This window comes from Paeniclostridium hominis, assembly GCF_014306135.1.
GTDB classification, from domain to species: domain Bacteria; phylum Bacillota; class Clostridia; order Peptostreptococcales; family Peptostreptococcaceae; genus Paraclostridium; species Paraclostridium hominis.
Genome location: NZ_JACRWD010000004.1, coordinates 115343 through 168707 on the forward strand (window position 1 = coordinate 115343; position 53365 = coordinate 168707).

Annotated in this window: 60 protein-coding genes and 1 rRNA gene (1 of these 61 only partly in view); 49 read left to right on the forward strand and 12 right to left on the reverse strand. The window is 28.7% G+C overall.

Translation table 11 applies throughout. The features are described 5' to 3' along the window. A protein-coding gene (locus tag H8891_RS11085; RefSeq protein WP_187006503.1) for a calcium/sodium antiporter crosses the window boundary here: on the forward strand, positions 1-103 show its final stretch. Its footprint begins 854 nt before the window's first position; 103 of the gene's 957 nt are visible here — the last part of the coding sequence; its start codon lies off the left edge, out of view; it ends in the stop codon at positions 101-103. 147 nt (positions 104-250) lie between these two features. Beyond that, positions 251-1840 carry a DEAD/DEAH box helicase gene (locus H8891_RS11090; protein ID WP_147547148.1) on the forward strand — a complete coding sequence of 530 codons (1590 nt, stop codon included), beginning with the start codon at positions 251-253 and terminating at the stop codon, positions 1838-1840. A 41-nt stretch (positions 1841-1881) separates the two neighbouring features. Here the strand turns inward: H8891_RS11090 and H8891_RS11095 are convergent, their stop codons facing one another. Continuing rightward, the gene (locus H8891_RS11095) at positions 1882-3117 is read right to left on the reverse strand and encodes an LL-diaminopimelate aminotransferase (protein WP_207723618.1); all 1236 of its coding nucleotides are present in this window, start codon (positions 3115-3117) and stop codon (positions 1882-1884) included. Positions 3118-3278: 161 nt separating this feature from the next. Between H8891_RS11095 and spoIIAA the strand changes: the two genes are divergently transcribed. The 6 genes from spoIIAA (at position 3279) to spoVAE (ending at position 6762) form a co-directional block, all read left to right on the forward strand. Continuing rightward, positions 3279-3635 carry an anti-sigma F factor antagonist gene (gene spoIIAA, locus H8891_RS11100; protein ID WP_187006504.1) on the forward strand — a complete coding sequence of 119 codons (357 nt, stop codon included), beginning with the start codon at positions 3279-3281 and terminating at the stop codon, positions 3633-3635. Then, the gene (spoIIAB, locus tag H8891_RS11105; RefSeq protein ID WP_147547154.1) at positions 3628-4062 is read left to right on the forward strand and encodes an anti-sigma F factor; all 435 of its coding nucleotides are present in this window, start codon (positions 3628-3630) and stop codon (positions 4060-4062) included. The genes spoIIAA and spoIIAB overlap by 8 nt, the downstream gene beginning before the upstream one ends. Before the next feature lie 10 nt (positions 4063-4072). After that, the gene (gene sigF, locus H8891_RS11110; RefSeq protein WP_147547156.1) at positions 4073-4837 is read left to right on the forward strand and encodes an RNA polymerase sporulation sigma factor SigF; all 765 of its coding nucleotides are present in this window, start codon (positions 4073-4075) and stop codon (positions 4835-4837) included. A gap of 83 nt (positions 4838-4920) precedes the next feature. Beyond that, positions 4921-5358: a stage V sporulation protein AC gene (gene spoVAC / locus H8891_RS11115; RefSeq protein ID WP_187006505.1), complete on the forward strand. Its 438-nt coding sequence runs from the start codon at positions 4921-4923 to the stop codon at positions 5356-5358. A gap of 15 nt (positions 5359-5373) precedes the next feature. Next, positions 5374-6387, forward strand: coding sequence for a stage V sporulation protein AD (spoVAD, locus tag H8891_RS11120; RefSeq protein ID WP_187006506.1), 1014 nt, complete (start codon positions 5374-5376; stop codon positions 6385-6387). A 12-nt stretch (positions 6388-6399) separates the two neighbouring features. Continuing rightward, on the forward strand, positions 6400-6762 hold the full coding sequence (gene spoVAE, locus H8891_RS11125; RefSeq protein WP_147547161.1) for a stage V sporulation protein AE: 363 nt from the start codon (positions 6400-6402) through the stop codon (positions 6760-6762). A 39-nt stretch (positions 6763-6801) separates the two neighbouring features. On the opposite strand, the gene H8891_RS11130 is transcribed toward spoVAE, so the two are convergent. Beyond that, positions 6802-9495, reverse strand: a complete 2694-nt coding sequence (locus H8891_RS11130; protein WP_187006507.1) for a transglycosylase domain-containing protein — start codon at positions 9493-9495, stop codon at positions 6802-6804. Between the two features lie 195 nt (positions 9496-9690). Between H8891_RS11130 and tyrS the strand changes: the two genes are divergently transcribed. Further along, positions 9691-10911, forward strand: a complete 1221-nt coding sequence (gene tyrS, locus H8891_RS11135) for a tyrosine--tRNA ligase (protein WP_187006508.1) — start codon at positions 9691-9693, stop codon at positions 10909-10911. A 42-nt stretch (positions 10912-10953) separates the two neighbouring features. Further along, positions 10954-11652 carry a sporulation protein YunB gene (yunB, locus tag H8891_RS11140; RefSeq protein ID WP_187006509.1) on the forward strand — a complete coding sequence of 233 codons (699 nt, stop codon included), beginning with the start codon at positions 10954-10956 and terminating at the stop codon, positions 11650-11652. 8 nt (positions 11653-11660) lie between these two features. Here the strand turns inward: yunB and H8891_RS11145 are convergent, their stop codons facing one another. Together H8891_RS11145 and H8891_RS11150 are read right to left on the reverse strand one after the other, a co-directional pair. Further along, positions 11661-12614, reverse strand: a complete 954-nt coding sequence (locus H8891_RS11145) for a SpoIVB peptidase S55 domain-containing protein (protein ID WP_270646714.1) — start codon at positions 12612-12614, stop codon at positions 11661-11663. 164 nt (positions 12615-12778) lie between these two features. Continuing rightward, positions 12779-13108 carry a hypothetical protein gene (locus H8891_RS11150; protein WP_187006510.1) on the reverse strand — a complete coding sequence of 110 codons (330 nt, stop codon included), beginning with the start codon at positions 13106-13108 and terminating at the stop codon, positions 12779-12781. Between the two features lie 140 nt (positions 13109-13248). On the opposite strand from H8891_RS11150, the gene H8891_RS11155 reads away from it, so the two are divergent. From H8891_RS11155 to H8891_RS11170, 4 genes are all read left to right on the forward strand, one after another. Beyond that, on the forward strand, positions 13249-14028 hold the full coding sequence (locus H8891_RS11155) for an N-acetylmuramoyl-L-alanine amidase (protein WP_187006511.1): 780 nt from the start codon (positions 13249-13251) through the stop codon (positions 14026-14028). Between the two features lie 96 nt (positions 14029-14124). Next, the gene (locus tag H8891_RS11160) at positions 14125-14835 is read left to right on the forward strand and encodes a zinc dependent phospholipase C family protein (RefSeq protein ID WP_147547175.1); all 711 of its coding nucleotides are present in this window, start codon (positions 14125-14127) and stop codon (positions 14833-14835) included. Between the two features lie 137 nt (positions 14836-14972). Further along, entirely contained in the window at positions 14973-16523 is a 1551-nt protein-coding gene (locus tag H8891_RS11165) for an ABC-F family ATP-binding cassette domain-containing protein (protein WP_187006512.1), read from the forward strand. Between the two features lie 9 nt (positions 16524-16532). Continuing rightward, positions 16533-17180: a TIGR01906 family membrane protein gene (locus H8891_RS11170; RefSeq protein ID WP_187006513.1), complete on the forward strand. Its 648-nt coding sequence runs from the start codon at positions 16533-16535 to the stop codon at positions 17178-17180. Between the two features lie 28 nt (positions 17181-17208). On the opposite strand, the gene H8891_RS11175 is transcribed toward H8891_RS11170, so the two are convergent. After that, positions 17209-17469 carry a cysteine-rich small domain-containing protein gene (locus H8891_RS11175; protein ID WP_187006514.1) on the reverse strand — a complete coding sequence of 87 codons (261 nt, stop codon included), beginning with the start codon at positions 17467-17469 and terminating at the stop codon, positions 17209-17211. Between the two features lie 99 nt (positions 17470-17568). Here H8891_RS11175 and hflX point away from each other — a divergent pair, with 99 nt between their 5' ends. The 4 genes from hflX (at position 17569) to H8891_RS11195 (ending at position 20801) form a co-directional block, all read left to right on the forward strand. Beyond that, positions 17569-18852 (forward strand): GTPase HflX, encoded by a 1284-nt coding sequence (hflX, locus tag H8891_RS11180; RefSeq protein ID WP_187006515.1) that lies wholly within the window; start codon positions 17569-17571, stop codon positions 18850-18852. Between the two features lie 8 nt (positions 18853-18860). Continuing rightward, positions 18861-19523, forward strand: coding sequence for a HEAT repeat domain-containing protein (locus H8891_RS11185; RefSeq protein WP_147547185.1), 663 nt, complete (start codon positions 18861-18863; stop codon positions 19521-19523). A 114-nt stretch (positions 19524-19637) separates the two neighbouring features. After that, the gene (locus H8891_RS11190) at positions 19638-20066 is read left to right on the forward strand and encodes an NUDIX domain-containing protein (protein ID WP_147547187.1); all 429 of its coding nucleotides are present in this window, start codon (positions 19638-19640) and stop codon (positions 20064-20066) included. 96 nt (positions 20067-20162) lie between these two features. Beyond that, entirely contained in the window at positions 20163-20801 is a 639-nt protein-coding gene (locus H8891_RS11195) for a YigZ family protein (protein ID WP_187006516.1), read from the forward strand. 48 nt (positions 20802-20849) lie between these two features. Here the strand turns inward: H8891_RS11195 and H8891_RS11200 are convergent, their stop codons facing one another. Beyond that, the gene (locus H8891_RS11200; protein ID WP_187006517.1) at positions 20850-21227 is read right to left on the reverse strand and encodes a sulfite exporter TauE/SafE family protein; all 378 of its coding nucleotides are present in this window, start codon (positions 21225-21227) and stop codon (positions 20850-20852) included. After that, complete coding sequence (locus H8891_RS11205) at positions 21227-21595, reverse strand: sulfite exporter TauE/SafE family protein (protein WP_330604981.1); 369 nt, start codon at positions 21593-21595, stop codon at positions 21227-21229. Before H8891_RS11205 ends, H8891_RS11200 begins: the two co-directional genes overlap by 1 nt. A gap of 111 nt (positions 21596-21706) precedes the next feature. On the opposite strand from H8891_RS11205, the gene nadE reads away from it, so the two are divergent. Further along, positions 21707-22462 (forward strand): NAD(+) synthase, encoded by a 756-nt coding sequence (nadE, locus tag H8891_RS11210; RefSeq protein ID WP_187006519.1) that lies wholly within the window; start codon positions 21707-21709, stop codon positions 22460-22462. A gap of 162 nt (positions 22463-22624) precedes the next feature. After that, positions 22625-23347, forward strand: coding sequence for a YebC/PmpR family DNA-binding transcriptional regulator (locus H8891_RS11215; RefSeq protein WP_147547198.1), 723 nt, complete (start codon positions 22625-22627; stop codon positions 23345-23347). Positions 23348-23377: 30 nt separating this feature from the next. Here the strand turns inward: H8891_RS11215 and H8891_RS11220 are convergent, their stop codons facing one another. Beyond that, on the reverse strand, positions 23378-23701 hold the full coding sequence (locus tag H8891_RS11220; protein WP_187006520.1) for a DUF1540 domain-containing protein: 324 nt from the start codon (positions 23699-23701) through the stop codon (positions 23378-23380). Between the two features lie 119 nt (positions 23702-23820). Beyond that, on the reverse strand, positions 23821-24138 hold the full coding sequence (locus tag H8891_RS11225) for a hypothetical protein (RefSeq protein ID WP_187006521.1): 318 nt from the start codon (positions 24136-24138) through the stop codon (positions 23821-23823). 232 nt (positions 24139-24370) lie between these two features. On the opposite strand from H8891_RS11225, the gene H8891_RS11230 reads away from it, so the two are divergent. Together H8891_RS11230 and H8891_RS11235 are read left to right on the forward strand one after the other, a co-directional pair. After that, entirely contained in the window at positions 24371-24709 is a 339-nt protein-coding gene (locus H8891_RS11230) for a cupin domain-containing protein (RefSeq protein WP_187006522.1), read from the forward strand. A gap of 3 nt (positions 24710-24712) precedes the next feature. Continuing rightward, positions 24713-25048: a cupin domain-containing protein gene (locus tag H8891_RS11235; protein ID WP_187006523.1), complete on the forward strand. Its 336-nt coding sequence runs from the start codon at positions 24713-24715 to the stop codon at positions 25046-25048. Between the two features lie 40 nt (positions 25049-25088). On the opposite strand, the gene H8891_RS11240 is transcribed toward H8891_RS11235, so the two are convergent. Then, entirely contained in the window at positions 25089-25799 is a 711-nt protein-coding gene (locus H8891_RS11240; protein ID WP_330604980.1) for a Crp/Fnr family transcriptional regulator, read from the reverse strand. Positions 25800-26017: 218 nt separating this feature from the next. On the opposite strand from H8891_RS11240, the gene H8891_RS11245 reads away from it, so the two are divergent. The 25 genes from H8891_RS11245 (at position 26018) to H8891_RS11365 (ending at position 49774) form a co-directional block, all read left to right on the forward strand. Then, complete coding sequence (locus H8891_RS11245) at positions 26018-27238, forward strand: FprA family A-type flavoprotein (protein ID WP_207723619.1); 1221 nt, start codon at positions 26018-26020, stop codon at positions 27236-27238. Positions 27239-27256: 18 nt separating this feature from the next. Next, the gene (rd, locus tag H8891_RS11250; protein ID WP_187006524.1) at positions 27257-27421 is read left to right on the forward strand and encodes a rubredoxin; all 165 of its coding nucleotides are present in this window, start codon (positions 27257-27259) and stop codon (positions 27419-27421) included. Between the two features lie 157 nt (positions 27422-27578). Further along, positions 27579-28178 carry a hypothetical protein gene (locus tag H8891_RS11255; RefSeq protein ID WP_187006525.1) on the forward strand — a complete coding sequence of 200 codons (600 nt, stop codon included), beginning with the start codon at positions 27579-27581 and terminating at the stop codon, positions 28176-28178. Between the two features lie 135 nt (positions 28179-28313). Then, on the forward strand, positions 28314-28823 hold the full coding sequence (gene ruvC, locus H8891_RS11260) for a crossover junction endodeoxyribonuclease RuvC (protein ID WP_147547212.1): 510 nt from the start codon (positions 28314-28316) through the stop codon (positions 28821-28823). Beyond that, positions 28816-29418 (forward strand): Holliday junction branch migration protein RuvA, encoded by a 603-nt coding sequence (gene ruvA / locus H8891_RS11265; RefSeq protein WP_187006526.1) that lies wholly within the window; start codon positions 28816-28818, stop codon positions 29416-29418. The genes ruvC and ruvA overlap by 8 nt, the downstream gene beginning before the upstream one ends. Before the next feature lie 17 nt (positions 29419-29435). Next, positions 29436-30449 (forward strand): Holliday junction branch migration DNA helicase RuvB, encoded by a 1014-nt coding sequence (gene ruvB / locus H8891_RS11270; protein WP_147547216.1) that lies wholly within the window; start codon positions 29436-29438, stop codon positions 30447-30449. 102 nt (positions 30450-30551) lie between these two features. Continuing rightward, positions 30552-31577, forward strand: a complete 1026-nt coding sequence (queA, locus tag H8891_RS11275; protein ID WP_147547218.1) for a tRNA preQ1(34) S-adenosylmethionine ribosyltransferase-isomerase QueA — start codon at positions 30552-30554, stop codon at positions 31575-31577. Between the two features lie 16 nt (positions 31578-31593). Next, the gene (locus H8891_RS11280; protein ID WP_147547220.1) at positions 31594-32091 is read left to right on the forward strand and encodes a phosphate-starvation-inducible PsiE family protein; all 498 of its coding nucleotides are present in this window, start codon (positions 31594-31596) and stop codon (positions 32089-32091) included. A gap of 25 nt (positions 32092-32116) precedes the next feature. Then, positions 32117-33238 carry a tRNA guanosine(34) transglycosylase Tgt gene (gene tgt / locus H8891_RS11285; RefSeq protein ID WP_147547222.1) on the forward strand — a complete coding sequence of 374 codons (1122 nt, stop codon included), beginning with the start codon at positions 32117-32119 and terminating at the stop codon, positions 33236-33238. A 78-nt stretch (positions 33239-33316) separates the two neighbouring features. Further along, positions 33317-33589 (forward strand): preprotein translocase subunit YajC, encoded by a 273-nt coding sequence (gene yajC, locus H8891_RS11290; protein ID WP_147547224.1) that lies wholly within the window; start codon positions 33317-33319, stop codon positions 33587-33589. 73 nt (positions 33590-33662) lie between these two features. Then, positions 33663-34025, forward strand: a complete 363-nt coding sequence (locus tag H8891_RS11295; RefSeq protein WP_147547226.1) for a TIGR04086 family membrane protein — start codon at positions 33663-33665, stop codon at positions 34023-34025. A gap of 65 nt (positions 34026-34090) precedes the next feature. Next, positions 34091-34234, forward strand: a complete 144-nt coding sequence (gene scfA / locus H8891_RS11300) for a six-cysteine ranthipeptide SCIFF (RefSeq protein ID WP_021122491.1) — start codon at positions 34091-34093, stop codon at positions 34232-34234. Between the two features lie 142 nt (positions 34235-34376). Next, on the forward strand, positions 34377-35750 hold the full coding sequence (gene scfB, locus H8891_RS11305) for a thioether cross-link-forming SCIFF peptide maturase (RefSeq protein WP_187006527.1): 1374 nt from the start codon (positions 34377-34379) through the stop codon (positions 35748-35750). A 5-nt stretch (positions 35751-35755) separates the two neighbouring features. Further along, positions 35756-36256, forward strand: coding sequence for a gamma carbonic anhydrase family protein (locus H8891_RS11310; protein WP_330594195.1), 501 nt, complete (start codon positions 35756-35758; stop codon positions 36254-36256). Positions 36257-36340: 84 nt separating this feature from the next. Continuing rightward, positions 36341-38005: an ABC1 kinase family protein gene (locus H8891_RS11315; RefSeq protein ID WP_187006529.1), complete on the forward strand. Its 1665-nt coding sequence runs from the start codon at positions 36341-36343 to the stop codon at positions 38003-38005. A gap of 13 nt (positions 38006-38018) precedes the next feature. Beyond that, the gene (recJ, locus tag H8891_RS11320; protein WP_187006530.1) at positions 38019-40463 is read left to right on the forward strand and encodes a single-stranded-DNA-specific exonuclease RecJ; all 2445 of its coding nucleotides are present in this window, start codon (positions 38019-38021) and stop codon (positions 40461-40463) included. Positions 40464-40473: 10 nt separating this feature from the next. Further along, complete coding sequence (locus tag H8891_RS11325) at positions 40474-40986, forward strand: adenine phosphoribosyltransferase (protein WP_147547236.1); 513 nt, start codon at positions 40474-40476, stop codon at positions 40984-40986. A gap of 74 nt (positions 40987-41060) precedes the next feature. Next, positions 41061-43268: a RelA/SpoT family protein gene (locus H8891_RS11330; protein ID WP_187006531.1), complete on the forward strand. Its 2208-nt coding sequence runs from the start codon at positions 41061-41063 to the stop codon at positions 43266-43268. A gap of 10 nt (positions 43269-43278) precedes the next feature. After that, positions 43279-43728: a D-aminoacyl-tRNA deacylase gene (dtd, locus tag H8891_RS11335; protein WP_187006532.1), complete on the forward strand. Its 450-nt coding sequence runs from the start codon at positions 43279-43281 to the stop codon at positions 43726-43728. 13 nt (positions 43729-43741) lie between these two features. Next, positions 43742-44359 (forward strand): MBL fold metallo-hydrolase, encoded by a 618-nt coding sequence (locus H8891_RS11340; RefSeq protein WP_187006533.1) that lies wholly within the window; start codon positions 43742-43744, stop codon positions 44357-44359. Positions 44360-44398: 39 nt separating this feature from the next. After that, on the forward strand, positions 44399-45874 hold the full coding sequence (hemZ, locus tag H8891_RS11345) for a coproporphyrinogen dehydrogenase HemZ (protein ID WP_187006534.1): 1476 nt from the start codon (positions 44399-44401) through the stop codon (positions 45872-45874). Beyond that, entirely contained in the window at positions 45864-47126 is a 1263-nt protein-coding gene (gene hisS, locus H8891_RS11350; RefSeq protein WP_187006535.1) for a histidine--tRNA ligase, read from the forward strand. Before hemZ ends, hisS begins: the two co-directional genes overlap by 11 nt. Positions 47127-47149: 23 nt before the next feature. Beyond that, positions 47150-48937: an aspartate--tRNA ligase gene (gene aspS, locus H8891_RS11355; RefSeq protein ID WP_187006536.1), complete on the forward strand. Its 1788-nt coding sequence runs from the start codon at positions 47150-47152 to the stop codon at positions 48935-48937. Positions 48938-49032: 95 nt separating this feature from the next. Beyond that, positions 49033-49323, forward strand: coding sequence for a metal-sensitive transcriptional regulator (locus H8891_RS11360; protein ID WP_147547250.1), 291 nt, complete (start codon positions 49033-49035; stop codon positions 49321-49323). Between the two features lie 10 nt (positions 49324-49333). After that, entirely contained in the window at positions 49334-49774 is a 441-nt protein-coding gene (locus tag H8891_RS11365) for a SoxR reducing system RseC family protein (protein WP_187006537.1), read from the forward strand. A 32-nt stretch (positions 49775-49806) separates the two neighbouring features. Here the strand turns inward: H8891_RS11365 and H8891_RS11370 are convergent, their stop codons facing one another. Both H8891_RS11370 and H8891_RS11375 read right to left on the reverse strand, forming a co-directional pair. Beyond that, positions 49807-50352, reverse strand: a complete 546-nt coding sequence (locus H8891_RS11370; RefSeq protein ID WP_187006538.1) for a threonine/serine exporter family protein — start codon at positions 50350-50352, stop codon at positions 49807-49809. Then, positions 50352-51143 (reverse strand): threonine/serine exporter family protein, encoded by a 792-nt coding sequence (locus tag H8891_RS11375; RefSeq protein WP_276510626.1) that lies wholly within the window; start codon positions 51141-51143, stop codon positions 50352-50354. The genes H8891_RS11370 and H8891_RS11375 overlap by 1 nt, the downstream gene beginning before the upstream one ends. Positions 51144-51390: 247 nt before the next feature. Here H8891_RS11375 and H8891_RS11380 point away from each other — a divergent pair, with 247 nt between their 5' ends. Continuing rightward, positions 51391-52638 (forward strand): serine hydroxymethyltransferase, encoded by a 1248-nt coding sequence (locus tag H8891_RS11380; protein ID WP_187006539.1) that lies wholly within the window; start codon positions 51391-51393, stop codon positions 52636-52638. A gap of 325 nt (positions 52639-52963) precedes the next feature. Next, positions 52964-53365 (forward strand): 16S ribosomal RNA (locus H8891_RS11385); the annotation flags it as partial.

A 53365-nucleotide genomic window follows, 5' to 3' on the forward strand; every position in this document is an offset into this window, starting at 1 on the left:
ACCTACATTTATTAAGCAAAAGATTTATAGATTTCAAGGTTTACTTATGATACTTACATATATAATATATATATCAACTTTATACTTTACATATATAGATTAAAATAAGGTATGTTTTAAACATGCCTTATTTTTGATTTATACTGAATACCTTATTTACCATTAGGATAAAATATTAATTGCATAATATATGAAATAAATATATAATTGATAAAGTTAATATAAATTGATTACGGAAAGGAAACAATATATGAATATAGTTAAATTCGATGATTTACCAATAAATGAAAACATAAAAAAAGCTGTATTAGAAATGGGATTTGAAGAACCATCTCCAATACAAGCTCAAGCAATACCAAAAATAATTACAGGAGTAGATATTATAGGGCAAGCTCAAACTGGTACGGGGAAAACAGCAGCATTTAGTATACCTATATTAGAAATGGTAGACCCAGATGATAAGAGTCTACAAGCAGTAGTTTTATGTCCAACAAGAGAATTAGCAATACAAGTATCAAGTGAAATAAGAAAAATAGGTAAGTACATGCACGGGATAAAAACTTTACCTGTATACGGAGGACAACCTATAGATAGACAAATAAGATCTTTAAAAAGCGGAGTACAAATAGTTATAGGAACTCCAGGTCGTATTATAGATCATATAAATCGTAAGACTTTAAAGATGGATAAAGTTAAAATGGTTATATTAGATGAAGCGGATGAAATGTTAGATATGGGATTTAGAGAAGATATAGAGATGATTTTAGATAAGACTCCAGAAGATAGACAAACAACTTTCTTCTCTGCTACTATGCCAAAAGGAATTTTAGATTTAACAAAGAAATTCCAAAAAGATCCTGAGCATGTAAAGATAGTTAGAAAAGAACTTACAGTTCCAAATATAAAACAATATTATATAGAAACTAAGTCAGCTAACAAGTTAGAAGTATTATGTAGATTGATAGATGTATATAATCCTAAGTTATCAGTAGTATTTTGTAATACTAAAAGAGGTGCAGATGAATTAGTTAGCGATTTACAAGCTAGAGGATATTTTGCAGATGCATTACATGGAGATTTAAAGCAAACTCAAAGAGACATAGTAATGGATAAGTTTAGAAATGGAACAATAGATATATTAGTTGCTACAGATGTAGCTGCAAGAGGAATAGATGTTGATGATGTTGAAGCAGTATTTAACTATGATTTACCACAAGATGAAGAGTACTATGTACACAGAATAGGTAGAACAGGTAGAGCTGGTAGAACTGGGGTTTCATTCTCTTTTGTATTCGGGAAAGAAAAGAGAAAAATGAAAGATATAGAAAGATATACTAAATCTAAATTAGAAAAACACAGTATACCATCAATATCAGATGTAGAAGAGAAAAAAGTGAGTGTATTCTTTGAACAAGTTAAATCTACTATACAAGAAGGTCATTTAACAAAGCAAGTTCAATGGTTAGAAAACTTCTGCAAAGAAGAAGATTATGATACTTTAGATATAGCAGCAGCTTTAGTTAAATTAGCTCTAGGTGATGAAGAGAAAGAAGAAATAGTAGAAGAATCATATGATACAGGCGCTGAATCAGGAATGACTAGACTATTTATAAATGTAGGTAGAAAACAAAAAGTTCAAGCTAGAGATATAGTTGGAGCTATAGCTGGAGAAGTTGGAATACCTGGAAAGTTAGTTGGAACTATAGATATATATGATAAATATACATTTGTTGAAGTTCCAAAGAAACATACTAGAAAAGTTCTAGATAAAATGAAAAACATAAAAATAAAAGGAAATAAAGTTAATATAGAAAGAGCGAATTCTAAGAGAAAAAAATAATAAATTAAAAGAGGATATCTTTAAAGATATCCTCTTTTAATTTATTCAAATTCCAAATTAAGAGATAAAAGTCTGTTTTTTAAGTCATCCATAACTTTAAGTTCATCAGATAAAGAATTAGCATCATAAGTAACAGAAAATCTTAAAAAGCTACCACAATCATCCCAAGGAACTGTTGATATTAATGCATTTGAAAGTATATAAAGGCTAGCTTCCTCTGCATTTTTAAACCTTATTCCATCTTTAACCCCAATAGGTATTGGTACGTAAGAATAAAATCCGCCTTTAGGTTTATCAATTTTAAATCCAACTTGTCTTAAAACATCGATTAAAATATTAAAGCGTCTTAAATATCTATCTTTATTTAATTCTATTAAATTAAAATGGTTAAGAGCATAAGCTCCAGCTTTTTGAATAGCTCTAAATTGACCAGAGTCTGTATGGCCTTTAACAGTGCTATAAACTTTCATTGCTTTTTTAGAACCAACAACAAAAGCTAATCTCCATCCAGTCATATTAAAAGCCTTAGATAAAGAATGAATTTCTATACAAACATCTATAGCTCCTTCTATACTTAGAATACTAAGTGGTTTACAATCACCATAAGTCAAAGGCCCATAGGCTAAATCTGATATTATTAAAATGTCATTATCTTTAGCAAATTTAACAGCATGTTCATAAAATTCTTTAGTTGCAACCTGACCAGTAGGGTTATTAGGATAATTTAAATATAATAATTTGGATCTTTTTTTTATATCATCAGGGATGTTATCTAAGTCTGGATAGAAATTATTTTCAGGGCATAGAGGTAAGTTATAGGTTTCACCACCTATATATTTTGAATATGTTCCAAGAACTTGATATGCAGGTGCTGGCATAAGGCATATATCTCCAGGATTTATAAAACAAAGTGGAAGCATAGCTAAAACTGGCTTTGAACCTATCCCGTGTACTATATTTTCAGTAGTAATGTTTTTTACATTGTACACTTGTTCTAGATATTTACAAGCTGCTTCTTGAAATTCAATAATCCCATTATCTGAATAGAACCTATTCTCTGGTTTGCCAGCTTCAATTGATAATATATCTACAAGGGATTTATGAGCCATTTTGTCAGGTTCTCCTACGCCCATATCAATAAGTTTTATGTCTGGAAACTTAGATTGAACTTCTTTGGTTATCTTTTTTAATTTTTCAAATTTATAAAGTCTATTATTATCTTCAAAAAATGATGGACCTCCAAGTCGATTAGAAACTTTGTTGTATATAAAATCCATTATTATTCCTCCAAATTTAATTTAGTATAGTACATAATATTTAAATGTGTAACTTTTTGATACAATAAAACAAAACTATTTAAATATTATTGAAGGATAATAATTTAATTTATAGAATTGAATACAAAGTATTATTTTTAAAACTGTTAGGAGGGGAACTAATGATAAATTTTTCATTGGATAATAAAAACTTAAAAGTTGAGTTTCTAAGTAAGGAATTAGATCATCATATATCAAATGAAGTAAGAGAAGAAATAGATTATATAATACAGGAAAAACAGATAAAAAATATAATTTTTGATTTTAAGAATATGAACTTTATGGATTCTTCAGGAATTGGGGTTGTAATTGGAAGATATAAAAGAGTATCTAGTGAGGGTGGCAAAGTAGCTGTAATAAATATAAATCCAAGGGTAAAAAAGATTTTTGATTTATCAGGAATGAGTAAAATTATAGAAATTCATAACACTTATGAAGATGCTTTAGGTTCTTTTTTAGGAGGTGTAGCAAATGAGTAATATTATGGAAGTGAAATTTTCAGCAAAATCAGAAAATGAAAGTTTTGCAAGAGTCATAGTTGCATCTTTTGCATCTAAATTAGATCCTACATTAGATGAGATTGCAGATATAAAAACTGCTGTTTCGGAAGCAGTTACAAACTCAATAATACATGGATATGATGAAGATGAAACTAAATTTGTTAATATAAGATGTGAAATAGAAGATAAAACTATTACTATTTCAGTTGAAGATTTCGGAAATGGAATAGAAGATTTAGATATGGCAATGCAACCATTATATACGTCTAAACCTGAGTTAGAAAGATCTGGTATGGGATTTACTGTTATGGAAAGCTTTATGGACAACATAGAAGTTTTCTCTAAAAAGGGAGAAGGAACTAAGGTAATTATGAAAAAGAAAATAGATTCATCTAATATAGAATAGAGGTTTTATTATGGGGATAACTACCAATAAAGAAGAAAGAAAGGGATTGCTTAGCCATGAAGAGACTTTAAGATTAATACAACTTGTGCAAAATGGAGATGAACAAGCAAAAGAAATTCTAATAGAAAGTAATTTAGGATTGGTTAGGAGTGTTGTATCTAAATTTTTAAATATAGGATATGAAAGAGATGACTTATTTCAATTAGGATCTATAGGACTTATAAAGTCTATATATAAATTTGATCCAAAGTTTAACGTGAAATTTTCTACATATGCTGTACCTATGATTTTAGGAGAAATAAAAAGGTACTTAAGAGATGATGGAATGATAAAGGTATCAAGATCTTTGAAACAGGTTGCAATAAAAGCTAAAACGCAAACTGAGATTTTAACAAAAAAACTAGGTAGGGAACCTACAATAGACGAATTAGCTAAGGTAGTAGGTGTAGATAAAGAAGAGTTAGTTATGGCGCTAGAATCTAATTTCGCGGTAGAGTATTTACATGGAGTTATACATGAAGAAGAAGGAGCACCTATATGCTTAATTGACAAAATCAGTTTAAAAGGAGAAAATGAAGAACAAAAAGTTATAGATAACTTATTGTTAAAAGAGGTATTGGGAAAATTAGATAAAAGAGAAAGACAAATAATAATGCTTAGATACTTTGAAGATAAAACGCAAAGTGAGATAGGCGAATTACTAAATATATCACAAGTTCAAGTTTCTAGAATAGAAAAAAAAGTTTTATCAAAATTAAAATCATATATAGGATAAATAAACCCTTAAAATTGGGGTTTATTTTTTTTGTTTTGTTAAATAATAACATTATATAAAAGTATTTTATAGGAGGTTACAAAATGGACAAAAATTATAAAGAATATGTTGATAAAATAAGTCCAAAGCCCACATATGCTAAAAATTATGTATTAGCATTTATAGTTGGAGGAATAATTTGTGTAATTGGACAAGCTATAAATGATGCTTACATGAATTTCGGACTAGATAAACTTAAAGCAGCAGGAGCTACATCTATGACTTTAATTTTTATAGGAGCTCTTTTAACAGGAATTGGTATATATGATTTACTTGGAAAAAGAGCAGGCGCTGGGTCAATTATACCTATAACTGGATTTGCAAACTCTATAGTATCTCCAGCTATGGAGTACAAAAGAGAAGGATATGTACTAGGAGTAGGAGCTAACTTATTTAAAGTTGCTGGACCAGTGTTAGTATATGGTATAGGGTCTTCGGTTTTATGTGGGTTTATATACTATGTGATTAATTTTTTCAAATAGAAAGGGGTTATTTAATTGGCTAAAAAGAGAATAGGAAGTAGGACTGTTAAATTAGAAAATGGACCTGTAATAATATCTACTTCATCTATAGTAGGGCCTAAAGAAGCTCAAGGACCATTAAAAGATTATTTTGATATAAAGCTAGATGATGATTTATATGGAGAAAAGAGTTGGGAATTTGCAGAAAGTAAAATGGTTCAAACTGTTGTAGAACATGCTGTAAAAAAAGCTAATAAAACAATAAACGATGTAAATTATATGGTAGCAGGAGATTTATTAAATCAACTTTTATCAACTTCATTTGCTGCCAGGGAAGTTAGTATACCTTTTTTAGGTGTATATGGGGCATGTTCCACAATGGCACAGTCACTATCTATTGGATCTATGTTAATTGATGGAGGATTTGCAGATTTAGTTGTAGCCTCTACATCAAGTCATTATTGTACAGCCGAAAGACAATTTAGATTTCCTTTAGAATTAGGAAATCAAAAACCTATGACCGCTCAGTGGACAGTTACAGGATCCGGATGCTCTCTATTGTCAAGTAAAGGAAATGGTCCAAAAGTAAAATATATAACCATAGGAAAAGTAATAGATGAAGGTATAACTGATGCTAACAACATGGGAGCAGCAATGGCTCCGGCAGCCGTAGATACTATATATTCTTATTTTAATGATACCAAAGATGATCCTAATAGCTTTGATATGATTGCTACTGGTGATTTAGGCAAGGTTGGTATGCAAATAGCTATAGATTTATTAAAAGAAAAAGGTATTGATATATCTAAGGTATATACTGATTGTGGAGTTGAAATATTTGATTTGGAAAATCAAGATGTTCACTGTGGCGGTAGTGGATGTGGATGTTCAGCATCTGTATTTAATGGATATATATATAAAATGTTAAAGGATAAAAAATTTAATAAAGTAATGTTAGTTTCAACTGGAGCATTATTGTCACCAACAAGTACGTTGCAAAAAGAAAGTATACCGAGTGTAGCCCATGCAGTAATAATAGCTAATGAATAAGAGGTGTGTATTATGATAATAGACTATCTAAAAGTATTTCTAGTAGGCGGGATTATATGTCTAATTGCACAAATAATGATGGATTATTTCAAGTTACAGACACCATATATAATGGTCACTTATGTAACTACTGGAGTAATTTTAAGTTTTCTAGGAATTTATGAACGTATAGTTGATTTTGGAGCAGCAGGTGCGACTGTTCCTATAATTGGATTTGGATATTCACTATATAATGGTGTTATAAAAGCTATAGAACAAGATGGATTTATGGGAGTGTTTACAGGAGGAGTAACTGCTACAGCAGGAGGAATAGCCGCTGCTATATTCTTTGGATATTTGATGGCTGTTATATTTACTCCAAAAGCAAAGCCATAAAATAAAAGAACTATATGATAAATCATATAGTTCTTCTTTTTATGCAGCCGGTGGAGCTGGCTGAGTATTTGTAGCCGGTGGAGTTGGTTGAGTATTTGTAGCTGGTGGAGTTGGGGTAGTTTGACCTGTACCACCAGAACCATTAGTTGTTGTGTCACCAGTATTACCACCATTGCCTTGGTTAGGTGAAGTAGTACCTGAATTAGGGGTACTACTATTATTGCCACCAGTTGCATTATCTCCTGGATTTATATTTTCAGGAGTTTGATTCTCCGTAGGTTGATTCTCTGTATTCTGATTATTATTTTCTGTAGAAGGTGTTTCTGGAGCAACTGGCTCAGAATGAACAGCATGTCTACTTGGAGTATGTCCTTTTATAAAAGCAGCAGTTGCAGAGTTGTAAGCACCTTTACTTACAATTTCACCATTTATTAAATTTATATTGAAAAATTCTATATTACTAGGCTTTTTAAAATCAGTAGCCTTAAGATTACCATGAACTTTTTTCATTACATTAGCCCATAATTTTGCAGAAGTTGAACTTCCTTTTACAACACCTCTACGAGGTAAAGTTTCTTTTGTTTTAGGGATAGTTCTATAGTCATCTCCTATATAAGTAGACCCTACATAATAAGGAGTATATCCTACAAACCAAGCATCTTTATTACCATTTGTAGTACCTGTTTTACCAGCCACAGGCATATCACCAAGGCTAGCAGCACGACCTGTACCTTCTGTAATAACAGCTTTCATCATATCTGTAAGAACATATGCAATTTCAGGTTCAACTACCTTATGTTCTGACGGTGTATTTTGTATTAATACTTGTCCATCAGAAGATTCAACAGTTGTAAATGTAATAGGTTCAACATAAATTCCTCCATTTGCTAACGTACCATAAGCAGCAGCCATATCAAGAGGAGAAACTCCTTTTGTCATACCACCTAAAGTAAGTGCGGAGAATTTTCTATCCTCACCTCCTGGTCCATCTTTAAGATCTGATAAACCAAAATTCTTTAAGTAATCAAGCATAACATCTATTGAATCATTATATGAATTACCAAGTGTTTCAGCAACTTTAACAGCTATTGTATTTGAAGACATAGCTAATGCTTTACGCATTGTCATAGATCCAGAACCAGATGTTGTAGTTTTTGGATCCCATTTATTATTTTCAGCAAATTTGTAACCGCCACGTGAATCACTAAATACATCAGCTTGATTTTTACCATTATCAATAGCAGGTGTATAAACTGCTAAAGGTTTTATAGTAGAACCAGGTTGATGAGGTGAAGTAGCACGATTTAAAACTTTTCTAGCTTTTATTTCTCTACCACCCATTAAAGATTTAATTTGTCCAGTTCTATAGTCTAAAATAACCATTGCAGCTTGTGGCTGAGGAACTCCATCTGGACCTATTATATGACCTGGGAAGTTATCTCTATTATTAAATTCACTTTCTAAGTCTTTTTGCATATCTTTATCTATTGTAGTACGTATCTTTAAGCCACCATTAAAGTATAAGTTATGAGCTTCAGCATCTGTATAACCTTGAGCTATAAGGCTTTTTATAACATCACCTTCTATAAGGTCTTCAACTGTAGAGGCTGGCTTTTTAGTTGGCTTAGGTAATTTTATTTCTATTTTTTGAGCAACAGCTTTATCGTGTTCTTCTTGAGTAAGATATCCAAGCTCTAACATTTTCATTAAAACTGTTTCTTGTCTTTTCTTAGATTCAGGATTTAATTCTACCTTTCTACAAACCATAGTACCATCTTTTAATTGTTTGTAGTAATCATCATCAGGTAAAAGTCCCCATTGATATAGTTTGTCTATCATATCAAGCTCAGTTTTAGTAGGATCATCAAAATTATCATCTTTACTATTTACATAGAACTTTAGTTTTTGTTCTAAATCTTTTTTAGTTTCAGTTCCGTCTAATTTAGTAGTTTGGTATGCTGCATATTTATTTGGATTTTGAGTTATACCAACAATCATTGCACCTTCAGCAGTTGTAAGATCTTTTGCATGTTTATCAAAATATGCATTAGCTGCAGCTTCAACTCCTATTGCACCACTTCCAAAATAAGCACTATTTAAATAAAGTTCTAATATTTGTTCTTTTGTAAGGGTCTTATCCATTTCTAAAGCATAATAGATATCTTTAATTTTACGAACTATAGAAACTTCTTTAGATGTTAATAAGTTCTTAGATACCTGCATAGGTATTGTACTTCCTCCAGGAGAAGAAGATGTTAATAGGTTTGATACAGCGGCTCTAGCAAGCCCTTTGAAGTCTACACCATTATGATCATAAAATCTCTCATCTTCTATAGACACAAGTGCATGCTGAAGGTTTATGGGCATATCTTTTACAGAAATAGGAACCTTTTTATTATCTGTAGGAGGGTTACCCATTAACGATCCATCGTTATATAAAAGTTCAGTTACTGTATCAACTTTTTTATCAAGTGCAGCTTTAGTTATTGGTTGTACATCTTTTAAAGCTACAAAGACTAATGCCGATGAAGCAGCAACACCTAAAACCAGTGTAACTAAAAGAGCTACACCAATTGCTCTTAGTACTTTAAATTTATCTTTTTTATTAGACCCACTAGTACTCTTTTTACTACTATTCTTAGTAGTTTTTTTTGATGAGTTAGTAGTCTTAGTACTAGAGGAACTAACCTTTTTTCTTCGAATTTTATTTTTGTTATTATTATCATTTACCATGAAATTAACCTCCTTACTATAAGACTATATTATACCATATATGTAAATAGTTTTGTATTTTATAGATAAAAATGAATATTATGTAAATAATTAATTAACATAGTATAAGTGCCATTAATTGAATTTAGTATTTAACTATGATACAATATTAATTATTTTTAGCAAGTATAAAAAAAATATGTGTGAGGTGTACATATGATCGAAATAAATGAACAAATGAAAATAATTAAAAAAGGTGTAGCTGAAATTATATCAGAAGAAGATATTATTAAAAAATTAGAAAAATCAGCAAAAGAAAACAAACCACTTACAATAAAGTTAGGATTAGACCCTTCTGCTCCAGACATCCATTTAGGACATACTGTAGTATTAAGAAAGATGAAGGCATTTCAAGATTTAGGGCATCAAGTAGTTATAATAATAGGTGATGCTACAGGAATGATAGGAGATCCAACAGGAAAATCAGCAGTTAGAAAACAATTATCGCATGATCAAGTTTTAGAAAATGCAAAAACTTATCAAGATCAAATATTTAAAATACTAGATAGAGAAAAAACTATAGTTAAGTTTAATAGTGAATGGTTACAAGCTATGAATTTTATGGATGTAGCAAATTTAGCATCTAAGTATACAGTAGCTAGAATGTTAGAAAGAGATGACTTTAAAAAGAGATTTGCATCAAATCAGTCAATATCAATACATGAGTTTTTCTATCCATTAATGCAAGGATATGACTCAGTTGCAATAAAAGCTGATATTGAAATGGGTGGAACAGATCAAAAGTTTAATATATTAATGGGTAGAACACTTCAAAAAGAATATGACCAAGAACCACAAGTTGCTTTATTAATGCCTATAATAGAAGGTACTGATGGAGTTAAAAAAATGAGTAAATCATTAGGAAACTATATAGGAATAAGTGAAGAACCAAATGATATGTATGGTAAGACAATGTCTATTCCAGATGAACTTATAATAAGATACTTTGAATTAGTTACGGATGAACATCCTGATTCAATAGAAGCTATGAAATCAGATATGGAACAAGATAAAGTTAATCCAAGAGATTTAAAAATGAAATTAGCAAAAGAAGTAGTTAAATTATATCATGGAGAAGAAAAAGCATTAGAAGCAGAACAATACTTTAAATCTGTATTTCAAAAAAGAAATATGCCAGATGATATAGCTGAAATGGAAATTTCTATAGAAGATGCTGAAGAAGGATTATTCTTTATACCTAAGGTAGTGACTTCATTAAAGCTATCACCATCTACAAGTGAAGCTAGAAGATTATTAAAACAAGGCGGAATAAAGCTTAATGGTGAAAAATTAGAAGTTGATAAAGTAGCTTTAAAAGACGAAGATATAATACAAGTAGGAAAAAGAAAATTTGCAAAATTAATAATTAAGAAGTAATTTAAAGCCCTCCTTACATAAAATGTTAAGGGGGGCTTTTTAATGAAAAAAATATTAGTAAAAAAAAGAAAAGATAAAATAAAGAAAAATATATTTATATTTATACTGATTTTTATACTATCTATACTAATAGGCAGTTTTATATATATAGACGATAAACTTAGACCTACTATAACGGTGATAGCAGAGACTAAAGCTGAAGAGCTTGCTAATAAGTCTATTAATAAAGCTGTTTCAAGTGTTATAGATAATAATATAAAGTATGAAAATTTAATTAATGTAAAAACAGGAGAAGATGGAAATATAGTTATGATGCAAGCAAATTCCATAATTATGAATGAGATAGCATCAAAAGTTGCTTTGGAAATACAATCAGAGATGAAAAAAATTAAAACAACATCTACATATATACCAATAGGAACTGCTATAGGAAGCCCATTATTAGCTAAATATGGTCCCAAAATAAAAGTATCTATAGAACCAATAGGAACTGTATATGTAGATTTTGGAACTGATTTTGAATCATCTGGAATAAACCAAACTAGACATAGAATATATTTAAAAGCTAAAACTCAAGTAAAGGTAGTAGTTCCTCTTACTACATCTACAAAAGAAGTAAAAATACAAATACCTATATGTGAAACTGTAATAGTGGGGGACGTTCCACAAAGTTATGTTAATGTTCCTAAAGATGAAATAACAAATATATTACCTAATGAAACTACAATAAAATCAAAATAAAGAGGGAGTTATTCTCCCTCTAACATCCATCCTATATAAACTCCATATCCTATAGATGGATCATTTTCAACTGCATGAGAAATAGCACCTATAATTTTATCATTTTGTATTATTGGAGTACCACTCATTCCTTGAACTATTCCACCAGTCATAGATAATAATTTTTTATCTTTTATTTCTATCTTGAATGTTTTAGATTCAGGATTTCTTTGTTTCTTTACATTTAATATAGATATTTCATATTCTTTAGCATCGTCATTTGATATTTGCAAAAGTATAGATGCTTTTCCTGGCTTTATTTCATTTAAATGAGCTACTTTATATTTTTTAAATTTAGAAAAATCTGATGCATGAATTTTCCCTTTAATCCCAAAATTTGTATTATCTTTGAAATTACCTATAAATTCACTTTTTTGACCATTAATACATCCAACATTACCTTTATAAGATTTGTCAATTATTAAATTGTGTGTTGTTGACACAGAACCATTTTTAATAGATAAACTTCTATTTAATCCAACACTTAAAGGGTGTGCTACTGCACCAAAAGTATTATTTATAGGATTAATATAAGTTAATGTTGCAAATCCAGAAATAATATTATTGAAATTAACTTTTTCAAGGATATCCTTACTTACACTTAAATTTGAGATTTCATTATTTCTTTTGATTTCTACTTTTACAAAATTATCATTTGGCAATGAATTTAATAAGTTAGAAAAATCAGCGTAATTATTTATCTTAGTATCATTTACAGATATTAATGAGTCACCAATTTTAAATGGAGAATCATTAAAAGTATTTCGTACCATTAAAGATTGCAATTCAGCATCTATTTGCATTATATTTCCTATAGGAATTAAATACTTTGAATCATTTTTTATATTGGCTTCTGCATAAATAAATCCTACAGAGAAAAAATATAATAAAAGCGAAATTGCCAAGAATTTTTTTAATTTCACTAAAACACCTTCTTTCTGATAAAATCATGATGATGTGTATTGGTGCTTCTTTAATAATAGATTGTGCAGGATGAAAATTTTAATCCATAGAAAACAGACACAATAAAACCATAGTTTTCAAAAAATAAAAATAAGCACCTAAAATATTTGGTATTTTAAGTGCTTTAAATTGTCTTTTTTATCTTTTTTATTTTTTTTCTTTTTTTAGTTTTTGCTTTAGATCTTGTAAGTGCAGTATCAGGAACTGGAGGGACAAATATATTATCCTGAGAATTTTGATTACAGTTTTTAACAGATCCTATTAATGCTAATTCATCTGATAAAACAGCAAAAAAAGTAGAAAGTATGCTTATATCTGTTACACTAACTTCATCAGATATTGCTACAGCTAAAGTAGATGCAAGAACAATATAGTCTACATAACCAAAACGACAAAGTTTTGAATTGTTATTATCAATTCTATTAATAACTCTAGTTTTACGTACTTTAGACATATTAACCTCCAAATTACTTATATATAAATGTATATGAAAAGGGATAAGTAATAACAACCTAAAAATAAATTAATTACTTTACATAAAAATAAAGCCTATTGCTCAAATTATATATATAAAATTTAGGAAGGAGAAAAAATATGAAAAAATATAAATTATTAGTTGTTGGTATTATAGCTATAGGTATTATATTTATAGGAACTTCAAATCCATTGATGAATTTATATAAATCAACTAATTTTATAAGCAAAGAAAACAAAGAAGATGAAAATAAAAATAAAAAGTACATAATATGTATAGATCCAGGTCATCAAGAAAAAGGTGATCCAAACTTAGAGCCAATAGGACCAGGTGCAAGTTCTAAAAAAGCTAGGGTATCATCAGGAACAACTGGTATAGCAACTAAAAAACCAGAATATAAACTTAATTTAGAAGCGGCTATAGTTCTTAAACATATATTAGAAAATAAAGGATATAGTATTATAATGACAAGAGAAAGTCATGAAGTAAATATAAGTAACTCAGAAAGGGCTATCTTAGCAAATGAAAAAAATGCAGATTTGGCAATAAGGATACATGCAGATAGTTTAACAAATTCATCAAAAACGGGAGCATCTATACTTATACCTCAAAAAGATGGGAAATACACAAGTGGAATATATGAAGAAAGTAATAAATGTGCAATGAATATAAAAAGTAAAATGGATGATGCAAATATACAATTAAATGGTATATTTGAAAGAGGTGATTTAACTGGATTTAACTGGTCTAAAGTACCAGCAGTATTGATTGAAATGGGATTTATGAGTAACTATAATGAAGATTTAATGATGTCTAACCCAGAATATCAAAGAAAAATGATGCAAAGTGTAGCAGATGGTATAGAAATATATTTAAAAGATAGAGAAAATGGTAATTAAAAATAAATATAAAGGTTAACAAATATTAAAAAAAGTAATATATTGTTAATATCGGAATTAAAATTAAGTTGTAAATACAACTATTAGGTGATTATAATGAGAAAAAAAATAGAAAACGTTTATGGAAAAGCTTTATCAGGTACTTTTAAAGTAGTTAATCCTGTAAAAAAAAGTATTATAACTACAGATTGTGAAGTACATGTATTTATACAAGCAAATGCATTAGAAATTCTAAAAAATGAAGGATATTTGAAAGAATATGAATTTTTCAAAAGCTATTTACCACAAATAAATAAAGGCTTAATATGGGCCGATCAAGATTTTAAAAGTTACCATCATTTTTATAATCCTCATTTAAAAAGAGGTAAATTTGGATATGAAGAAAATGCTCTAACAATATCGACCAAATATTATAATAAAGCTGTTAAATTTTTTAATTTGGATAAATTCGAATTAAGCCTTTTTTACTTTGGAGTAGCATGTCATATAATACAAGATCTAACGATACCTCAACATGCTAAAGGAAAGTTATTAGACAATCATAGACAGTTTGAGTTATATATAAAAAATAATTATATGTCTATACCAAGACTTAAAGCAAAAGAAGGTTTAATTAGAAAAAATAGTGTAGAAGAATATGCGGTATATAATTCTACCCATGCTATAAATTATGATAAAATGTATAAAAATGTATCTAATTTAAAAAATAAGTTCTATATGTTAGGTACAAAATGTCTACCATTGGCACAAAGGACTTCTGCAGGATTTATGTTGATGTTTTTTGATAGAATATTTAATAACGAATAAAAGCTCTCTTTAATTAAAGAGAGCTTTTATTCGTTATTAAATATATATGAAAATACATGAAATTACTTGTATCACTTGATTTGATTAAAGAAAGAAGCTATTATGATATAGATAATAAAATAAGAAGAGGTGTTTAGATGCTAGTAGTTGAAAATGTTAGCCATGGATTTGGTGCAAGAACTATACTTGAAAATGTATCTTTTAGACTTAGAAAAGGTGAACATATAGCACTTATAGGAGCTAATGGAGAAGGTAAATCTACATTTTTAAATATAATAACAAAGAAATTAATGCCTGATGCAGGTAATATAAAATGGTCATCAAGAGTAACAGTTGGTTACTTAGACCAACATACAGTATTAACAAAAGGAAAATCTATAAGAGAAGTGCTTAGAGATGCTTTTAAGCCCATGTTTGACTTAGAACAAGAAATGATAAGTATGTATGATAAAATGGGTGAAGCTGATGAAACTGAAATGACAAAACTAATGGATGGAACAGCTGAAATACAAACTATTTTAGAAAATAGTGGTTTTTATATGATAGATGCGAAAATACAAGAAGTAGCTAATGGTCTAGGTCTTGGTGAAATAGGCTTAGATAGAGATGTTACGGATTTAAGTGGTGGTCAAAGAACTAAAGTATTACTTACAAAGTTACTTTTAGAAAACCCTACAATATTAATACTTGATGAGCCTACTAACTACTTAGATGTAGAGCATATTGAGTGGTTAACAAGATATCTTCAAGAATATGAAAATAGTTTTATATTAGTATCTCACGATATACCATTTATAAATGATACATGTAATGTAATTTATCATATGGAAAATGGAGAGCTTAATAGATATAAAGGAAATTATGATGAATTTGAAAGACTTAGAGATATAAAGAAGAGACAAGAAGAACAAGCTTATGAAAAGCAAGTTGAAGAAAGAAAGAAATTAGAAGATTTTGTTGCTAGAAATAAAGCAAGAGTTGCAACTCGTGGTATGGCAAACAGTAGACAAAAGAAATTAGATAAGATGGAAATGTTAGAAAGACCTAAAGAAAAAATAAAGCCTACATTTGGATTTATGGAATCTAGAGCATCAAGTAGATTTGTATTTAAAACAGATGAACTTGTTTTAGGTTATAATGAGGCATTAACAAAACCTCTTAACTTTACTTTAGAGAGAAATCAAAAAATTGCTTTAAGAGGTATGAATGGTATAGGAAAATCAACATTATTAAAAACTCTTCTAGGAATAATTAAGCCATTTGATGGTAAAGTAGAGCTAGGAGATTATTTAGAGGTTGGTTACTTTGAACAAGAAAGCTCAAGAGAAAATAGCAATACACCTATGGATGAAATATGGGCAGAGTATCCAGGACTTACAAACTTTGAAGTAAGACAAGCTTTATCTAAATGTGGACTTACAAATGAGCATATAACTAGTCAAATGAGAGTTTTAAGTGGAGGAGAAGCTGCGAAGGTAAGATTATGCAAGTTAATGTTAAAGAAAATAAACTTTTTAGTATTAGATGAGCCTACAAACCACTTAGATGTAGAAGCTAAAGATGAACTTAAAAAAGCTATAAGAGAATTCAAAGGAACTGTTTTATTAGTATCTCATGAACCTGAATTTTATATGGATATAGTGGATGATGTGTGGAATATAGAAGATTTCACAACTAAAATTGTTTAGGTAAAACATATGGGGTATAGTAAAAGTAGAATTTTAAACTTGATATTTTCATTATCAATAAGCTTGTTTATAATAACTTCAATTATTAAATTTACAGTTAATTTTAAGCAATTATATTATTTTAATATAGATTATTTAAATATTCCAAAGTTAAGTAATATGACTAAGGAAGATATAAAGCTTAATTATGATTATTTAATTGATTATAATACAAGCAATAGTGATTTAGATTTTAATTTACCTACATTAGAATCATCAGCTCAAGGAAAAATTCATTTTGAGGAAGTTAGAGATATATTTCAAAATGTAAAAAAATTAAATAATATAACTTTAATTTTTTTAATTATAGGGATATATATAAGTATTAGAAATAATGATTTAAGCATTTTAAAATATAGTGCAATAACTTTAATATTAATACCATTAATATTAATTATGCCTATACTTATAAATTTTCAAAAAAGCTTTGAAATATTTCATAATATATTGTTTGGCAATGATTACTGGATATTTGATCCAAATTTAGATTCAGTAATAAATATATTACCAGCAGAATTTTTCCTTCATTCAGGAATTATGATATTAATACTTATATTTATAATTAGCTTATTAATGATATTTAGTTATAAAAAATTAAATAAAAGGAGTAGTAATTAATTACTACTCCTTTTATTTAATTTATAAGCTATAATTTTTTACCTAGATTTAGAATATCTCCTATTTTACTCATTATGTAATCATGACTTTTTATATTATGAGGAACTAAACAAGAAGAACAATCTTTTATTCCGTTATCTGTATATTTAAAGTTTCCGCCACAATTTTCCTTTAAAGCATATAAAGGACAATAGCAAAATAGGCAATTAAAGTTTTTGGGATCACTCACTTTATGGCAAGGAAAATATTCACATTTATCATTACTAAAAAATTTATAATTATCAGACATAACATATACCTCCTAAAATATTTAGAGTTTCAATATAATTATACTAAAAATTTACAATAGTGGTATAATAAAAAAAAGTACATTAAATGAGGTGTTACAATGGAAAAAATAGTAGAAAAGGCGTTGTTAGTTGGGCTTAATATAACTACTAACGTAAAAAAAGTTGATGATATAGACATTAATGAATCTATGGAAGAATTAAAAGAGCTTGCAAAGGCAGCAGGAGCAGAAGTTGTAGGCAGTATTATACAAAATAGGCCAGCAAGAGAAGCTGCCTTTTATATAGGAAAAGGGAAAGTAGAAGAGATAAAGGCATATTGCGAATCATTAGATGCTACAGTAGTAATATTTAACGATGAATTATCAGGAGCGCAAATAAGAAATATAGAAGAATTAGTTCAAAGAAAAGTAATAGATAGAACAACTTTAATATTAGATATATTTGCACAAAGGGCCTTAAGCAAAGAAGGTAAGCTACAAGTTGAATTAGCTCAGTTAAAATATAGACTACCTAGACTATATGGTATGGGTGGAGAGATGAGTAGAACTGGAGCAGGTATAGGAACAAGAGGTCCAGGAGAGCAAAAACTAGAGGTAGATAAAAGACACATATTAAATAAAATGGCAGATATAAGAAGAGAACTTAGGGATGTAAAGAAAAACAGAGAAACTCAAAGATCTCAAAGATTAAAATCTAATATACCTATAGTTGCTTTAGTAGGCTATACAAATGCAGGAAAATCAACATTACTTAATGAACTTATAAAAACGCATAAAGAATATAGTGTTGAAAAAGAAGTTTTATCAAAAGATATGTTATTTGCAACGTTAGATGTTACTTTAAGGAAAGCTTTACTTCCTAATAAAAAGGAATTTTTAGTTGTAGATACAGTTGGGTTTGTAAGTAAACTACCACATGACTTAGTAGAAGCATTTAAAGCAACTTTAGAAGAGGTTCACTATGCTGATTTAATAGTTCATGTGGTTGATGCGACAAACGAAAGTTTTGAAATACAAGAAAATACTACTAAAAAAGTATTAAAAGAATTAGATGCTGAAGATAAGCCTACTATAATGGCTTATAACAAAATAGATAAGTTAGAACTAGATATATATCCTAAAAATCAAGAAAATACAGTTTATATATCAGCTAAGCAAGGCATAAATATGGATAAACTTACAGAAATGATTCAAACAGCATTGATGGAAAATACTCATAGAGTAGATTTATTATTGCCATATGAAAGAGGAGATGTATTTAGTAAATTAAAAAATAAATACAATGTTGAAGAGTTTGAATATGTTGAAAATGGAATAGAATTAACAGTTAGCTTGGATGAAGAAGACTATAATATATATAAAGAATATATAATAAATGAGTAGGGATTAATATGAATATATGTTGGGATAATATAGAAAATTTAGAGGATTATTTTATAACTTATCTTCTATATAAAGAATCTAGAACAGTATCTCAAATAAGTAAGATAAGGAATATTGAAATTCAAGAGGTAAATGACCATTTAATAAAGGCTAAGATGGAAATAAAAGCTATGCTTAAAAGTCAACTAGAACTATCTAAAGATGTATTAGATAAATTTTTAGAATTAGGCAAAGATGATAGAATTAATTTTATGAATAATCTAGATGATGAGAGATTATTACAATTTAAAAGAAAGTTATATAAAAGAATTATAACCGAAAAAAATGCAGAAGATTTAATGATATTAATATGGGCAACTGGTGAGTTAAATGATGATAGATTTTTAGGGATTTTACATTCATTAACTACACATAGACATTCAGATGTTAGAAGGATAACTTACTCGGCTCTTAGAAAAATATCTTCAGCTCAAAGTAGAGAATACTTTCAAAGAGGATTATATGATTCTAATGCACAAACACGTCAGTATTGTGCAAAAGCTTTAGCAAAAGTAGGAAATAAAAGTAGTCTTTCAATGATTAAAAGACTTAAAGAGAGAAAAAAAGACGAAAAAAACTATGTAATAAAAGCTTATGAAGATGCAATAGAACAGTTAGAAAAAACTACTTAATTATATAACATAAACACTATAAATTTAACATATAATGGATTAACATAAGAAATTACTTAAAAATTTATCTCCATAACTTGGTGTAAAAATATGGTTAAGTAGGGGGAATTTAATATGATACTAAGACGTTGTGCAGGGGGCATAGTATTTTATGCAAACAAAGTATTAATAATCAAAAATGACAGAGGCGAGTGGACTATTCCTAAGGGAAAAATAAATGATGGTGATATACCTAGTGAAGTTGCGCCATTAAAAGTTAAAGAGGAAATTAAAGTTGAAGCTAAAGTACTAGATATGGCAGGAGATACTATGTATGAATTTTACTCAAGAAGCAGACAACAAAAAGTATGCAATGCTATTATGTGGTATATAATGGAGTCTGATGATACAAACTATAATATTGTTGATGATAGTATTAAAGAAGCTGGATTTTTTAAAGTCAAAGATGCTTTGGATATGTTAACTCATAATAGAGAAAAGTCGCTAGTAGATATATCATATAAGAAGTTTAAAGATTTAAAAAAACAATGTGTTGATAACTAAGTATATAGTTATTATTACTTAAATAGAACAAGGTATTTACCTTGTTCTATTTTTATGATTATAATTATTATATAAATAAGTTTAGGAGGCTATATTATGTATAAGACATTACACGAATTTGGAATGGACGAGATTATTATAGATAAATCTACATTTATTGGATATGCAAAGCCTATAAAAACAGAAGAAGAAGCTATTGAATTTATAAATGAAATAAAGAAAAAGCATAAAGATGCAAGGCATAATGTTTGGGCATATACAGTGGGTAAAAGTATGAATATACAAAGATACAGTGATGATGGAGAGCCTCAGGGAACAGCAGGTATACCAACTTTAGAAGTTATAAAAAAAGAAGATTTAAGAGATGTAGTAGTTGTTGTTACAAGATACTTTGGAGGAATTAAATTAGGCGCTGGCGGATTGGTAAGAGCTTATACTAAAGGAGCTAAGATAGGACTTGAAGCTGCTAAAATAATTGAAAAAGTAATGTATCAAGAAGTCAAAATTAAAATAGATTATAATCAACTTGGTAAAGTTCAAAATGAAATAATGAATATGGGATACTTTATAAAAGATACTATATATGAAGATAATGTAGAAATAATAGTTTACTCAAGAAAAAATGAAATTGAAGGTATTATAGAAAAAATAAATGATATAACAAGTGCTACAGCAAACATAGTTTTAGGAGAAGAATTTTATTTATCTGAAAAAGATGGACAAATAATACTTTAAAATTAAAGTAATGTCTCAATATAACTAAAGTTATTGAGACATTACTTTTTAATTTTTACATTTAGGTTTGGTAGAATTAAATATACCTTTTTTAACTTCTAATATTCCTACGATTAGCAAAAATACACCAAATACTTTTCTTAGAGTTTCTGATGAAATATAGTTAGCTAAGAAAGAACCAGCTATAGCTCCAGCTACTCCAAAAAGAGCTATTGGAATTACCAAACTCAATATTACATTTTTATTTTTTATATGGATTATTAAAGCAAATATAGTCATAGGAACAGATGAAAGTAAGTTTACACTTTGTGCTATTTTAGGGTCTATGTTTAAAAATAGTATAAGAGCAGGAATTAGTATTGTTCCTCCACCCATTCCCATTCCACCTATTATACCTGAAAAAAATCCTATTATGATAAGTAGCATTAAAACACCATCCTTAGAGCAGCTATAATCATTATTATTCCAAATGAAATCCTAAGAAACTTTCCTGTAAGTTTACAAAGAATTTTAGCACCTATTATTCCACCTATTATACTTCCTATTGCAACTTTGAATGTTAGGTTTAAATCATAGGTTCCTTTTGATACATATATAAAAGAACTTGTAACAGTTAAAAAAACTACTATAGATAAAGCTGTTGCATGTGATTTATGCTCTTCTACCTTTAGGATATTATTTAAAATAGGTACTAATAATGTTCCTCCACCAGATCCAAAAATGCCATTTATAAATCCTGAAATAGAACCTATAAGTGAGTTTTTAATATTAAAATTAAAATATTTTTTATTCATATGATCACCTTCTTGCATTATTTTTCACATAAAGCATAAATTATATTTAATTAAAATAAAAATATCTGATATAATTGGCTTATCCAAAAAATGTAAGGAGGAATAGTTTATATGACAAACATAAATGATAAGATAGATAAAACGGTAGAATGGCTTAGAGAGAAAGTAAAGGAATCAAATACCAATGGATTAATAGTTGGAGTATCGGGTGGAATTGATTCAGCTGTAGTTGCGTATTTAATAAAAAAAGCTTTTCCAAATGACTCTATGGGCGTAATAATGAGTATAAAAAGTAACCCTCAAGATAGATTAGATGCACTTAAAGTAATACATGGTTGTAATATAGAATATTTAGATTTAGATTTAACAGATGAGCAAGTTAGTATATATGAAAAAGTTATAAATAACTTAAAAGAAAAAGACTTATATAATGAAAAAAATAACAGAATGAGTGATGCTAATTTAAGAGCAAGAATAAGAATGAGTACTGTGTATACTGTTGCTAATAATATGGGATACTTAGTTGTAGGAACAGATAATGCAGCTGAAATACATACAGGATATTTTACAAAGTATGGAGATGGAGGAGTTGATTTAATTCCATTGGCTAATTTAACTAAGAAGGAAGTGTATGAATGGGCTAAAGTTTTAGGTGTTCATGATGATATTATAAATAAAGCTCCATCAGCTGGACTTTGGGAAGGACAAACTGATGAAAATGAAATGGGAACTACTTATGATATGATAGATGCAATTGTAGAAGGTAGAATAGATGAAGTTCCTCAAAAAGATAAAGAAATAATAGCTAGATTACATAGGGTAAGTGAGCATAAAAGACATACTGCGGCAGCTCCACCTAAGTTCTAATTTACTAAATTAAAGTTTTATGCTAAAATTACGGTGTATATATAGTATAAATTAATTTATAATCATACTAATTCATATTACATATTAACTATACCTATATAAGATATAAGCATAACAAAGTTTTATTTAGATAAAATAATTTACAGAGCAAGGAGTGGAATTATGGGACGTATAGGAAACATAATTAATAGAAAAGGTAAGCAAGATGCAAAAAGAGCAAAGATATTTACAAAGCATGCTAGAGCGATAGCAGTTGCAGCTAAAGATGGTGGAGCAGACCCAGAATACAATGCAACTTTAAAAACAGCAATAGATAAAGCTAAAGCAGATAACATGCCTAACGATAATATAGATAGAGCTATAGCTAAAGGTGCCGGTGGCGGAGCAAATGAAAACTTTGAAACTATAGTTTATGAAGGATATGGACCAGGAGGAGTTGCAGTAATAGTAGAAACTTTAACTGATAATAAAAATAGAACTGCAGGAAATGTTAGATACTACTTTGATAAAAATGGTGGTAACCTAGGTACTAGTGGATGTGTGTCTTTTATGTTTGATAGAAAAGGTCAAATATTAATAGAAGCAAATGATGAAGTATCAGAAGATGAATTAATGGAAACAGCTTTAGAAGCTGGAGCAGAAGACTTAATCGTTGAGGAAGATGGATTTGAAGTAGTAACTTCTCCAGAAGATTTCCAAGCAGTTAGAGATGAATTAGAAGCTAAAGGATATAATTTTATATCTGCAGAAGTAAAATTATTACCTCAAACTACTACTAAATTAACTGAAGAAGAACAATTAAAGTTTATGAACAGATTAGTTGATATGCTAGAAGATGATGATGATGTTCAATCTATAGCACATAACTGGGAAATAGAAGAATAAATAAAAAGAGGAGATATATATCTCCTCTTTTTATTTATATTTAAAACTAGAACAGCTTGTCTCGGAATACATATTAGGTCTTTTAGTATCAGGTGAAACCTTAATAGAATCTAATGTACATAAGTTATTATCATTATAAACACAAGTTTCTACTTTACAACATATACAAGAACAAGGACCATCATCATTTGTATTATTAGTTAAATTACTATAAACAAAATTTTCTAAAAATGATGCACAAGCTGTATGTTCGATTGTTTTTGCTTGAGTTCCGTGTACATCAATTCTATTTGCGTAACATATGTTTTTATTATTGTGAGAACAATTTTCAACACTACAATTTATTTTACTCATGGAAATCCCTCCTATAATAGTATATAGTAAAATTATTTCCAAATAGATTTGTATATATACTAAATATAAATAAATTAGGCGATATAAAAATAATATATTAATATATCGCCTTTAAAAGTTTAGTTATTGTGTGAAAATAATATATCATAATTTTTTATATCCATTAAGATTCTTGCAATTAGTACTGAACTTCCAGGATAAGTTTTTATCAAAGGACAAATATCATATAATCCTATCTCAAAATCTTTAAAAGTATAGCTACTTTCTTGATCTATAAATTTTTCAAAATTTTTCACATAATTTTTTATATCTATAAATTGTGCAAGTGATAGGTTTGCAAAAACACTTATTTTGTGATTCGGTTGTTTTAAAAGTAATACTTGCTGTTTAAATTCAATAAACTCCAATCTATCTAAAATTCTATTATCTATATTCAATAATTAATCCCCCTTTTACCAACTATATTATAAGTTTTTAACAGTATAATATGAAAATCGATTAGTAAATGGAACGAATATTTAAAAATTTTAATTAAAAATTAATCAATAAATTGATTGTAATCACAGTTTTATTAAACAATTGTACATATAATGTAAATATAACTTGTAAAACTTGATACAACAAAAATAGAATAAATTTAATAAATGATAGAAAAAGGAGATTAAAGGTATGAAAGAATTAATAAAAAATATAGAAAAAGCAAAAAGTATAGATTTTGATAGTTTAGTAAGTTGTAGTGAGGGACAAATAGAAACAGTAACTATGGCACAAAAAAAAGGTGTGGGAATAACTGTCTTAGCTTTTGGTAAGGGAGAAGGAGTAGGGCCTCATGCAGCAAAAGGGGATGCTTTAATATATATACATGAAGGTGTTGCAACAGTAAAAATAGGAGAGGACACAATAGAAGCCACAAAAGGTCAATTTGTAGTCATGCCAGCTAATATACAACATCAAGTAACTGCAAAAGAAGATATGAAGATGCTTTTAGTAGTTGTTAAGGAGGACTAAAAAATGAAGTATTTAAGAAATATTGAAGCATTTAAATCTATACCAATGAATGAAATGATAAATCACACTGGAAATAAGATTGCAAGTAAAGCTCTAATAGATAATGACAATACAGAGATAAGATTTTTCTCGTTTGCAAAAGGAGAAAGTATAGATAAAGAATATTATGAAATGGAAACATTGTTTGTCATAATAGAAGGTAGTTGTAGAGTTTTATATAATGAAAATGAAGAAGTATTGTTAAATAAAGGTGATATCGTAGCTTTAGAGGCTGATATAAACTATGGAGTGGAAGCTTTGACTGATGTTAAGTTATTTAATATATTAGTAAAAGCATAAATAATAAAAAAGCTATAGCAAAGCTATAGTTTTTTTATTATTAATAAGTGAATTCTTTTATTTTATCAAAATCTTTTACTATTAGAGTTTTATTACCTTTAAGTTTTATAGCTCCAATTTCTTCAAACATGGGTAATTTTCTACTTATAGTTTCTCTTGTTATACCACAGTAATTTCCCATTCCTTCTCTATTTACTGGAAGTTTAATTATGACACCTTCATTAGATTTAACTCCATATTTTTCGCTAAAATCCAAAATCATATTGGCTATTCTTGAATGAATATCATTAGTTGCAAGATTTATAGCTATGTTTTCAGCTTCTACAAGTCTTTTACTAAGTTGATTTATTATTTTTAAAGAAATGCTTGGATTTTTAGCTAGAACTTCATCAAAATTTTCTTTAGACATTATACATATAGTTGTTTTTTCTAATACAGTAGCAGAAAAGTTACTTATTGGGTTATCTTCAAACAAATTAGATTCTCCAAAAAACTCACCTTCCTTTAGTATATGAACTATTTGTTCTTTTCCTTCACTTGTAAGTTTAGATAATTTAACTGCACCACTACTTAAGATGAATAGATTGGATGATTTTTCCCCTTCAGTACAAAGAACATCACCTTTATTGAATATAAGGTGACTCATGGTAATAGCTATTTTATTCATTTCATCTTTGCTTAAAGCAGAAAATATAGGAACTTCTTTTGCATATAACTTTTTTTTGCAATTTTCACAGCTGAATCTTTCCACAAAAACATCTCCTTTTATTTTGTACTTATATTGGAATATATGGATGGTTAAACGTTTATATAAACTTATATTTAAATTATATAATAAAATATATTTATTAAAAATATAAATAATTTTAAAATCCTACAAATTTTGACTACAATCACATTTTTTTTAAGTAAAGAAAGTTATTATGTATTCATAAAGGTAATGAGCAGATAAATTAGGAGGTAATTATTATGGATAACATAAAACTTACAAAAGATATTTATTACATAGGAAAAGTTGATGATAGAGATGTTCCTTTTCATAGATTAATACTTACAAAAGGAACAACATACAATAGTTATTTTTTAGATACAGAAAAACCAACAGTAATAGATACTGTTGATATGATTTATGGGAGAGAATTTGTAGAAAATTTAAGTAAATTAACAAATTTAGAAAAAATAAAATATATAGTTGTAAATCATACTGAACCAGATCATTCAGGTGCAATGGCAGGACTTTGTATAAAAGCTAAAAATGCTACTATAGTTTGTTCAGAGATTGCAGTAAATGAATTGAAAGAATTATATAAGTTACATAATAGAGAATTTTTAGTTGTTAAAGATGGTGATACATTAGATATAGGTGGAAAGACACTTTTATTTAAAATGACACCATATCTTCATACAGCAGAGACAATGATAACATATTGTGTGGAAGATAAAATATTATTTCCTTGTGATATATTTAGTACACATGTAGCTACATTTGATTTATTTGATAATCTAGCAAAAGAAGATATAACTGATGATTTTATAGGATATTATAATGCAATAATAGCTCCTCATAGAAATTATGTGAAAATATTAATGGAAGCTATAAAAGATTTGGATATAAAAATGATAGCACCATCTCATGGGTATATATTAACTCAAGATATAGATAAATACATAAACATATACAAAGATATGAGTGTTATAGATTTAAATGGTAAAAAAGCTAGTATAGTTTATAGTACTATGAGAAATTCAACTAAAAGTATAGCGAATTTAATTAAGACAGAATTAGAAAATGCTAATATGGAAGTTTCATTATTCAATGCTAATAAAGATGATATAAATGAAATATTAAAAGCAATAGAAAGCTCAGATGTTGTATTATTTGGTTCATCAACTAGATATGGAGATATGATAGGAAGTATAGAAAATGTATTAAAAGAACTTAAAGAAAAAGATTTAGAAGGTAAAATAGCAGGAGCATTTGGGTCTTATGGATGGAGTGGAGAATCTATAGAGATAATACAAGAATATTTAAATGATACAAACATGAATGTATTAAACACTTCAAATATTATAAAAAATACAGGAATGACAGAAGTTGAATTTCCAATAAGAGTAAAATTTTCATTAAATGAAGATTCAAGTAAAGAAGTTATAAAGGCTGTTGAATATATAAAGACAGTTATAAAATAAATTTAAAGGAGAAAGAAAATGCAAAAATATGTATGTGATGTTTGTCAATATGTTTATGATCCAGAAATAGGAGATCCTGAAAATGGAGTGGCTCCAGGAACTAAATGGGAAGATGTTCCTGAAGATTGGACTTGCCCAGATTGTGGAGCAGATAAGAGTTATTTCTCAAAATTTGAAGACTAAAGAAAAATATTAATAAAAAGAGTGTCTTAAGGAATTTAGCTTTAAATTTTTTAAGACACTTTTTTATTTGCATACTGATATTTTATAAATAATTTTAAATAAATGTATGAAAAATATCTAATTGGAAAAAATAACCGGTATAAGGAGGTTGTTTTTAATGTTCGAAAAGAAAAAAGAATTTCCTTGGCGAATACCGATTATGATAGTTTTAGGCATAGCAGTTCTCGCTGGAGGGATTTATGTAGGATTTAAAACATCAGATGAAGTGATCTCTAAAGATAAAGACACAAAACCTAAAAAGGAAGAAGAAATAGTTAAAGACACATTTAAGTTAAGCAAAGATTGTGAAATTTGGGTAGAAAAAACATTTGAAGATGGAACATCTAGTAATGAACCACCAACTATGATAGGAACGATACCATCAGAATTAATAGGAAAGTCAAAGGATGAGATAACTAAATATCTAACAACAAAATATCCAAACAGAACAATAAAAAAATTAGATAAATATGAAATAACTTTACAAGAAAAAGAAAATTTTAATGATCCCAAAAAAGCTAATCAATTTGTAATAGAAGACAAAAAAGGTATTATAGTAGTTTGCAAGTACAATGGCAATGGAGATAGAGAAATACTTGAAAATACTGACATTGAAACTGAGTCTTTGCCTAAAAAGGTTCAAGAAGAAGTCAAGGTTGGTATATCTGCAACAACACAAGATGAAATATATTCTAAACTAGAGGATTTTGGAAGTTAAACACTTAAAATAATTTAATAATATCTAACTATAAAGAGATGAAAGGGAAACTTTTCATCTCTTTATAGTTTGCATAGAAATATGGTATTATATATTAATACAGAACGTAAGTTTCGTAAAAGGAGTTATTTTAGTATGATTATTTTAGGTATAGATCCAGGAATAGCTATAGTTGGTTATGGAATTATAGAATATAAAAATAATAAATTTAGGGTTATTGATTATGGAGCAGTAACTACACCAGCACATATGGATGTATTAAAAAGATTAGAACTTGTTTATAAAGGTATAGATATGCTTATCAAAAACTACAACATAGATGAAGTTGGTATAGAAGAATTATTCTTTAATAAAAATGTAAAAACAGCTATTACAGTAGCACAAGCAAGGGGCGTTACTATGCTTGCTTGTGCACATAATAATAAGCCAGTATACGAGTACACACCTCTTCAAGTGAAGCAAGGAGTAGTAGGATATGGTAGGGCACAAAAAGCTCAAGTACAACAGATGGTTAAATCTTTTTTAAATTTAAAATCAGTACCAAAACCAGATGATGTAGCAGATGCATTAGCAGTTGCAATATGTCATTGCCATTCGAATAAATTAGAAAAAACACTTAAAAATATAGGGGGGAAATATGTATAGTTATATAAAAGGAAGTATAGAAGAAATAAACTTAGATAGCTTAGTAATAGAAGCAAATAATATTGGATATAAAGTTAATGTATCATCAAATACACTATCAGATTTAAAGCTAGGAAAAGAATATAAAATATATACCAAATTAATAGTAAGAGAAGATGATATGAGTCTTTGTGGTTTTTCAACAAAAGAAGAACTTAACATGTTTGAATTATTAAATTCAGTCTCTAAGATAGGACCTAAGGTTGCATTAGGTATATTATCTTTTGCAACCCCAAAGCAAATAGGTGCATATATAGTTAGTGAAGATGTGGCGAAAATGTCTAAAGCTCCTGGAGTTGGAAAGAAAACAGCAGAAAGAATTATTTTAGAATTAAAAGATAAGATAGATAAAAATAATATTGAGTTTGAGCCGACACTTCTTTCACAAGCTCCAATAGTTGTATCTCAAGATGAAGCAGTTGATGCACTTATTGCCCTTGGATATTCATCTCAAGAATCTAAAGAAGCAGTTAATAATTGTAAAAAAGGTGGAATGAATACAGAAGATATAATAAAGAAATCATTAAGTTATTTAATGAGTAAATCTCTTAGATAAGGGGGCGAATTTAAACTATGTTTGAAGATGAAAATAGAATAATAACATCCACTATGCAAAATGAAGATGTTGATATAGAAAACAATTTAAGGCCTAAAAGTTTAGATGATTATTTAGGACAAAAGAAGGCTAAAGAACTTTTAAAAATATTTATAGAAGCAGCAAAAGCTAGAAATGAACAACTAGACCATGTTTTATTATATGGACCACCTGGGCTTGGAAAAACGACATTAGCATCTATAATAGCTAGTGAGATGGGTGTTAATCTTAGGATAACTTCAGGACCTGCAATAGAAAGAGCTGGAGATTTAGCTGCTATTTTAACTAACTTAAATGAAAATGATGTTTTATTTATAGATGAAATTCACAGAATAAGTAGAACTGTAGAAGAAGTTTTATATTCAGCTATGGAAGATTATTGTTTAGATATAATTATAGGTAAAGGCCCATCAGCTAGAAGTATAAGACTTGATTTACCTAAATTTACTTTAATTGGAGCAACTACTAAAGCTGGTATGTTAACTAATCCTTTAAGAGATAGATTTGGAGTTATATGCAAGTTAGATTATTATACAGTTGAAGAATTGGCACAAATAGTAATTAGATCATCAAGCATATTAGGAGCAGAGATTCAAATTGGAGGAGCTACAGAAATAGCGAGAAGATCTAGAGGAACACCAAGGATATCAAATAGATTATTAAAAAGAGTTAGAGATTATGCACAAGTTAGAGCAGATGGAAATATAACAGACGAAGTTGCAAATGATGCATTAGAATTATTAGGAGTAGATAGTTTAGGACTTGATCATGTCGATGAAAAACTTCTAAACACAATAATTGAAAAATTTAAGGGAGGTCCTGTTGGATTAGATACTTTAGCAGCTTCTACAGGAGAAGATAGAAATACAATAGAAGATGTTTATGAGCCATATCTACTTCAATTAGGATTTATAAATAGAGGACCTAGAGGTAGGATTGCAATGCCTTTAGCTTATGATCATTTGAAAATACCATACCCTAATAAAAAATAGAAATTAAATAAGCATATTGACAATAAATATCATTAATATAGAAAAATATTATTTTTTTTGTTATGATGTAATTTGTACTAAAATATAGAAAGGACGTTTAAATTGAAAACTAGCGATTTTTATTTTGACTTACCAGAAGAATTAATAGCTCAAACACCTCTTGAGGATAGATCAAATTCAAGACTTATGGTTTTAGATAAAAAAACTGGGGAAATTGAGCACAAAATATTTAAAGACGTTATAGATTATTTAAATCCAGGAGATTGTTTAGTTCTTAATAATACAAGAGTTATACCAGCAAGACTTATAGGAGAAAAAGTTGATACTGGTGGTAAAATAGAATTTCTTTTATTAAAAAGAACTGATAAAGATATTTGGCAAGCATTAGTTAAACCAGGAAAGAGAGCTAAGGTAGGAACTAAGTTCTCATTTGGAAATGGAAAACTTATAGGAGAGGTAGTAGGACTTGCAGAAGAAGGTTCTAGATTAGTTAAGTTTTACTATGAAGGTATCTTTGAAGAAGTATTAGATGAACTTGGAAATATGCCGTTGCCTCCATATATAACAAAAAGATTAGAAGAAAGAGAAAGATACCAAACTGTTTATTCAAAACATAATGGTTCAGCAGCAGCACCTACAGCGGGTCTTCATTTTACAAAAGAACTTTTAGAGAAGATAAAGGAAAAAGGTGTAGACATTGCTTTTGTAACATTACACGTAGGACTTGGAACGTTTAGACCAGTTAAGGTTGATGATGTTTTAGAACATGAGATGCATTCTGAATATTATATGGTAGATAAAGAAGCAGCTGAAAAAATAAATAAAGCAAAGAAAAATGGTAATAAGATTATATGTGTTGGAACAACTAGTTGCAGAACTGTTGAGTCAGCAAGTAACGAAAATGGTGAGATTGTAGAATCTAGTGGATGGACTAATATATTTATATATCCAGGGTATAAATTTAAAATGGTAGATAAATTAATAACTAATTTCCATTTACCAGAATCTACACTAATAATGTTAGTAAGTGCATTAGTTTCAAAAGATGCTGTTTTAAATGCATATAATACTGCAGTTTTAGAAAAATATAGATTCTTTAGTTTTGGGGATGCAATGATAATCAAATAAATATTAGGGGGCTAACATGAAAAAGATAGATGAAAAGAGTTTAGCACTTAAAATAGCCTATATATTTGAATCATTATTAGCAATGGTTGTACTTATTGCAGTATTTTTAGGAACAATTGATGTGCTTAGAATAATATGGCAATCATATATCGTAGAATATAAAACTGTAGTACAGTATGCTCAATTTAATGATTTATTAGGACAAATATTATTATTAGTTATAGGAGTAGAATTAGTGGTGATGTTATCACTACATATTCCAGGGGCATTAATCGAAGTATTATTGTATGCTATAGCTAGAAAATTATTATTGCTACCTAAAAGTGAAGGAATGCTTGAGCTACTTTTAGGTATAATGGCTATAGCTGGATTATTTGCAATAAGAAAATACTTACTTACGGATGATAATAGCTCAATGAATGTCACAAGCATTCATTTTGAAGAATGTGAAGAAGATGATTGTGAATGTCATAAAAGAAATTTAGAGCAAGCTTTAAATTATCAAAAAAAATAATAAAAGAAAGTTAAGGAGAGTCAGCATGAGTGCAATAAGATATGAACTTATAAAAACTTGTAAGCAAAGTGGAGCAAGACTAGGAAGATTACACACTCCTCATGGAGTAATTGAGACACCAATATTTATGCCAGTTGGAACTCAAGCAACTGTAAAATCTATGACACCAGAAGAATTAAAAGAAATAGGATCTCAAATAATATTAAGTAACACATATCATTTATACATGAGACCTGGTCATGATTTAGTTAAAGAAGCTGGAGGGCTTCATAAGTTTATGAACTGGGATAAACCTATACTTACAGATAGTGGAGGGTTCCAAGTATTTAGTTTAGGTCCACTTAGAAAAATAACTGAAGAAGGTGTACACTTTAGATCTCATATAGATGGATCAAAGCACTTTATAAGCCCTGAAAAAGCTATGGAGATACAAAATGCATTAGGTTCAGATATAATGATGGCATTTGATGAGTGTGCTCCATATCCAGCAGATAGAGAATATGTTAAAAATTCTTTAGAAAGAACTACAAGATGGTTAAAAAGATGTAAAGAAGCTCATAAAAATACAGAAAACCAAGCCTTATTTGGTATAATTCAGGGTGGTATGTATAAAGATTTAAGAGAACAATCAGCAAAAGAAATATTAGAATTAGACTTACCTGGATATGCAGTAGGTGGTTTAAGTGTTGGAGAGCCAAAAGAGTTAATGTATGAAGTTTTAGATTATACAGTACCTCTAATGCCAGAGGATAAGCCAAGATATTTAATGGGTGTTGGAAGTCCTGATGATTTAATAGAAGGAGTAATAAGAGGAATAGACATGTTTGACTGTGTATTACCTACTCGTATAGCAAGAAATGGTACTGCTATGACTAGTGAAGGAAAAGTAGTAGTTAGAAATGCAAAATATGCAAGAGATTTTGGACCATTAGATCCTAATTGTGATTGTTATTGTTGTAAAAACTATACAAGAGCGTATATAAGACATTTAGTTAAAGCTAATGAAATATTAGCTGCAAGACTTATAACTACGCATAACTTACATTTCTTATTAGATTTAATGAAGCAAGTAAGACAAGCTATAATGGAAGATAGATTATTAGATTTTAGAAGAGAATTTTTCCAAAAATATGGCTATGAATTATAATTATTTTAAGTTATAATGATTATTATACCGAACAAAAACTAAAAGGTTTAATCAATATAATAAAAAGGAGTGACGTATATGCCTCAAGCTGTAGTAGGGATACTTATGTGGGTTGTGTTTTTTGCAATATTTTATTTCTTCTTAATAAGACCACAAAAGAAAAAAGATAAACAATTAAAAGAAATGAGAGATAACTTAAGTGTAGGAGCTAAAGTTGTAACAATAGGTGGTATAGTAGCTAATGTAGCTAAAGTTGAAGAAGATGTTGTTATACTAGAAATCGGACCAAGTAGAACAAAAGTACCATTTGAAAAATGGGCTATAGCATCTACACAATCAGAATCAAAATAAAAATAAAATCAATAATTGTAATTACAAAACCTCCCCTTGAATATAATTTTATATGAAAGGGGGAGGTTTTTTTATGGAAAAATCAAGTAATATATTCAAAGGTTTAGGATATGCTTACATAATAACATTAGCAAGCTTATTAATTTATAATTTATTATTAACATTTACAAGTATTTCTTCAACTAGTATAGCTATGGCAACTTCGGCTATAACGACAGCATCTGCTGCATTTGGTGGATTTTATGCATCTATGAAAATAAAAGAAAAGGGACTTTTGTACGGGGTATTGGTTGGGTTAACTTACATATTATGTTTAATGATAGTAGTATTTTTAGCTAAAGATTCTTTCACATTTGAAATGACTACAGCATATAAAGTACTATTGACAACTTTGGCTGGAGGAATAGGTGGGGTTTTAGGGGTTAACTTTAAATAAATTTCCACTTATGTAAATTTTATGATATAATCAATAAAGGTTTATTAAGATAGGAGGTAGTTAAAATGGAAAAGAAGCATATAAAAACTTTATCTAAAGCTACTTTAAAAGAAAGTGCGGCAAAAGGTGGATGTGGAGAATGTCAAACATCTTGTCAATCTGCTTGTAAAACTTCTTGTACAGTTGCAAATCAAGAGTGCGAGAGATAATAAATTTATTATTTAACAAAAAGGCAGCTATATAAGCTGCTTTTTTTGAGTGAAATTGAAATATGTGGATATAAAAGATAAATAGTCTATAAACCTATTTATATGATAATATATAGATATAAACAAACTAGGAGGGCACATTATGAGTATGATACATAAGTTTTCAATGAACGGATACAATATAGTTTTAGACGTAAATGGTGGAGCTGTTCATGTTGTGGATGAGGTAGCATATAACTTATTAGACCACTACAAAGAAAAATCTTTAGATGAGATAATAAAAGAATTAAGTAAAAATTATACAGAAGATCAAATAAAAGAAGCATACAATGAAATAAAAACTTTAGAAGATGAAGGATTATTATATACAGTAGATACATATAAACATCATCCAAACTTTATTGATAGAAAAAAAGTTGTAAAAGCTTTATGTTTACATGTTGCACATGATTGTAACTTAAAGTGTGAATATTGTTTTGCAGCACAAGGAGATTTTGGTGGAGCTAAAGAATTAATGAGCTTTGAAGTTGGGAAAAAAGCTATAGATTATTTAATAGCTAATTCAGGAAACAGAAGAAATTTAGAAATAGATTTCTTTGGTGGAGAACCATTAATGAACTTTGAAGTTGTAAAACAACTTGTTGAGTACGGTAGAAGTGTAGAAAAAGAAAATAATAAAAACATTAGATTTACAATAACTACAAATGGTGTATTACTTGATGATGATAAAATAAAATATATAAATGAAAATATGCACAATGTAGTTTTAAGTTTAGATGGAAGAAAAGAAGTCAATGATAGAATGAGACCTACATTAAATGACAAGGGAAGCTATGACATAATAATGCCTAAGTTTAAAAAGCTTGTACAAAGTAGACCTAAAGATAAATACTATTATATAAGAGGAACTTTCACTAGAGAAAACTTAGACTTTTCAGAAGATGTACTTCATTTTGCGGATGAAGGGTTTGAACTTACATCAGTAGAACCTGTTGTAGATGATGAAAGTAATCCATTTGCATTAAGAGAAGAAGACATGGAAACAGTATTTAATGAATATGAAAAATTAGCTGTTAAGTATTCAGATAGATTATTAAACGGAGAAAACTTTAAGTTCTTCCACTTTATGATAGATTTAAACCAAGGACCTTGTGTAATAAAGAGAATAACAGGTTGTGGAGCAGGAAATGAGTACTTAGCAATAACTCCAAATGGAGATATTTATCCATGTCATCAATTTGTTGGTAAAGATGAATATAAGCTTGCAAATATAAATGATGAAGAAATAGTAATTCCAAGAGAGTTAACAGATACATTTAAAAATGCACATGTATATAGTAAAGAAGATTGCCAAAATTGTTGGAATAAATTCTACTGTTCAGGTGGATGTCATGCAAATGCAGTAAACTTTAATGGAGATGTAATGAAACCATATGAGTTAGGTTGTGAAATGCAAAAAAAACGTACTGAATGTTCTATAATGATACAAGCAAGATTAATGATAGAAGGGAAGTAGATAGAGTGATAAAGGGGTATAAAGGTAAAAAACCCACATTTGACTCAAGTGTTTTTATAGCAGAATCAGCAGATATTATTGGTGATGTCAAAATAGGAAAAAATGCAAATATATGGTATAACGCAGTTATAAGAGCAGATGAAAACTCTATAACTATAGGCGAAAATACTAATATACAAGATGGTACAGTTGTACACATAGAATATAATTGTGAAACTTTAATAGGAAATAATGTAACTGTAGGACATAAAGCTCTTATACATGGATGTAAAATAGGTGATAATAGTTTAATAGGAATGGGATCTATAATATTAGGTGGAGCGGAAATAGGAGAATATACATTAGTTGCTGCAGGAAGTTTAGTTCCTCCAAATAAAAAAATACCATCAGGAGTTCTTGTAAAAGGGTCTCCGGCACAAGTTGTAAGAGAACTTACAGAAGAAGAAAAACAAAATCTTGTTAATTCTGCATTAAAATATGTAGAAACTGCAAATAATTATAAATAGGTTAAGGAAAGGGGCAATATAAAATATATTGTCCTTTCTTCTCTTATAAATAATATTATTTAAACTAAGACTAGGGTGTGAAAAATGAAAGTAAGTTATAGACATTTAAAAAGATATAAAGAAATAGTTCGTATACTTTTAAAATATGGATTTAGTATTATAGTAGAAAAACTTAATATAGAAGGTGTAGCTTACAAGATTCCAATAACAAATCCGCCAGCAGAAATAAAGAATATGTCTACAGGAGAAAGGTTAAGAAGAGCTTTTGAGGAATTAGGGCCCACATATGTAAAATTAGGTCAAATACTAAGTACTAGAAAAGATTTATTAGATCAAAGCGTTATAAATGAGTTAGTAAAATTAAGAGATAATGTAGATGTATTTGACACTAATATAGCTATAAAGATATTAGAAGAAGAACTTAAGATGCCTATAAGTGATATTTTCCTAGAATTTAATTCTACGCCTATAGCAGCGGCATCCTTAGGTCAAGTTTATGAGGCTAAGTTAAAAAGTGGAGAGAGCGTAATAGTAAAAGTTCAAAGGCCAAAAGTAGAAAGTATAATAAAGTCAGATATAGAGATATTAAAAGCAATTGCAGGTGCTATTAAAGATTTTAATAAAGATTTAAATGTAGATATAGAAGGGATAGTTGAAGATTTTGAAACGCAACTTTTAAGAGAGTTAGATTATAATTTTGAGGCAATAAATGGACTTAAATTTCAAAATATATTCTCTGATACAACAGAAGTATATATTCCAAATGTATTTATGGAGTATACAACTAAAAGAGTGTTAGTATTAGAAAAAATAGTTGGAGTTAAACTTAGCGATATTGATAAAATGAAAGAGTTAGGTTGGGATACTAAAAAAATTAGCGAAATAGGAATGAATTCTTTATTTAAGCAAATATTTGAATATGGTTTTTTTCATGCAGACCCACATCCAGGAAATATATTTGTTATAAATGAAAATTGTATATCCTATATAGACTTTGGAATGATAGGTATAATAGATAAAAAGACGTTAAATATATTAAATTCTATTGCATTTGCTGCAGTGGATAAAAACATAGATAGAATTATATATTTACTTATGGAATTAGATATTATATCTTATGATACTAATTTAAGTGGATTAAGACAAGATTTACTTTATTTAATGCATTATTATTATGATGTTCCTATAGATAAGTTAAATTTAGGTGATATATTAAATGAAGTATTTAGATTTTGTAGAACTTATAAGGTAGCACTACCACCTCAGTTAGTTTTATTAGTAAAAGCATTGATAACTCTTGAAGGAACAGCTAGAGAACTCAATCCTAATTTTTCTATAACTATAGCTGGTAAATCATTTATGAAATATTACTATTTAAATAGATTAAACCCAGAAAATATATTAAAACAATCAAAGCAAAGTGCACAAGAAGCTATTGCAGATGTAAGAATAATACCTAGACAATTAAAAAGTATACTTAGAAATTTAGAAAAAAATAATATTAAACTTCATATAGAAGATGTGAAATTTTCTAAATTAGAAAAGATAATAACTGATTTAGCGACCCAATTATCTTTGAGTTTAGTTTTAGCAGCATTATTAGTAGGATCATCTTTAATAATAGCATCACCTAACATAAATAATAGTTTTTGGGTTAAAACACTAGCTTTTTCAGGGTTTATAGTTTCTTTTTTAGTTGGTATATTATTAGTTATAAAAATAATAAGATCTGAATATATAAAAAAATAGGGGGTGATTGTCTATGTTTAGCAAAAAATGGACACTTAAGTATAAAGGAAGTATAAAGGATTACGATTTAAATAAAAAAATGAAAATTTCCCCGGAAATAGGTCAGATATTAAAAAATAGAGGGATTAACAGCGAAGAAGATGCTGAAATTTTCATAAATCCATCTCTAGATTACTTAAGAGACCCATTTTTAATGAAGGATATGGAAAAAGCTGTATATAGAATAGAGTATGCTATAGAAAACAATCAAAATATATGGATATATGGAGATTATGATGTAGATGGGGTATCTTCAACTTCTGTACTATGTTTATATTTTGATTCTATAGGATTTCCAGTAAAATACTATATACCTAATAGATTAGAAGAAGGTTATGGGATAAATGAAGATGCCATAGGAGTTTTAAAAAATCAAGGGTGTGATTTGTTAATAAGTGTAGACTGTGGGATAACATCTGTAAAAGAAGTGGAATTAGCAAATCAATTAGGTATAGATGTGATAATAACTGATCACCATGAAGTACAAGATGAAATACCTAATGCTTATGCAGTTATAAATCCTAAACAAGAAAATTGTAATTACCCATTTGATATGTTATGTGGATGTGGAGTAGCATTTAAACTTATACAAGCATTAACTCCAGCAGAAGAATTTAAAACTTCTATGTATAATTACTTAGAGATTGTAACATTAGCAACTATATGTGATATAGTTCCATTAGTAGACGAAAATAGAATAATTGTTAAAAATGGGCTTAAGCTTATGAAAGATGGAATAAACTTAGGACTAAAAGAACTTATAAAAGTATGTGGAATAGATACGGATAAAATAGGTTCATCACATGTAGGATTTTCTATAGGCCCTAGAATAAATGCATCGGGAAGATTAGGTTATTCATATTTAGGAGTTGAATTATTTACAACTAAATCTAAAGAAGAAGCTATTGAAATAGCAAGTTTACTAGAAGATAAGAATAATGAAAGACAAATGATAGAAGCTAAAATGTATCAAGAAGCTGAAGATATAATTAATGGGGATGAAAGATATAAAGATGATAAGGTATTAGTAATAGCCAATAAAGGATGGCAACATGGAGTTATTGGAATAGTAGCATCAAAATTAACGGAAAAATATTACAAACCTACTATACTTTTAACTATAGAAGATGAAGAAGCTACAGGTTCTGCTAGATCAATAAAAGGTTTTAGCATATTTGATACCCTTGTAAAGTGCTCTGATTTGCTTGGAAAGTTTGGAGGTCATGAGCAAGCAGCTGGATTATCTATGGATAAAAATAATATAGACGAGTTAAGAAGACGAGTTAATGAAATAGCAGATTACAACCTTACAGATGAAGATATGATAGAAAATATATCTGTAGAATTTGAATTAAACGAAGGTTCTATAGATTTTAATTTAATTGAAGAATTACATAGCTTAGAGCCCTTTGGTATGAGTAATCCAAGCCCTAGATTCATAATTAGAGATTTAGAAATAAGATCTATATTTAGAATGGGTAAAGAAAAAAATCATCTGAAATTAAACTTAGAAAAAGATAAAGTATATGAATGTGTTGGATTTAACATGGCTTATATGGCTGAAAATTATGAGGTTGGAGATAAAGTAGACGTATTATTTCAACTAGATGAAAATAATTATATGGGAAATAGGAAAATACAGTTTTTGTTAAAAGATATAAGGCTCGCATATCCAAAGAATGCAAGTAAAAATATAAATAGTATAAAATTGTTTGAAAACTTAAAGCCATGTATAGAATCTAAAGATATAGAAAATATGAATGAAAATATAAATATATACGGAAGTAAAGATATAAATATATTTGATTACATAAATGATAAGAGTTTAATAATTGCCAACTCGATAAATGGATTTTTTAAAGCTGTATCAGATTTATCACTTACAGAATATGAATTTGATATAAATTATAATATTATAGAGAAGATAAACGACAAAGTTCAACTTATATTCTTTCCCTATATTGATAAAATAGATTTAAAAAGATATAATAATATTATTCTTTATGATTATTTATATAGTATAGAAGAATATTCGTTTTTATATGAATATACAAATAATCAATGTGAGATTATAAAGTATTATGATAAAAATGACTTAATATATATAAATAATATAGTAAATAGTATAATTCCAAGTAGAGAAGAATTTATAGCTTTATATAAACTTGTATCTAAATATAGAGAAGTTAAAATTAATATATTAGAAATTAAATCAAATTTAAATATAGCGCCTATAAAATTATTTGCTATGCTAAATGTATTTAAAGATTTAGAATTAATGAATTTTAATATAGATAATAAAAGCAATACTTTAAATATGGAAATTATGCCAAAGCCAAGTTCTAAGATTGATTTAAGTTCAAGTTTAATTTTACAAGGACTTAATCGACTTAAAGATAAATATAAACACAGCTATTAGGAGGATTTAAATGAACTTAAGAGATTCAATAAGAGAGATTAAAGATTTCCCAAAACCAGGTATAGGATTTAAAGACATAACAACTTTATTAAGCAACGGAGAAGCATTTAAGTTTGCCATAGATGAGATAATAGCAGATCTAAAAGATAAAAATGTTGATGTAATAGTTGGACCAGAAGCAAGAGGATTCTTAATGGGAACGCCAGTTGCTTACGGAATGGGCATAGGATTTGTACCAGTTAGAAAACCAGGTAAATTACCAGGAGAAGTAGAAAGCTTTGAGTATGGATTAGAGTACGGAACTGATACATTAGAAATCCATAAAGATGCAATAAAGCCAGGTCAAAGAGTTGCGATAGTAGATGATTTATTAGCTACAGGAGGAACTATGCAAGCTGCTGCTAAACTTATAGAAAAGTTAGGTGGAGAGGTTGTTTCTATGCAATTTTTAATAGAATTAGAAGAGTTAAAAGGTAGAGATAAACTATCTAATTATCATGTAAACTCACTTGTAAAATATTAATAACGTTCAATAGTTGGTAAAAAGCCAACTATTTTCATATATATCAAAATTTATACTATAAAATAGGTGGTACTATGCAAGATAAGCAATTACAAGAATTAATAGATAAGATAAAAACATATGCTCCTAATGGAGATATAGACCTAGTAAAAAAAGCCTATTACTATGGTAAAAAGGCACATGATGGTCAATTAAGAAAATCTGGGGAGCCATATTTTATACATCCAATAGCAGTTGCTAATATACTTTGTGATATGGAATTAGATATGCAAACTATAGCAGCAGGGTTATTACATGATGTAGTTGAAGATACTCAATACACATATGAGGATATAAAAAATGAGTTTGGGGAAGAAGTAGCAGACCTTGTTGATGGAGTTACAAAACTTGGGCAAATAAAGTATAAATCAAAGGAAGAGACACAAGCTGAAAATTTAAGAAAGATGTTTTTAGCTATGTCAAAAGATATTAGAGTTATACTGATAAAATTAGCCGATAGGTTACATAATATGAGAACCTTAAAGTTCATGCCTCCTGAAAAAGCAAAATCTAAAGCGAAAGAAACATTAGAAATTTACGGTGGAATTGCCAGTAGGCTAGGTATATATAAAGTTAAGTGGGAATTAGAAGATATCGCACTTAGATATATAGACAGTGAAGGATATTATGACTTAGTAGATAAAGTTGCTAAAAAAAGAAGTCAAAGAGAAGCTTATATAGAAAGAATAGTACATATTCTTAATGATAAATTTAAAGAAGTTAATATAAAATGTGATATATATGGAAGGCCTAAACATTTCTATAGTATATATAGAAAAATGAAAAATAAACATAAAGATTTTGAAGAAATATATGACTTAATGGCAGTTAGAATTATAGTTGATTCTGTAAAAGATTGCTACGCTGTATTAGGGATGGTACATACTTTATGGAAACCAATACCTGGAAGATTTAAAGATTATATTGCTATGCCAAAGCCAAATATGTATCAATCTTTACATACAATAGTTTTAGGACCGGACGGTGAGCCTGTAGAGATACAAATAAGAACAAAAGAAATGCATAATATAGCTGAGTACGGAATTGCAGCACATTGGAAGTATAAAGAAGGAAAAACAAATGTAAAAGAGAGTAAATTAGAAGAAAAACTACAGTGGCTAAGACAAATGATGGAGTGGGAAAAAGATCTAAAAGATCCTCAGGAGTTTATGGATGCATTAAAAGATGATGTATTTAATAGTCAAGTTTATGTATTTACTCCAAAAGGAGATGTAATAGAGTTACCAGCAGGATCAACTCCTATAGACTTTGCATATAGAGTACATACTAATGTAGGAAATAAATGTGTAGGAGCTAAGATTAATGGAAGAATAGTTCCCCTAGACTATAAATTACAAAATGGTAATATAGTTGAAATATTGACTTCTACGAATTCTAATGGACCAAGTAGAGACTGGATTAATTTAGTACAAACTCCTAATGCTAAATCTAAAATAAGACAGTGGTTTAAGAAAGAACGAAGAGAAGAAAATATAGAGAGAGGAAATGTAATTTTAGAAAAAGAATTTAAAAAATATGCAATACCTACAAAAGATGCTACAATTGAAAAATATATGATTCAGATGGCTAAAAAATTCAATCAGCCTACAGTAGAAGATTTGATTGCTACTATAGGATATGGAGGAATAATGCCATCTCAAATAGTTCCAAAAATAAAAGAACTTTATGAAAAAGAAGTTGTAAAGAAAACACCAGATACTAAACAAATAGATGATATAAATAAGCATAGTATAGGAGAGCAAGAATATACTAAAAAAAGAAAGAAATCATCACCACAAGGAATTATAGTAAAGGGATTAGATAATATATTAGTTAGATTTGCTAAATGCTGTAATCCAATACCTGGGGATGATATTATTGGATATATAACAAAAGGTAGAGGAGTTGCAGTTCATAGAAAAGATTGCCCAAACTCTAATTTAGATGATGAATATTTCAAAAATAGATTAGTAGAAGTTTCTTGGGAAACATCAAATAATACTAAGTTTGAAGCTGAGATACAAATACAAGCTGAGGATAGAAGAGGTATTATAAATGATATAACTCATATTGTAGCAATTGAGAAGATAGCATTAAATGGCATAAATGCTAGAAAAGGGAAAGATAGTGTTATTAATGTAAATTTACTTGTAGAGGTTGAAAGTATAGATGCATTAAGTCTTTTAATGAAAAAGATTAAATCAATTCCAGGAGTAGAGGAAATTTATAGAGTTATAAATTAAGGAGGAACTAATGAGAGCTGTAGTTCAAAGAGTATCTTCTTCAAAAGTTACAGTAAATGAAAATACAATTGGAAGTATAAACAAAGGATTACTTGTATTATTAGGTGTAACTCATGAAGATACAAGTTTAGATGTGGATTATTTATTAGAAAAGATAGTAAATTTAAGAATATTTGAAGATGAAAATGAAAAAATGAATTTATCACTTAAAGATGTGAAGGGAGAACTTTTGGTAGTTTCCCAATTTACATTATATGGTGATTGTAAAAAAGGTAGAAGACCTAATTTTACAAATGCTGCAAAACCAGATTTAGCTACTAAGTTGTATGAAGAATTTATAAAAAAGGCTATTAAAGAAGGTATAAAAGTTGAAACTGGTGAATTTGGAGCTCATATGATGGTAGAATTAGTAAATGATGGACCTGTTACTATGCTTATAGATTCAGAAAAAAATTTTTAAGGGGGATAAAGTTATGATAATAGAAAAATTTACAGATCACTTATTTGGAGAAAATACTTACCTAATAGCAGATAAAAATACAAGAGAAGGTGCTGTTATAGATCCAGGTGGAGATGTAAAAGATTTAATAAAGTATGTAAAAGACAATTTTATAGAAGTTAAATATATAATTCTTACTCATGGACATGGAGATCATATTGGTTGTGTACCTGAATTAAAAAAAGCTACAAATGCATGTATAATAGCACATAGTGATGAAAAAGAAATATTATTAGATAAAAAGAAAAATTTAAGTTACAGAATGCACTGTGGACCTACTGAATTTGAGGCTGATAAATATGTTAATGAAGGTGACAGTATAAATTTAGGAGATTTAAAACTTAAATTTATACATACACCAGGGCATACTAAAGGTGGTATGTGTATAAAGGTAGGAAATCACATGTTCACAGGAGATACTTTATTTGCAGGAAGTATGGGTAGAACTGATTTATATAGTGGAGATAATAAACAAATACAAAAATCATTAAGTAGATTAAAAAATTATGAAGATGATATAATTGTATACCCAGGGCATGGACCAAATACTACTATGGGCATAGAAAAAGCTACCAACCCATATATGGTATAATGGGTCTTTGTTAAGACTAAAGAAAAAGGAGTAGTTTAAATGTTAGGTGTTAAGTTACAAGGACATGACTACAAGTATGAAGTTGCAGAATTATTAAAATTATTTACTACTCAATTTAAATTTATAAATAGTAATGATGAATTTGAAAAAATTTTAATAAATGAAGTTATTATAAAAGATAAACAAATAGAAAGTATAACTAAATTCTATGAAAATAAGGAACTAAAAATTTGCAAATCAGAAAGTTTTGATACAAATTTAATAAATAAAGAAGATATAAAAAAAGGTACAAAAACAATAATAAAAAGAAGTATATTTAATGTTTTAGATGAATTATTTAAAACTTATGTACCTTGGGGTATTTTAACGGGAATAAGACCTGTTAAAATAGTACATAACTTATTAGACCAAGACTTAAGTGAAGAAGATATAAGAGAAAATCTTAAAAATAATTATTTAATAAAAGATGAAAAAATAGATTTAGCTTTAGATATAGCAAAAAGAGAAAGGGTATTTATATATCCAATTGATAAAAATAAAATATCTTTATATGTAAGTATACCTTTTTGCCCTACAAGATGTGTGTATTGTTCATTCCCAGCTAATCCTATGAAACAATTTGGTCATCTAAGAGACAAATATGTAAAAGCACTTATAAAAGAGATAAAAGGTTTAGCGAAACTTTTAAAAGATACTAATAAAGATATCGAAACTCTTTATATAGGTGGTGGGACACCTACTGCCTTAGAAGCTAATCAACTAGATGTATTGATTAAAGCTTTATTTGAAGAATTAGATTTAAGTAATATAAAAGAATTTACAGTTGAAGCTGGTAGACCAGATACTATAACTAAAGAAAAGCTAGAAGTTATGAAAAAACATAATGTCACTAGAATAAGTATAAATCCTCAAACTATGAATAATGAAACATTAGCTAAAATAGGAAGAGATCATAATGTTGACGATATAATAAATTGTTTTAAGATGGCTAGAGATTTAGGGTTTGACAATATAAATATGGATATTATATTAGGATTAGTTGATGAAGATTTAGAAATGGTTAGAAATACTTTAGAAAAAATAAAAGAACTGTCACCTGAAAGTCTAACTGTACATACTTTAGCTATAAAGAGAGCATCTACATTAAAAGAAAATCTTGATAAATATGAGCTTACAAGATATGAAGAAATGATAAAAATGATTGATTTATCCATGGAATATGCAAAAGATATGGGATTAAATCCATATTATATGTATAGACAAAAACATATGCTTGGAAATCTTGAGAATATAGGATATGCTAAAGAAGGCTTTGAATGTATATATAATATTCAAATAATGGAAGAAAAACAAAGCAATTTAGCTGTAGGTGCAGGTGCAATAAGTAAGTACGTCTATGTAGATGAAGATAGAATAGAAAGAACTGATAATGTTAAGAATGTTGAACAATATATAGACAGAGTTGATGAAATGATAGAAAGAAAGGTAAAGGAGGTATATAAAAATGTTAACTAAGGCTCCAAGAGGGACAAAAGATATAACTCCAAAAGATGCATATAAATGGAATTATGTTGAAAATAAATTTAGAGAAATTTGTGCGCTATTTGGATATGAAGAAATAAGAACTCCTATATTTGAACATACGGAATTATTCCAAAGAGGCGTTGGAGAAACAACAGACGTTGTTCAAAAGGAAATGTATACTTTTGAGGATAAAGGACAAAGAAGTATAACACTAAAACCGGAAGGAACTGCTGGGGCAGTAAGAGCATTCATAGAAAATAAGATGTATGCAGATACTCAACCAACAAAGTTATTCTATCAAACTCCTTGTTTTAGATATGAAAGACCGCAAGCAGGAAGACAAAGACAATTCCATCAATTTGGAATAGAAACATTAGGTAGTGATAAACCTTCTATAGATGCAGAAGTTATAGCGCTAGCAGTGCAGTTTTTCAATGAGGTAGGATTAAATAATTTACAAACGTGTATAAACTCAGTTGGATGTCCTACATGTAGAGCAAAATACAATGATATATTAAAATCATATCTTGATTCTAAAAGTGATGTATTATGTGAAACTTGTAATGAAAGAAAAGAAAAAAATCCAATGAGAGTTATAGACTGTAAAAATCCAGTTTGTAAAGAAAATTTAGTGGATATACCATATATGATAGACCACTTATGTGATGATTGTAAAAATCACTTTGAAAAAGTTCAAGAGTATTTAACTGAAATGGGAATAAACTTTAAGATTGATAAAACTATAGTTAGAGGTCTTGATTACTACAAAAAAACTGCATTTGAGATAATATCAACAGATATAGGAGCACAAAGTACAGTTTGTGGTGGTGGAAGATACGATGGATTAGTAGAGCAACTTGGAGGACCTAAAGGAGTAAGTGGTATAGGTTTTGCCCTTGGTGTTGAGAGATTATTATTGACACTTGAGAATAATAATATAGAAATAGAAAATCCTAAAGCTACAGATATATTTATTGCAACTATAGGAGAGAATGCTCAAGCTAAGAGCTTTAAGATATTAAAAGATTTAAGAGAAAATCACATAAGTGCAGATAAAGACCACTTAGACAGAAGTTTAAAAGCTCAGTTTAAATATGCAGATAAATTAAATGCTAAATATACTATAGTCATAGGTGATGATGAGTTGTCTAATGATGAGGTTAAGCTTAAAAATATGGCTACATCAGAACAAACAACTATAAAACTAAGTGAGATAGTTACAGAATTAAAAAATAGATTATAATTTCAATATATGGAGGGCAAGTTATGGAGACTCTAAATGGACTAAAGAGAACTCACTACTGTGGAGACTTAAGAGAATCTAATATAGATGAAGAAGTTGTACTTATGGGATGGGTACAAAAGAAAAGAAACTTAGGAGGATTAGTATTCGTTGACCTAAGAGATAGAAGTGGAATTTGTCAAATAATATTTGATACAGACGTAAATGCAGATGCTTTTGCTAAAGCTGAAAAATTAGGCTCTGAATATGTTATAGCTATAAAAGGTAAAGTTGCTGAAAGATCATCTAAAAATCCTAATTTACCAACTGGAGATATAGAAGTATTTGCTACTGAGTTAAGATTATTAAATAAATCAGAAACACCACCTATATATATAAAAGATGATGATAATGTATCAGAAGAGTTAAGACTTAAATATAGATACCTAGATTTAAGAAAACCATCTATGCAAAAGAATTTAATATTAAGAAGTAAGGTTGCAAATATAGTTAGAAATTACTTAACAGAAAATAATTTCTTTGAAATAGAAACTCCCTTTTTAATAAAGCCAACTCCAGAAGGAGCTAGAGATTATTTAGTTCCAAGTAGAGTTAATGAAGGAAAATTCTATGCATTACCACAATCACCACAATTATTCAAGCAATTACTAATGGTAAGTGGTATGGATAGATACTTCCAAATAGTTAAGTGTTTCAGAGATGAAGATTTAAGAGCAGACAGACAACCAGAATTTACTCAAATAGACTGCGAAATGTCTTTTGTTGAACAAGAAGATGTTATGGCTATAATGGAGAAAATGGTACAAAGAATATTTAAAGAAATTTTAAATGTTGATGTTAAGTTACCACTTAAGACTATGACTTATGCTGAGGCTATGGAAAGATATGGTTCAGATAAACCAGATACTAGATTTGGGTATGAATTAACTGATATATCTGATATAGTAAAAACTTGCGGATTTGGAGTATTTGCTAATGCTGCTAAAGATGGAAGTGTAAGAGGTATAAATGTTAAAGGAAAAGCTGAAGATTTCTCTAAAAAACAAATAGGTAAACTAGAAGATCATGCTAAAACTTATAAAGCTAAAGGTCTTGCTTGGATAAAAGTAGGAGAAAATAGAGAGGTTACATCTCCTATAGCTAAGTTCTTCACAGCAGAAGAAATGACAGCTATATTAGACAGAATGGATGCTAAAGAAGGAGATTTATTACTATTTGTTGCAGACAAAGATTCTGTAGTATTTGATGCATTAGGACAAGTAAGATTAGAAGTTGCTAGAAGATTAAATATATTAGATAACAATGTTTATGAAATGTTATGGGTAACTGAATTCCCATTATTCGAGGAAGATGAAGAAACTGGAAGAATGATAGCTAAACATCACCCATTCACATCACCACTTGATGAAGACTTAGAAGGAATTGAAGGAGACGATAAAGCTTCTTTAAGAGCTAAGGCTTATGATATGGTTATAAATGGATATGAAGTAGGTGGAGGAAGTGTTAGAATATTTAATTCTGACGTACAACAAAAAATGTTTAAAGCATTAGGGTTCACTGAAGAAGAAGCACAAGAGAAGTTTGGATTCTTATTAGATGCATTTAAATATGGAACTCCTCCTCATGCAGGGATGGCATTTGGATTAGATAGACTTATAATGATACTTGCTGGAACTACTAATATTAAAGATGTTATAGCATTCCCTAAAAATCAAAGTGCAGTATGTCCTATGACAAATGCACCTGCAATTGCAGATGAAGCTCAACTAGAAGAGTTAAATATAAAAGTAGATATAAAAGATAAAGAGTAATAGTTAATAAATACTGCTAAATTAATTTGGCAGTATTTATTTTTTTTATTAAAATGGTATATAATATAATATAAGAACAGAGAAGAGGTTGATATATGGATAAGAAATTAGCTAGTACTAATGACAAAGATTTAATTATTAAAAGGTTAAATAGGATTGAAGGCCAAGTAAAAGGAATTCAAAAAATGGTTGAGGATGAAAGATATTGTGTGGATATTTTAGTTCAGATATCTGCTATAAGATCTGCTATAAATAAAGTAGGAAATATTATTTTAGAAAATCATATTAAAGGTTGTGTGGCTAATTCTATAAAAGAAGGTAATTTTGAAAAATCAGATGAACTAATATCTGAGTTAATGCAAACTATAAATAAATTTACTAAATAGGGGGATAAATATGAATCAACATGGGTATGTAATAGAAATAGTAGATAGTATAACTGCGAAGATAAAAATGCAAAAGCATTCAGCGTGTGCATCTTGTGGTAAGTGCGCATCATCTACAGATAAAAAAGATATAATTGTTGAAGTAGATAACACATTAGGTGCTAAGGTCGGAGATTATGTGGAGGTAAATATGGACTCTGTAAATGTAATTAAAGCAGCATCCATAATTTATGCTATACCGCTAATAGCGCTTTTGGGGGGAACTATTTTATCTTATAAGGTGTTAAGTTGTTTTGACATACCATTTAATATAGAAGTAATAAGTGGAGGTATAGGTGTATTATTAACTATACTATCTTATTTAGCTATAAAGAGTAGAGATTTTAAGTTTAGAGAAAGTAGAAACTACATACCTATAATAACTAAAGTGATAGACAATATAGATATATAAAAGAGGAAGCAATATAGCTTCCTCTTAATTTTTTACAAATCATCATTTTGGTCTAAATCGTTATCCTCAGTCATTATATTATTTTCATAATTAGAATCTTTCTTTGTAGTTACATGGTTAAAGCTAGATACAGATTTTTTTAGTTTTATTGTATTTATAGTTTTAACAAATGAAGTTACAATTAATACTCCAAGAGATATAGCTCCACCGACCAATAAAGCAGTTACACCTGTAGATGTAGCTAGCTCATAATTTTCTTGAACAAGATACAACATAGTATTGTACATACCTAATCCAGGAACTAGAGGTATTATACCTGGTATTATAAATACAATAGCAGGTTGTTTTAAATATCTTGCAGATACCTCGCTTAAAATTCCTACAATTGTAGCAGGTACAAAATTTGATAAAATAGGGTTATCTGTTAGTTTAAATAAGTAAACATATAAAACCCAACCTATAGCACCTATTAAGCCTGCATAAGGTAGTGATCTTTTAGGAGCACTTAAGAATATAGAAAAACCTATAGTACAAATAAAACTAAATATAAAATGTAAATATAGAGGCATAGAACTCATTATAGTACACCCCCTAATTTAAGCCATACATCAAGAACAAATCCTACACCAACAGCAATGGCAACAGCAGTTAAAGTGGCATCAAATGCTCTTGCTACACCAGATATTAAATCCCCAGATATAAGATCTCTTAACCCTTTTATCAAAGAGACCCCAGGAAGTAGAGGCATTATTGAGCCGACAATAAGAGTATTAGGCTGACTTAAAAATCCAATACTTGACAAAGAAGTACCAATTACAGCTATAAATATAGCTGAAGTTAATGTTGCAAATGAAGGTATAGAGCTTATACTAAACATTTTATCAAATATTATAACTGCAAAAATAGATGTTATAAATGTAAAGATGAAATCTACCAATGTACACCCTAATAAGACTGAGAAGCAAGCAGAGCCAAGTCCTGTGCCAACATAAACCACCCATTGATTATAAGATTTTACTTTTTCAATATCTTTAAGTAAAACTATAGCATCTTTCGTAGATAAATTTTTATTAGAAACAAATTCTCTAGAAAACGCATTTAAAAGATCAATTTTGTTTAAATTAATACCTCTATTTTTTATAGTTTTCATAAAAGTAATTCCATCGAATCTTTCATCTGAAATAATTATTACTGTAGGAGAAGTAAATACATTTACATGTTGATATCCTCTAGAGTTACAAATTCTAAGTATGGTATCTTCAACTCTATAAGTTTCAGCGCCATTTCTTAGCATGAGTTCACCTGTGAAAAGTGCAAGTCTAAAGATATCTTTTTTTCTATCTTGATCATAATTAAACTCTCTATCCAAAACTACACCTCCAAAATAAATATAATAATAAAGATTATATCAAATATTTAAACATAAATACATGTATTTATTTAGTATATATCTACATTTAAGTTAAGTTTGAATTTGCTAAATTTACTAAATAAATCTAATTTTGAAAACTATTTCAAATAGGAATATTAAAGATCAAAAATAGTATATATATATTAGGAGTTTATAAACAATAGCCTTATGAGTATATATTTATTTATAAAGAAAGGATGATTAAATGTTTGAAAATTTAAAAAAATTTGATAAAGATATTTATGAAAGTATGGAAAGAGAATTACAAAGACAAAAAAGAAATATAGAGTTAATAGCATCAGAAAATATTGTATCTATGGCTGTTATGGAAACTATGGGAAGTCATCTTACAAATAAATATGCAGAAGGTTATTCAGGAAAAAGATACTATGGAGGATGTGAACATATAGATGAAGTAGAAACATTAGCTATAGAAAGATTAAAAAAAATATTTAATGCAGAACATGCAAATGTTCAACCTCATTCTGGAGCAAATGCAAATATTGGGGTTTATTTTGCTATATTAAAGCCGGGAGATAAAGTAATGGGGATGAATTTATCTCAAGGAGGACATTTAACTCATGGTTCACCAGCTAATATATCAGGCCAGTATTTTAAATTTACAGAGTATGGTGTAAATATAGAAGATGGAAGAATAGATTATGATGATATAAGAAAAAAAGCTCATGAAATAAAACCTAGATTAATAGTTGCAGGGGCTAGTGCTTATCCAAGAGAAATAGACTTTAGAAAATTTAGGGAAATAGCAGATGAAGTGGGAGCTATGCTTATGGTAGATATGGCTCATATAGCTGGCCTTGTGGCTGCGGGACTTCATCAAAACCCATGTGAGGTAGCAGATTTTGTTACAAGTACAACTCATAAAACTTTAAGAGGTCCTAGAGGGGGTATAATACTTTGTAAAAAAGAATACGCCAAAGCTATAGATAAAGCTATATTCCCAGGAACTCAAGGAGGACCATTAGAGCATATAATAGCTGCAAAGGCAGTTGCATTTAAAGAAGCTTTAGAACCTGAGTTTAAAGAATATCAAAATCAAGTTGTAAAAAATGCTAAAAAGCTAGCAGAAGAACTAATAAAAAGAGATTTTAAATTAATTACAGGTGGAACAGATAATCATTTAATATTATTAGCTTTAACAAATAAGAATATAACTGGCAAAGAAGCTGAGAAAAGATTAGATGAAGCTTATATAACAGCTAATAAAAATACGATACCGTTTGATCCAAATGGAGCATTTATAACTAGTGGTATAAGATTAGGCACACCTGCAGTAACTACTAGAGGGATGAAAGAAGAAGATATGGTAGATATAGCAGAGGCTATAGATTTATGTTTAACTTATAATAAAGAAAAAGAAGCAAGGGATAAAGTAGTAGAATTGACAAATAAATATCCTTTATACAAAGAGTATGAAATATTTAAAAAGTAGACTTTATATTGTGAGATCAAAGGGGCTAAGATAGTATTTAAATCTTGGCCTTTTTTGAGGTTATAGCTTTATTATAAAGGCATGTTTTAGGGTTACATTAATAGTACTTTTTCTAAAAATAAAAAAATTAAATTAAATTTTAAAAAAGTATTGACCATATTAAATTAAGGTGGTATAGTAATACTTGTCCTTAAGAAAAGGGCAAAGACAAAATGAACTTTGAAAATTAAACAGTAGGTTAATTATAAAAATTCTTTTTAAAGAATTAAACAACAAACAACCAAGCCAGATATTCAGATAATGATAGCTGAGCGATGGACAACTTTTATTTGAGAGTTTGATCCTGGCTCAGGATGAACGCTGGCGGCGTGCCTAACACATGCAAGTCGAGCGATTCTCTTCGGAGAAGAGCGGCGGACGGGTGAGTAACGCGTGGGTAACCTGCCCTGTACACACGGATAACATACCGAAAGGTATGCTAATACGAGATGATATATAAAAGTTGCATGACTTTTATATCAAAGCTTTTGCGGTACAGGATGGACCCGCGTCTGATTAGCTAGTTGGTAAGGTAACGGCTTACCAAGGCGACGATCAGTAGCCGACCTGAGAGGGTGATCGGCCACACTGGAACTGAGACACGGTCCAGACTCCTACGGGAGGCAGCAGTGGGGAATATTGCACAATGGGCGAAAGCCTGATGCAGCAACGCCGCGTGAGCGATGAA

Bases quoted from the DNA above. Each gene is read 5' to 3' on its own strand.
- H8891_RS11090 (WP_147547148.1), top strand. From the start codon at position 251: ATGAATATAGTTAAATTCGATGATTTACCAATAAATGAAAACATAAAA.
- H8891_RS11095 (WP_207723618.1), bottom strand. From the start codon at position 3,117: ATGGATTTTATATACAACAAAGTTTCTAATCGACTTGGAGGTCCATCA.
- spoIIAA (WP_187006504.1), top strand. From the start codon at position 3,279: ATGATAAATTTTTCATTGGATAATAAAAACTTAAAAGTTGAGTTTCTA.
- spoIIAB (WP_147547154.1), top strand. From the start codon at position 3,628: ATGAGTAATATTATGGAAGTGAAATTTTCAGCAAAATCAGAAAATGAA.
- sigF (WP_147547156.1), top strand. From the start codon at position 4,073: ATGGGGATAACTACCAATAAAGAAGAAAGAAAGGGATTGCTTAGCCAT.
- spoVAC (WP_187006505.1), top strand. From the start codon at position 4,921: ATGGACAAAAATTATAAAGAATATGTTGATAAAATAAGTCCAAAGCCC.
- spoVAE (WP_147547161.1), top strand. From the start codon at position 6,400: ATGATAATAGACTATCTAAAAGTATTTCTAGTAGGCGGGATTATATGT.
- H8891_RS11130 (WP_187006507.1), bottom strand. From the start codon at position 9,495: ATGGTAAATGATAATAATAACAAAAATAAAATTCGAAGAAAAAAGGTT.
- tyrS (WP_187006508.1), top strand. From the start codon at position 9,691: ATGATCGAAATAAATGAACAAATGAAAATAATTAAAAAAGGTGTAGCT.
- yunB (WP_187006509.1), top strand. From the start codon at position 10,954: ATGAAAAAAATATTAGTAAAAAAAAGAAAAGATAAAATAAAGAAAAAT.
- H8891_RS11150 (WP_187006510.1), bottom strand. From the start codon at position 13,108: ATGTCTAAAGTACGTAAAACTAGAGTTATTAATAGAATTGATAATAAC.
- H8891_RS11155 (WP_187006511.1), top strand. From the start codon at position 13,249: ATGAAAAAATATAAATTATTAGTTGTTGGTATTATAGCTATAGGTATT.
- H8891_RS11160 (WP_147547175.1), top strand. From the start codon at position 14,125: ATGAGAAAAAAAATAGAAAACGTTTATGGAAAAGCTTTATCAGGTACT.
- H8891_RS11165 (WP_187006512.1), top strand. From the start codon at position 14,973: ATGCTAGTAGTTGAAAATGTTAGCCATGGATTTGGTGCAAGAACTATA.
- H8891_RS11170 (WP_187006513.1), top strand. From the start codon at position 16,533: ATGGGGTATAGTAAAAGTAGAATTTTAAACTTGATATTTTCATTATCA.
- H8891_RS11175 (WP_187006514.1), bottom strand. From the start codon at position 17,469: ATGTCTGATAATTATAAATTTTTTAGTAATGATAAATGTGAATATTTT.
- hflX (WP_187006515.1), top strand. From the start codon at position 17,569: ATGGAAAAAATAGTAGAAAAGGCGTTGTTAGTTGGGCTTAATATAACT.
- H8891_RS11185 (WP_147547185.1), top strand. From the start codon at position 18,861: ATGAATATATGTTGGGATAATATAGAAAATTTAGAGGATTATTTTATA.
- H8891_RS11190 (WP_147547187.1), top strand. From the start codon at position 19,638: ATGATACTAAGACGTTGTGCAGGGGGCATAGTATTTTATGCAAACAAA.
- H8891_RS11195 (WP_187006516.1), top strand. From the start codon at position 20,163: ATGTATAAGACATTACACGAATTTGGAATGGACGAGATTATTATAGAT.
- H8891_RS11200 (WP_187006517.1), bottom strand. From the start codon at position 21,227: ATGCTACTTATCATAATAGGATTTTTTTCAGGTATAATAGGTGGAATG.
- H8891_RS11205 (WP_330604981.1), bottom strand. From the start codon at position 21,595: ATGAATAAAAAATATTTTAATTTTAATATTAAAAACTCACTTATAGGT.
- nadE (WP_187006519.1), top strand. From the start codon at position 21,707: ATGACAAACATAAATGATAAGATAGATAAAACGGTAGAATGGCTTAGA.
- H8891_RS11215 (WP_147547198.1), top strand. From the start codon at position 22,625: ATGGGACGTATAGGAAACATAATTAATAGAAAAGGTAAGCAAGATGCA.
- H8891_RS11220 (WP_187006520.1), bottom strand. From the start codon at position 23,701: ATGAGTAAAATAAATTGTAGTGTTGAAAATTGTTCTCACAATAATAAA.
- H8891_RS11230 (WP_187006522.1), top strand. From the start codon at position 24,371: ATGAAAGAATTAATAAAAAATATAGAAAAAGCAAAAAGTATAGATTTT.
- H8891_RS11235 (WP_187006523.1), top strand. From the start codon at position 24,713: ATGAAGTATTTAAGAAATATTGAAGCATTTAAATCTATACCAATGAAT.
- H8891_RS11245 (WP_207723619.1), top strand. From the start codon at position 26,018: ATGGATAACATAAAACTTACAAAAGATATTTATTACATAGGAAAAGTT.
- rd (WP_187006524.1), top strand. From the start codon at position 27,257: ATGCAAAAATATGTATGTGATGTTTGTCAATATGTTTATGATCCAGAA.
- H8891_RS11255 (WP_187006525.1), top strand. From the start codon at position 27,579: ATGTTCGAAAAGAAAAAAGAATTTCCTTGGCGAATACCGATTATGATA.
- ruvC (WP_147547212.1), top strand. From the start codon at position 28,314: ATGATTATTTTAGGTATAGATCCAGGAATAGCTATAGTTGGTTATGGA.
- ruvA (WP_187006526.1), top strand. From the start codon at position 28,816: ATGTATAGTTATATAAAAGGAAGTATAGAAGAAATAAACTTAGATAGC.
- ruvB (WP_147547216.1), top strand. From the start codon at position 29,436: ATGTTTGAAGATGAAAATAGAATAATAACATCCACTATGCAAAATGAA.
- H8891_RS11280 (WP_147547220.1), top strand. From the start codon at position 31,594: ATGAAAAAGATAGATGAAAAGAGTTTAGCACTTAAAATAGCCTATATA.
- tgt (WP_147547222.1), top strand. From the start codon at position 32,117: ATGAGTGCAATAAGATATGAACTTATAAAAACTTGTAAGCAAAGTGGA.
- yajC (WP_147547224.1), top strand. From the start codon at position 33,317: ATGCCTCAAGCTGTAGTAGGGATACTTATGTGGGTTGTGTTTTTTGCA.
- H8891_RS11295 (WP_147547226.1), top strand. From the start codon at position 33,663: ATGGAAAAATCAAGTAATATATTCAAAGGTTTAGGATATGCTTACATA.
- scfA (WP_021122491.1), top strand. From the start codon at position 34,091: ATGGAAAAGAAGCATATAAAAACTTTATCTAAAGCTACTTTAAAAGAA.
- scfB (WP_187006527.1), top strand. From the start codon at position 34,377: ATGAGTATGATACATAAGTTTTCAATGAACGGATACAATATAGTTTTA.
- H8891_RS11315 (WP_187006529.1), top strand. From the start codon at position 36,341: ATGAAAGTAAGTTATAGACATTTAAAAAGATATAAAGAAATAGTTCGT.
- recJ (WP_187006530.1), top strand. From the start codon at position 38,019: ATGTTTAGCAAAAAATGGACACTTAAGTATAAAGGAAGTATAAAGGAT.
- H8891_RS11325 (WP_147547236.1), top strand. From the start codon at position 40,474: ATGAACTTAAGAGATTCAATAAGAGAGATTAAAGATTTCCCAAAACCA.
- H8891_RS11330 (WP_187006531.1), top strand. From the start codon at position 41,061: ATGCAAGATAAGCAATTACAAGAATTAATAGATAAGATAAAAACATAT.
- dtd (WP_187006532.1), top strand. From the start codon at position 43,279: ATGAGAGCTGTAGTTCAAAGAGTATCTTCTTCAAAAGTTACAGTAAAT.
- H8891_RS11340 (WP_187006533.1), top strand. From the start codon at position 43,742: ATGATAATAGAAAAATTTACAGATCACTTATTTGGAGAAAATACTTAC.
- hemZ (WP_187006534.1), top strand. From the start codon at position 44,399: ATGTTAGGTGTTAAGTTACAAGGACATGACTACAAGTATGAAGTTGCA.
- hisS (WP_187006535.1), top strand. From the start codon at position 45,864: ATGTTAACTAAGGCTCCAAGAGGGACAAAAGATATAACTCCAAAAGAT.
- aspS (WP_187006536.1), top strand. From the start codon at position 47,150: ATGGAGACTCTAAATGGACTAAAGAGAACTCACTACTGTGGAGACTTA.
- H8891_RS11360 (WP_147547250.1), top strand. From the start codon at position 49,033: ATGGATAAGAAATTAGCTAGTACTAATGACAAAGATTTAATTATTAAA.
- H8891_RS11365 (WP_187006537.1), top strand. From the start codon at position 49,334: ATGAATCAACATGGGTATGTAATAGAAATAGTAGATAGTATAACTGCG.
- H8891_RS11370 (WP_187006538.1), bottom strand. From the start codon at position 50,352: ATGAGTTCTATGCCTCTATATTTACATTTTATATTTAGTTTTATTTGT.
- H8891_RS11380 (WP_187006539.1), top strand. From the start codon at position 51,391: ATGTTTGAAAATTTAAAAAAATTTGATAAAGATATTTATGAAAGTATG.